Source organism: Bacillus sp. 275 (genome assembly GCF_001999205.1).
Taxonomy (GTDB): Bacteria; Bacillota; Bacilli; order Bacillales; family Bacillaceae; genus Bacillus; species Bacillus velezensis.
This window is the reverse complement of the sequence record NZ_CP019626.1, coordinates 3902389-3957916: the sequence shown is the minus strand read 5'-3', so window position 1 is coordinate 3957916 and position 55528 is coordinate 3902389. Positions and strand designations below refer to the sequence as shown.

At 44.8% G+C, this 55528-nt stretch carries 64 protein-coding genes, 1 other RNA gene and 1 riboswitch (2 of these 66 running past the window's edge); of the genes, 23 read left to right on the top strand and 42 right to left on the bottom strand.

Features of this window, described 5'->3' with window-relative positions; all coding sequences use genetic code 11:
- Positions 1–158, bottom strand: the 5' end (the start) of a protein-coding gene (locus BZ167_RS19585) for an FGGY-family carbohydrate kinase (RefSeq protein WP_060674307.1). The gene continues 1309 nt to the left of window position 1, outside the view; only the first 158 of its 1467 coding nucleotides appear in the window; its start codon is at positions 156–158; its stop codon lies off the left edge, out of view.
- A complete protein-coding gene (locus tag BZ167_RS19580) occupies positions 151–1167 on the bottom strand; it encodes a 2-hydroxyacid dehydrogenase (RefSeq protein WP_007407339.1) in 1017 nt (338 codons plus the stop codon). The genes BZ167_RS19585 and BZ167_RS19580 overlap by 8 nt, the downstream gene beginning before the upstream one ends.
- A gap of 121 nt (positions 1168–1288) precedes the next feature.
- Positions 1289–1381, bottom strand: a riboswitch (SAM riboswitch).
- A gap of 147 nt (positions 1382–1528) precedes the next feature.
- Here BZ167_RS19580 and BZ167_RS19575 point away from each other — a divergent pair.
- Both BZ167_RS19575 and BZ167_RS19570 read left to right on the top strand, forming a co-directional pair.
- On the top strand, positions 1529–3592 hold the full coding sequence (locus BZ167_RS19575) for a molybdopterin oxidoreductase family protein (protein ID WP_060674309.1): 2064 nt from the start codon (positions 1529–1531) through the stop codon (positions 3590–3592).
- Positions 3593–3670: 78 nt separating this feature from the next.
- Entirely contained in the window at positions 3671–3961 is a 291-nt protein-coding gene (locus tag BZ167_RS19570; protein ID WP_224462705.1) for a hypothetical protein, read from the top strand.
- Positions 3962–4004: 43 nt separating this feature from the next.
- On the opposite strand, the gene BZ167_RS19565 is transcribed toward BZ167_RS19570, so the two are convergent.
- On the bottom strand, positions 4005–4229 hold the full coding sequence (locus tag BZ167_RS19565) for a hypothetical protein (protein WP_060674315.1): 225 nt from the start codon (positions 4227–4229) through the stop codon (positions 4005–4007).
- 199 nt (positions 4230–4428) lie between these two features.
- On the opposite strand from BZ167_RS19565, the gene BZ167_RS19560 reads away from it, so the two are divergent.
- Together BZ167_RS19560 and BZ167_RS19555 are read left to right on the top strand one after the other, a co-directional pair.
- Complete coding sequence (locus BZ167_RS19560; RefSeq protein ID WP_060674311.1) at positions 4429–5007, top strand: MarR family winged helix-turn-helix transcriptional regulator; 579 nt, start codon at positions 4429–4431, stop codon at positions 5005–5007.
- Complete coding sequence (locus BZ167_RS19555; RefSeq protein WP_039251206.1) at positions 5000–5281, top strand: hypothetical protein; 282 nt, start codon at positions 5000–5002, stop codon at positions 5279–5281. Before BZ167_RS19560 ends, BZ167_RS19555 begins: the two co-directional genes overlap by 8 nt.
- Positions 5282–5318: 37 nt before the next feature.
- Here the strand turns inward: BZ167_RS19555 and BZ167_RS19550 are convergent, their stop codons facing one another.
- The 6 genes from BZ167_RS19550 to BZ167_RS19525 form a co-directional block, all read right to left on the bottom strand.
- On the bottom strand, positions 5319–5777 hold the full coding sequence (locus tag BZ167_RS19550; RefSeq protein WP_060675202.1) for an SMI1/KNR4 family protein: 459 nt from the start codon (positions 5775–5777) through the stop codon (positions 5319–5321).
- Between the two features lie 14 nt (positions 5778–5791).
- On the bottom strand, positions 5792–7594 hold the full coding sequence (locus BZ167_RS19545) for a T7SS effector LXG polymorphic toxin (RefSeq protein ID WP_077392192.1): 1803 nt from the start codon (positions 7592–7594) through the stop codon (positions 5792–5794).
- A gap of 330 nt (positions 7595–7924) precedes the next feature.
- Positions 7925–8257 carry a chaperone CsaA gene (csaA, locus tag BZ167_RS19540; protein ID WP_007407998.1) on the bottom strand — a complete coding sequence of 111 codons (333 nt, stop codon included), beginning with the start codon at positions 8255–8257 and terminating at the stop codon, positions 7925–7927.
- 68 nt (positions 8258–8325) lie between these two features.
- Positions 8326–9036, bottom strand: coding sequence for an AraC family transcriptional regulator (locus tag BZ167_RS19535; RefSeq protein ID WP_077392191.1), 711 nt, complete (start codon positions 9034–9036; stop codon positions 8326–8328).
- A 58-nt stretch (positions 9037–9094) separates the two neighbouring features.
- Positions 9095–9655, bottom strand: a complete 561-nt coding sequence (locus BZ167_RS19530; protein ID WP_077392190.1) for a TetR/AcrR family transcriptional regulator — start codon at positions 9653–9655, stop codon at positions 9095–9097.
- The gene (locus tag BZ167_RS19525; RefSeq protein ID WP_077392189.1) at positions 9655–10374 is read right to left on the bottom strand and encodes an MBL fold metallo-hydrolase; all 720 of its coding nucleotides are present in this window, start codon (positions 10372–10374) and stop codon (positions 9655–9657) included. Before BZ167_RS19525 ends, BZ167_RS19530 begins: the two co-directional genes overlap by 1 nt.
- 224 nt (positions 10375–10598) lie before the next feature.
- On the opposite strand from BZ167_RS19525, the gene BZ167_RS19520 reads away from it, so the two are divergent.
- Entirely contained in the window at positions 10599–11120 is a 522-nt protein-coding gene (locus BZ167_RS19520) for a CcdC protein domain-containing protein (protein WP_007407994.1), read from the top strand.
- A 29-nt stretch (positions 11121–11149) separates the two neighbouring features.
- Here BZ167_RS19520 and czrA read toward each other — a convergent pair whose 3' ends face one another.
- Complete coding sequence (czrA, locus tag BZ167_RS19515) at positions 11150–11482, bottom strand: Zn(II)-responsive metalloregulatory transcriptional repressor CzrA (protein WP_012117736.1); 333 nt, start codon at positions 11480–11482, stop codon at positions 11150–11152.
- 191 nt (positions 11483–11673) lie between these two features.
- Here czrA and BZ167_RS19510 point away from each other — a divergent pair, with 191 nt between their 5' ends.
- Complete coding sequence (locus BZ167_RS19510; protein WP_003153802.1) at positions 11674–12339, top strand: lysozyme family protein; 666 nt, start codon at positions 11674–11676, stop codon at positions 12337–12339.
- Between the two features lie 64 nt (positions 12340–12403).
- Here the strand turns inward: BZ167_RS19510 and BZ167_RS19505 are convergent, their stop codons facing one another.
- Positions 12404–12940 carry a DUF420 domain-containing protein gene (locus tag BZ167_RS19505; RefSeq protein WP_007407990.1) on the bottom strand — a complete coding sequence of 179 codons (537 nt, stop codon included), beginning with the start codon at positions 12938–12940 and terminating at the stop codon, positions 12404–12406.
- 144 nt (positions 12941–13084) lie between these two features.
- Positions 13085–13870, bottom strand: coding sequence for a VLRF1 family aeRF1-type release factor (locus BZ167_RS19500; RefSeq protein ID WP_060675205.1), 786 nt, complete (start codon positions 13868–13870; stop codon positions 13085–13087).
- Between the two features lie 188 nt (positions 13871–14058).
- On the opposite strand from BZ167_RS19500, the gene BZ167_RS19495 reads away from it, so the two are divergent.
- Both BZ167_RS19495 and BZ167_RS19490 read left to right on the top strand, forming a co-directional pair.
- A complete protein-coding gene (locus BZ167_RS19495) occupies positions 14059–14562 on the top strand; it encodes an N-acetyltransferase (RefSeq protein WP_014418107.1) in 504 nt (167 codons plus the stop codon).
- A 64-nt stretch (positions 14563–14626) separates the two neighbouring features.
- Complete coding sequence (locus BZ167_RS19490) at positions 14627–15604, top strand: S66 family peptidase (protein WP_060675206.1); 978 nt, start codon at positions 14627–14629, stop codon at positions 15602–15604.
- A 31-nt stretch (positions 15605–15635) separates the two neighbouring features.
- Here the strand turns inward: BZ167_RS19490 and BZ167_RS19485 are convergent, their stop codons facing one another.
- From BZ167_RS19485 to gerPC, 7 genes are all read right to left on the bottom strand, one after another.
- Positions 15636–16028: a hypothetical protein gene (locus BZ167_RS19485; protein WP_039255092.1), complete on the bottom strand. Its 393-nt coding sequence runs from the start codon at positions 16026–16028 to the stop codon at positions 15636–15638.
- A 162-nt stretch (positions 16029–16190) separates the two neighbouring features.
- Positions 16191–17060 (bottom strand): 3D domain-containing protein, encoded by an 870-nt coding sequence (locus BZ167_RS19480; RefSeq protein WP_007407985.1) that lies wholly within the window; start codon positions 17058–17060, stop codon positions 16191–16193.
- A 235-nt stretch (positions 17061–17295) separates the two neighbouring features.
- A complete protein-coding gene (gene recQ / locus BZ167_RS19475; RefSeq protein WP_060675207.1) occupies positions 17296–19074 on the bottom strand; it encodes a DNA helicase RecQ in 1779 nt (592 codons plus the stop codon).
- Between the two features lie 107 nt (positions 19075–19181).
- Positions 19182–19367: non-coding RNA, 6S RNA (gene ssrS, locus BZ167_RS19470), on the bottom strand.
- 215 nt (positions 19368–19582) lie between these two features.
- Positions 19583–20209, bottom strand: a complete 627-nt coding sequence (locus BZ167_RS19465) for an FMN-dependent NADH-azoreductase (protein WP_003153791.1) — start codon at positions 20207–20209, stop codon at positions 19583–19585.
- A gap of 144 nt (positions 20210–20353) precedes the next feature.
- Positions 20354–20845, bottom strand: a complete 492-nt coding sequence (locus BZ167_RS19460) for a TraR/DksA family transcriptional regulator (RefSeq protein ID WP_015417624.1) — start codon at positions 20843–20845, stop codon at positions 20354–20356.
- Positions 20846–20927: 82 nt separating this feature from the next.
- Entirely contained in the window at positions 20928–21308 is a 381-nt protein-coding gene (gerPC, locus tag BZ167_RS19455; protein WP_039254893.1) for a spore germination protein GerPC, read from the bottom strand.
- 92 nt (positions 21309–21400) lie between these two features.
- On the opposite strand from gerPC, the gene BZ167_RS19450 reads away from it, so the two are divergent.
- On the top strand, positions 21401–21634 hold the full coding sequence (locus BZ167_RS19450; RefSeq protein WP_060675208.1) for a hypothetical protein: 234 nt from the start codon (positions 21401–21403) through the stop codon (positions 21632–21634).
- Here BZ167_RS19450 and BZ167_RS19445 read toward each other — a convergent pair.
- Positions 21621–22103 carry an Hsp20/alpha crystallin family protein gene (locus BZ167_RS19445; protein ID WP_025284853.1) on the bottom strand — a complete coding sequence of 161 codons (483 nt, stop codon included), beginning with the start codon at positions 22101–22103 and terminating at the stop codon, positions 21621–21623. The genes BZ167_RS19450 and BZ167_RS19445 overlap by 14 nt on opposite strands.
- Before the next feature lie 70 nt (positions 22104–22173).
- Here BZ167_RS19445 and BZ167_RS19440 point away from each other — a divergent pair, with 70 nt between their 5' ends.
- Together BZ167_RS19440 and BZ167_RS19435 are read left to right on the top strand one after the other, a co-directional pair.
- Entirely contained in the window at positions 22174–22446 is a 273-nt protein-coding gene (locus BZ167_RS19440; RefSeq protein ID WP_014418114.1) for a hypothetical protein, read from the top strand.
- Entirely contained in the window at positions 22443–22676 is a 234-nt protein-coding gene (locus BZ167_RS19435; RefSeq protein ID WP_003153785.1) for a hypothetical protein, read from the top strand. The genes BZ167_RS19440 and BZ167_RS19435 overlap by 4 nt, the downstream gene beginning before the upstream one ends.
- A gap of 44 nt (positions 22677–22720) precedes the next feature.
- Here BZ167_RS19435 and BZ167_RS19430 read toward each other — a convergent pair whose 3' ends face one another.
- From BZ167_RS19430 to BZ167_RS19425, 3 genes are all read right to left on the bottom strand, one after another.
- Positions 22721–23065 carry a PH domain-containing protein gene (locus BZ167_RS19430; RefSeq protein ID WP_003153783.1) on the bottom strand — a complete coding sequence of 115 codons (345 nt, stop codon included), beginning with the start codon at positions 23063–23065 and terminating at the stop codon, positions 22721–22723.
- A gap of 293 nt (positions 23066–23358) precedes the next feature.
- On the bottom strand, positions 23359–23499 hold the full coding sequence (locus BZ167_RS20240) for a DUF4025 domain-containing protein (RefSeq protein WP_003153781.1): 141 nt from the start codon (positions 23497–23499) through the stop codon (positions 23359–23361).
- Between the two features lie 65 nt (positions 23500–23564).
- The gene (locus tag BZ167_RS19425) at positions 23565–23768 is read right to left on the bottom strand and encodes a DUF6501 family protein (protein WP_007407979.1); all 204 of its coding nucleotides are present in this window, start codon (positions 23766–23768) and stop codon (positions 23565–23567) included.
- A gap of 183 nt (positions 23769–23951) precedes the next feature.
- On the opposite strand from BZ167_RS19425, the gene BZ167_RS19420 reads away from it, so the two are divergent.
- From BZ167_RS19420 to BZ167_RS19410, 3 genes are all read left to right on the top strand, one after another.
- Complete coding sequence (locus BZ167_RS19420) at positions 23952–25439, top strand: aldehyde dehydrogenase family protein (protein WP_003153776.1); 1488 nt, start codon at positions 23952–23954, stop codon at positions 25437–25439.
- A gap of 96 nt (positions 25440–25535) precedes the next feature.
- A complete protein-coding gene (locus BZ167_RS19415) occupies positions 25536–27419 on the top strand; it encodes a terpene cyclase/mutase family protein (RefSeq protein ID WP_060675210.1) in 1884 nt (627 codons plus the stop codon).
- Positions 27416–28261, top strand: a complete 846-nt coding sequence (locus BZ167_RS19410) for a superoxide dismutase (RefSeq protein WP_007407976.1) — start codon at positions 27416–27418, stop codon at positions 28259–28261. The genes BZ167_RS19415 and BZ167_RS19410 overlap by 4 nt, the downstream gene beginning before the upstream one ends.
- 39 nt (positions 28262–28300) lie before the next feature.
- Here the strand turns inward: BZ167_RS19410 and BZ167_RS19405 are convergent, their stop codons facing one another.
- A complete protein-coding gene (locus BZ167_RS19405) occupies positions 28301–29638 on the bottom strand; it encodes a sodium-dependent transporter (protein ID WP_007407975.1) in 1338 nt (445 codons plus the stop codon).
- A gap of 199 nt (positions 29639–29837) precedes the next feature.
- Between BZ167_RS19405 and BZ167_RS19400 the strand changes: the two genes are divergently transcribed.
- The gene (locus BZ167_RS19400; protein ID WP_060675211.1) at positions 29838–30809 is read left to right on the top strand and encodes a bile acid:sodium symporter family transporter; all 972 of its coding nucleotides are present in this window, start codon (positions 29838–29840) and stop codon (positions 30807–30809) included.
- Positions 30810–30841: 32 nt separating this feature from the next.
- Here the strand turns inward: BZ167_RS19400 and BZ167_RS19395 are convergent, their stop codons facing one another.
- From BZ167_RS19395 to cdaS, 9 genes are all read right to left on the bottom strand, one after another.
- Positions 30842–31588, bottom strand: a complete 747-nt coding sequence (locus BZ167_RS19395) for an MBL fold metallo-hydrolase (protein ID WP_060675212.1) — start codon at positions 31586–31588, stop codon at positions 30842–30844.
- Between the two features lie 72 nt (positions 31589–31660).
- A complete protein-coding gene (odhB, locus tag BZ167_RS19390; RefSeq protein WP_007407972.1) occupies positions 31661–32908 on the bottom strand; it encodes a 2-oxoglutarate dehydrogenase complex dihydrolipoyllysine-residue succinyltransferase in 1248 nt (415 codons plus the stop codon).
- 15 nt (positions 32909–32923) lie between these two features.
- Positions 32924–35758, bottom strand: coding sequence for a 2-oxoglutarate dehydrogenase E1 component (gene sucA / locus BZ167_RS19385; RefSeq protein WP_007407971.1), 2835 nt, complete (start codon positions 35756–35758; stop codon positions 32924–32926).
- Positions 35759–35985: 227 nt separating this feature from the next.
- A complete protein-coding gene (locus BZ167_RS19380) occupies positions 35986–37902 on the bottom strand; it encodes a vWA domain-containing protein (protein ID WP_060675213.1) in 1917 nt (638 codons plus the stop codon).
- A gap of 10 nt (positions 37903–37912) precedes the next feature.
- On the bottom strand, positions 37913–38803 hold the full coding sequence (locus BZ167_RS19375) for an AAA family ATPase (protein ID WP_060675214.1): 891 nt from the start codon (positions 38801–38803) through the stop codon (positions 37913–37915).
- Positions 38804–38880: 77 nt separating this feature from the next.
- On the bottom strand, positions 38881–39471 hold the full coding sequence (locus tag BZ167_RS19370) for a superoxide dismutase family protein (protein ID WP_060675215.1): 591 nt from the start codon (positions 39469–39471) through the stop codon (positions 38881–38883).
- 81 nt (positions 39472–39552) lie between these two features.
- A complete protein-coding gene (locus tag BZ167_RS19365) occupies positions 39553–40797 on the bottom strand; it encodes a C40 family peptidase (protein ID WP_060675216.1) in 1245 nt (414 codons plus the stop codon).
- Positions 40798–41117: 320 nt separating this feature from the next.
- Positions 41118–42329, bottom strand: coding sequence for a macrolide family glycosyltransferase (locus BZ167_RS19360; RefSeq protein WP_060675217.1), 1212 nt, complete (start codon positions 42327–42329; stop codon positions 41118–41120).
- 118 nt (positions 42330–42447) lie between these two features.
- The gene (gene cdaS / locus BZ167_RS19355) at positions 42448–43074 is read right to left on the bottom strand and encodes a sporulation-specific diadenylate cyclase CdaS (protein ID WP_015417634.1); all 627 of its coding nucleotides are present in this window, start codon (positions 43072–43074) and stop codon (positions 42448–42450) included.
- A gap of 277 nt (positions 43075–43351) precedes the next feature.
- On the opposite strand from cdaS, the gene BZ167_RS19350 reads away from it, so the two are divergent.
- Both BZ167_RS19350 and BZ167_RS19345 read left to right on the top strand, forming a co-directional pair.
- Positions 43352–44713 (top strand): MATE family efflux transporter, encoded by a 1362-nt coding sequence (locus BZ167_RS19350; protein ID WP_077392188.1) that lies wholly within the window; start codon positions 43352–43354, stop codon positions 44711–44713.
- 13 nt (positions 44714–44726) lie between these two features.
- On the top strand, positions 44727–45575 hold the full coding sequence (locus BZ167_RS19345; RefSeq protein ID WP_077392187.1) for an STAS domain-containing protein: 849 nt from the start codon (positions 44727–44729) through the stop codon (positions 45573–45575).
- 27 nt (positions 45576–45602) lie between these two features.
- Here the strand turns inward: BZ167_RS19345 and bshB2 are convergent, their stop codons facing one another.
- The 4 genes from bshB2 to rarD form a co-directional block, all read right to left on the bottom strand.
- Complete coding sequence (bshB2, locus tag BZ167_RS19340; protein WP_007407961.1) at positions 45603–46268, bottom strand: bacillithiol biosynthesis deacetylase BshB2; 666 nt, start codon at positions 46266–46268, stop codon at positions 45603–45605.
- 17 nt (positions 46269–46285) lie between these two features.
- Positions 46286–46636, bottom strand: coding sequence for a YojF family protein (locus BZ167_RS19335; protein ID WP_007611980.1), 351 nt, complete (start codon positions 46634–46636; stop codon positions 46286–46288).
- Positions 46633–46911 (bottom strand): hypothetical protein, encoded by a 279-nt coding sequence (locus BZ167_RS19330; RefSeq protein ID WP_003153742.1) that lies wholly within the window; start codon positions 46909–46911, stop codon positions 46633–46635. The genes BZ167_RS19335 and BZ167_RS19330 overlap by 4 nt, the downstream gene beginning before the upstream one ends.
- Positions 46912–46978: 67 nt before the next feature.
- Positions 46979–47875 carry an EamA family transporter RarD gene (gene rarD / locus BZ167_RS19325; RefSeq protein WP_039254865.1) on the bottom strand — a complete coding sequence of 299 codons (897 nt, stop codon included), beginning with the start codon at positions 47873–47875 and terminating at the stop codon, positions 46979–46981.
- Between the two features lie 97 nt (positions 47876–47972).
- Between rarD and BZ167_RS19320 the strand changes: the two genes are divergently transcribed.
- A complete protein-coding gene (locus tag BZ167_RS19320; protein WP_039254863.1) occupies positions 47973–48437 on the top strand; it encodes a hypothetical protein in 465 nt (154 codons plus the stop codon).
- A gap of 34 nt (positions 48438–48471) precedes the next feature.
- Here BZ167_RS19320 and BZ167_RS19315 read toward each other — a convergent pair whose 3' ends face one another.
- Entirely contained in the window at positions 48472–48711 is a 240-nt protein-coding gene (locus BZ167_RS19315; RefSeq protein ID WP_003153736.1) for a hypothetical protein, read from the bottom strand.
- A gap of 202 nt (positions 48712–48913) precedes the next feature.
- Between BZ167_RS19315 and BZ167_RS19310 the strand changes: the two genes are divergently transcribed.
- Together BZ167_RS19310 and BZ167_RS19305 are read left to right on the top strand one after the other, a co-directional pair.
- Positions 48914–49303: a tautomerase family protein gene (locus tag BZ167_RS19310; RefSeq protein ID WP_003153733.1), complete on the top strand. Its 390-nt coding sequence runs from the start codon at positions 48914–48916 to the stop codon at positions 49301–49303.
- Between the two features lie 52 nt (positions 49304–49355).
- On the top strand, positions 49356–49724 hold the full coding sequence (locus BZ167_RS19305) for a hypothetical protein (RefSeq protein ID WP_012117758.1): 369 nt from the start codon (positions 49356–49358) through the stop codon (positions 49722–49724).
- 39 nt (positions 49725–49763) lie between these two features.
- Here the strand turns inward: BZ167_RS19305 and BZ167_RS19300 are convergent, their stop codons facing one another.
- A complete protein-coding gene (locus BZ167_RS19300; RefSeq protein ID WP_012117759.1) occupies positions 49764–50105 on the bottom strand; it encodes a transcriptional regulator YodB in 342 nt (113 codons plus the stop codon).
- Between the two features lie 129 nt (positions 50106–50234).
- On the opposite strand from BZ167_RS19300, the gene BZ167_RS19295 reads away from it, so the two are divergent.
- Positions 50235–50843, top strand: a complete 609-nt coding sequence (locus BZ167_RS19295) for a nitroreductase family protein (protein WP_003153727.1) — start codon at positions 50235–50237, stop codon at positions 50841–50843.
- A 43-nt stretch (positions 50844–50886) separates the two neighbouring features.
- On the opposite strand, the gene BZ167_RS19290 is transcribed toward BZ167_RS19295, so the two are convergent.
- Positions 50887–51489, bottom strand: a complete 603-nt coding sequence (locus BZ167_RS19290; RefSeq protein WP_023356960.1) for an alpha/beta hydrolase — start codon at positions 51487–51489, stop codon at positions 50887–50889.
- A gap of 2 nt (positions 51490–51491) precedes the next feature.
- Positions 51492–52415 carry a ring-cleaving dioxygenase gene (locus BZ167_RS19285; protein ID WP_025284865.1) on the bottom strand — a complete coding sequence of 308 codons (924 nt, stop codon included), beginning with the start codon at positions 52413–52415 and terminating at the stop codon, positions 51492–51494.
- A gap of 185 nt (positions 52416–52600) precedes the next feature.
- On the opposite strand from BZ167_RS19285, the gene BZ167_RS19280 reads away from it, so the two are divergent.
- A complete protein-coding gene (locus tag BZ167_RS19280) occupies positions 52601–52801 on the top strand; it encodes a DUF3311 domain-containing protein (protein WP_003153716.1) in 201 nt (66 codons plus the stop codon).
- Positions 52801–54291 carry a sodium:solute symporter family protein gene (locus BZ167_RS19275; protein ID WP_061860634.1) on the top strand — a complete coding sequence of 497 codons (1491 nt, stop codon included), beginning with the start codon at positions 52801–52803 and terminating at the stop codon, positions 54289–54291. The genes BZ167_RS19280 and BZ167_RS19275 overlap by 1 nt, the downstream gene beginning before the upstream one ends.
- Positions 54292–54325: 34 nt before the next feature.
- Here the strand turns inward: BZ167_RS19275 and BZ167_RS19270 are convergent, their stop codons facing one another.
- Positions 54326–55528, bottom strand: partial view of a glycoside hydrolase family 30 protein gene (locus BZ167_RS19270; RefSeq protein ID WP_077392186.1) — the 3' portion only. It continues 276 nt past the right edge of the window; the window shows 1203 of its 1479 coding nt (coding positions 277–1479); the start codon falls outside the window, past its right edge; the stop codon is at positions 54326–54328.

Sequence of the window (55528 nt, the reverse complement as noted above, 5' to 3'; positions counted from 1 at the left end):
TCCGGTGAGAAATATCGTCCGTCCGGATAAAGCGGATCCGTCACATATTCAATGTCTTCCCTTTCAAGCGCGGTCACTTCGCCGCCGGCAGTCACGACCGCGACTCGCGCATTCCCCGTCCCGATGTCAAATACAAGGTAGCCTTTTTGTTCAGCCATTACAGCCTCCTCCTTCCGTTTCAAGTTCTCTTTTGTTATAAAGTTCACGTATTGAGCAGGTTTGATCTTGTTTCCATTTGAAAAGCGCTTCATTTAAAATCTTCACATGATGATCTTCCACTTCAAATGTTGCGCCCGCTAAATGGGGAGTCGCTAACACATTCGGCAAAGAAATCAATTCATAATCAGAAGATTCAGGCGGTTCGTGATAAAACACGTCAAGGATCGCTCCCTTAATCCGCCGTTCTTTCAGCACCCGCAGCAGCTCTTCCCTGTCTGTAACCGCCGCTCTTGACGTATTGACAAAAACAGCTTCCTGTTTCATCAATTGAAAGTGCCGGGCGCCGATAAGGCCGATGGTTTCTTCTGTACGCGGCAAGTGAACGGAAACAATATCACTTTCAGAAAATACCCGTTCAATCGTCGTTTTTTCATACTCCCGGTTTTCATGACGGACAAATGGATCATAGTAAAGCACCTTGCAGTCAAAAGCGGCCAATAGCCGGGCGATTCTCTGTCCGACAGCTCCGAAACCGATAAGGCCGACTGTTTTCCCCGTCAGCTCATTTCCTCTGAATTTGACGTAAGCCTGCAAATAATCACCATTCCACTTCCCGTCCTTCAGCCATTGATGGGAAGAATACGTATGACGCAAAAATGAAATCACATTTCCGATAAACATTTCAGCAACAGCCTGGGCATTGCGGGCCGGTGTAAAGAAAACGGGGATTTTTCTTTTAGTCGCCGCCGCAATATTCACATTAGACGGCATTCCTCTGCAGACACCGATAAAAGCGGAATCAGGCAATATGTCAATAACACGCTCAGACACCTCATCAAGTTCAGTGATAAGCCCCGACGCGTTTGTCTCTTGAATCATTCGGATCAATTCATCTTCCCGATAGGCCCGGCCGTGCTTCTTCCACGGCCGGTGCACAGTCCGGCCGAACAGCTCAGTCAGCTCCTTCAGCCCCTCGTCGTGATATGGTGCGGTAATTAAAACCGTCATGGTGCAAAACATCCTTTTCACATAAATTTTTTCATAAAAAAATCTCTTTCCCCAAAGAAGGAAAGAGATTCATATACCGTCTTTATGCACTTGAAGCGCACAAATATGTATAGATCATTCTTTCCTATCTTTCAAGCATACGCTTGCTGGAATTGGCACAATAAATGTTGCCGAGGTTTCGTAGGGCCAGTCCCTCCACCTCTCTGGATAGAAAATAAAATGATGAAATTGTCAGGCTGTTTAAAAGAATAAACTCATCATAGAAAAGTCTTTCCGTGATGTCAACACTTTTTTTCTGAATTGACGTTCGATTTTGAAATGTTATAATGCTTACAATATAAACAAAGAGGAGAAATGGGCTATGAATTCTGCTGCAAAACAGCCGAACGGGGTCTTTAAGTCGGTATGCTCACTAGACTGTCCCGATCAATGCGGCTTGCTTGTGACAAAAAAAGACGGAAAAATCGTTAACATTCAGGGAGACCCCGATCACCCGGTCACATCAGGGAATATTTGCAACAAAGTCAGACACATGGCTGAGCGTATTTATGATGAGAAACGCGTAACCGTTCCGTTAAAACGGATCGGTAAAAAAGGTGAAGCCGCGTTTGCGCCTATTTCCTGGGAGGAAGCGATCAATACGATCAGTGCGCGCTGGAAAGAGCTTATTGCCGAAGAAGGAGCGGAAAGCATTCTTCCGTACAGCTTTTACGGCAATATGGGAAAACTGGCGGCAGAGGGAATGGACCGCCGTTTTTTCCATCGTCTCGGAGCGAGTCATCTCGAACGGACGATCTGCAGCAAAGCCGGTTCTGAAGGCTATAACTATACAATGGGAGAAGGAGCGGGTACTGATCCGGAGGAGACCATACATGCAAAGCTCTTTATTTTTTGGGGGATCAATGCCGTCAGCACGAATATGCACCAAGTCATGATTGCTCAAAAAGCCCGGAAAAAAGGGGCTAAAATTGTCGTTATCGATGTACATAAGAACCAAACCGGCCGGCTTGCCGATTGGTTTATTCCCATTCGCCCCGGCACAGATGCCGCTCTCGCCCTCGGTATCATGCATGTCTTATTCGACGAAAACCTTCACGATGAAGCATTTCTCACAGAATACACCGAAGGCAGTGACGAATTAAAAGCGCATGTTAAACACTATGATCCGGAAACGGTTTCTGCTATTACAGGCGTTAAAGCCGACGATATCAGACGCCTTGCGAGAATGTACGGGGACACCTCCCCTTCCCTTATCAGGATCGGAAACGGCATTCAGCACCATGACAATGGCGGAATGATCGTCCGCACCGTTGCCTGCCTTCCGGCTGTTACAGGACAGTGGCTCAACACCGGAGGAGGCGCAATCAAGCACAACAGCGCGGTATTAAACTATAACAGACAAGCGCTCCAGCGGCCTGATCTGCTTTACGGCAGGAAACCGCGATCATTTAATATGAACAGGCTCGGAAGCATTCTTTTAGAAACAAAACCGCCCGTGCGCTCCCTGTTTATTTACGGTACGAATCCCGCAGTGGTTGCGCCGGAAGCGAATAAAGTCAGAAAAGGCCTGCTGCGGGAGGATTTATTTACAGTCGTTCACGATCTGTTTTTAACGGAAACCGCCAAATATGCGGATATCGTGCTCCCTGCTGCATCCGCTTTTGAAAACACGGATTTTTACACGTCTTACTGGCATCATTTTATTCAGCTGCAAAAACCGGTGATCGAACCCTACGGGGACAGCAAATCGAATACGGAAGTGTTCCGTTTGCTTGCCGGAGCAATGGGATTTACCGAGCAGGAGCTTCAGGATACCGATGAAGAATTAATCAGACAGGCGCTGGACTTTCCCGACAATCCGTATATCGAGGATATTGATTACGAATCGCTCTCACGCCATTCCTTCATGAAAGCCAAACGGAAAAAACCGCTTTTTCCGGGACAGCTCAAGACACCGAGCGGAAAAATTGAATTATATTCTGAAAAGATGAAACAAGACGGTTATCCGGCGCTGCCGACGCATATCCCTCTTGAGAGCGATGGCGATTTTCCGCTTTTATTTGTTCCGGGACCGAATCATAATTTTTTAAATTCGACATTTTCGAATAATGAAAAACACGTAAAACTGGAAAAAGCGCCAAAGCTTTTTATTCATACAGAAGATGCTGTACGCCGGAACATAGAAGACGGGGAAACCGTTAGAGTTTGGAATCACCGCGGAGAGTGTGAATTGACAGTTTCGGTCGGCGAACAGGTGCTTCCCGGCGTTGCAGTCAGCCAAGGTCTTTGGGCCGATATGGATGATAAAAAACAGCTCGTCAATTCGCTCACGCCCGATCGGCTGGCGGATATGGGCGGAGGCGCTGTTTTCTTCTCCGGAAAGGTGCAGGTGGAAAAGCTCAGCAATCAAAATCGTCCGCAATAAACGCCGGGCGGTTTTGATGAAGGCTGAATCCTTTCAGCCGGCTTCACCGTATAAAAAGTGATAACGTTTATTGGAGGTTTGCTGTATGGATATCATACCGGCATCGGAATCACTTTAGCCGGATATTTCATCGGAGACGGATTGAAAAACTTTAAATCACCTGATCCTCATGAACACACTGACCACATTCTCATTAAAGAAAAAGATCTGCACTTCTATATTGGTTATTATTTAGGAGTTACGAAGGAAGAAGCGAAACAAATCGTGCCCGACACCTCTGACGTTCCGCATATCAAGAGAAACGGAAAGCGGTATGTACAAAAAACTGCATTAAGAGAATGGCTGACTTCCATGCTGGAAAAAGAATAACAGCTGCCATGAAAAGCGGGAAGAGTTTTTCTCTTCCCGTTTATTAAGATTCGCCGCCCTGCCTCTCTTCAACCCCAAACATACGACAGATATCATTCTTACGTAACGAAACATCCCCTTCTTTAGATTTCAAATAAAACCCTTTCTTATATAACCGTATGACTTCCTCATATGTAAGCTCATGACGAAGGAGCACCATTAAACGCCCGTCTTTTTCATCTTGTTTATTGAACCATTCATACTGTTCTGACCAGTTCACTTTCTGCATGTCAAACACCTTCTCACTTTGGATTAATGCCCTTTTCGCATTTATTATACTTATTTCCCCTTTTGTAAACACTCCGACTGCCTGTGACATTTTTGAAAACAGCCGCACCCGCTACTATTAGTCACCATGTTGACTTGTTTCTCATTTTGTTGTATATTATAATTGTCAATATGGTGACAATTAAGATAGGAGATAACTTATGGATATTAATTTATTAATGAAGGAACTGCATGTTATGCAACAAAGTTACGCATCATTATTTTCGGTTGTCAATAAAGTGCAGGCTCGGGGGGACGAATACTTAGAAATGTTGACTTCCCGACAGCACATGACTCTTATTGCTATTGCCCATTTACCGACGGAAGATACCACACTTATGAATATCGCTAAAAAGCTGGGCACAACAAAACAAACCGCTAACAAATTAATTTCAAGCCTCGCGAAAAAAAGATATGTTCACACTGTGCCAAGCAAAGTGGATAAACGTGCAATCAATATTGAGATTACCGCTGAAGGAAAAAAAGCGTTAATTTCCTGTTCAGAAAAATCCACCTATTTTTTAGCGGATATGTTTCATGACTTCACAACTGATGAAATTGAAACATTCTGGAGGCTATTGCAAAAACTTTATCGTTTTGATGGTGAAGAACAGGATGGTTTTGAAGAAAAAGCACATTTGAAAGTTGAAGATCAGGCACAATTCATCTCAGATGACTATGAAGAAAAAATCATGGCTGAATTTTCAAAACGGCGATATGGGAGTGCAGACGATGAATAATATGCTTTATCGAAAAGTAAAAGAAACAGAGGATAAGATGAAGGAAAAATGCTATGAGCTGAAAGATAAAATTGATCAATTTATTTCTCATGCTAAATATAAAATTCATCGCAAACGCAAACTGGACCGAGCCGGCAATTATATATCAATTGCCATTGGACTCTTTATCCTAACTGCCTCATGGCTGACCGCAACACAATGGCTGCTTTGGATAGGCGCGGCGAGTATTTTGAGTAATGCCTGTTTGCTCATTATAAAGCCTGTTAAAAATTGAAAATCTGAAAAAGCTCTCTAAAAGAGAGCTTCTTTTATTAATCGTCCCAGTCTTCATCTTCTTCCCAGTCATCTTTCGCTTCCTGAATCTTATTATAAAAAAATTCGATAAAGCTTTCTGCAGCGATATCTTGATAGCCAATTAACCTATCCCATTCCACTACAGGGCATTCTCCGTCTTTCATTTTATTCGTATCTAGACAGTAAGCAAAGAAATCAACATCTTCTATGACAACAAGACCATCAGCAAGTCCATAATGTTGTTTATATTCTTTAGTTTTATCTGCAACTGACGCATGATCGAAGTTATAGCCTAAAACTAAAACCCCGAATAAACCACCAGCACCGTATTTTTCTAAGAACCATTTATAGCTAATAGGAAGTTCGCATTGGAGGGTTTCTTCAATGCGAGTTATGTTTTCCAGGCTTGCACCCTCTGTGAATATAGCATTTTGCTTGTTTTCATTAATAAAGGTTTCAACCTTTGAATAAATCATTTAATTTAAACACCTCAATTCTCATTCTCAAATTGTTTCGCTCTCCACTTCCAATATCTCTTTCGAAAGCTTTCATATTGTGCTTTTAAAACCTTATCATTTCTAAAACTTTCACCATCAGTCTTAAGCTTATGAATAACATCACTATATTTTGTATGTAAACTGTTTGGGATTTCAAGCATTGGGCCAGGTTCTTCTTGAATCAAGTGATGTAAATTAATCTGTGTGCCATCTTTTGCATAAGGAGCATTACCGTTTTTCATAAGCTGAAGATTTGTTACGCCAAATTCTGTTTTTTGGTTCATATCAATATCTTTCATGGTATACACTCTGCGGCTTATGTCTTTAACTTTTCCCTTTGCTTTTACCTTGCCCTTAACCTCAAAGGCACCATACTTTTCTTTATTTAACCAAGGAAGGTTTATTTCTTGACCAGTAAACGGCTTTCTCGTTCCATCCGGGATTTTCTTTGCATTGGTCAAAAGTTCATTTTTAAGGTTTTGGCTGTCAACCACATTGTATGGTACGTCACCCGACAGAGCAAGATCATATTTAGAGTTATAAGGAAGCAGTTCTGGAAGTTTAACGTCTTTAATTTTCTTCCCTGCCTGTCCTGCCTTGTTTATGACCTTCCCCGCCGCATCAGCTTTGTTAACGGCTCCTGCGCCTTTCGTTCCGACGACAGCCACAGCTGCTGAACCAATTGCATATGTCACCCATCTTGATCTGGAGTAAGCATCTCCGTTCACCATATCCTTTTGATACGATTCTTCTATTGCTGTTGCAATAGCATCGTATGTTTCAACTGGATGAAGTACTGTATTCCCCAGTGCTGACAAGGTTTCTCCCGGATCGGTTATGAAATCCCATAAACCGGTTACAGTGTCTTTCCCAACATCATATAAACCAACGCCAGCCCCTTTTAATATATCCCAAGTCACTTCTCCGGCTTCTTCCATCTGTTTTGCTTGTTCAAGCTGAATGACATATTGCTGTTGGGAAGGTCCAAGGTTCTCGTAACCGATCTTCTTCGCAATTTCCAAGTATTCCTCCGGATCGGTCACACCGTCAGCGAGTTTTTTCTTCAAATCCTTGATTTCCCGCTCTTTTGCTTCTTCCTTTTTAATCGTCAAATAAGCATCTGAATGTCTTGCAATCTCGCCTTTCTTCTTATGTATGTCACTTTCCCTGTATGCCTTGGCGTTATAATGAAGCGGAGTGGCGTTTTTTCCTTTGCCCGTAGCGTTTTGGAGCTGTTGAAAGTCTGCCTGAATGAAATGTTCATTTGCCTCGGTTTCTGCGTATTCTTTCGTTAGATCGTGATCAAGCTTTCCGAGTTTATGTATGGTATCGTTCCTTTTTTTATCTGCTGACTCAAGCTTTTGATCGACATCTTCTGTAGAGAAAACATCAAGATGAATGATATCGCTGATTTCATCAAGGATACCTTTCATTTCATTGCGCTGCTCCTGCATGATGGCTTGTGATTGATTCTTCGCATGAAACAGCTCGTGTTCTAAAAAGGACTCTTCCACAAACGAATCGGCTAATCCGGCATCAGCTACTTTTCCTGAAATACTGTTAAGAAATGCGATTTTCATATCGATCAGATCAAGCCAGCTGTCTGTGACGCCGGCGTGGTCTTGAAAGAATGCTTTAATGTTGTCTGCGCCTTTGCCTGAAAACTCACTGTCGTCTAAGTCAGCCATTCCCTGAAATGCTTTTCTGAGATTGATAAATTGTTCTCTAATCTGATCGTATTGTTTTGCCCGCTTTTCTGCGGCTGAAATGAACGAGGCTGCTTCAAATACTTTCATTTACGGCTCCTTTCTGCTTCTTTCTGTCTAAATTTTACCATAGGATATAAGATTAGATGAATCTCTTGCATTTGTCGAACTGCTTTATTCAAGATCATAAAATTTCAAATGAAACCTTACACGAAGGAATCTGGGATCGGTAAAACAAAGCCAGATATAACATATATTAAAAAATCTCTTGCATTTCCGCACCCGCCATGCTATATTGATATAGCGATGAGCTGAATTGTGTAAGCCGATGCACATGCCCTTGCGGCACACACGAATGTGGCGTGTGGTGTATCGCCTCAATACGCAAAAGACGTTTGCTTCTGCAAACGTCTTTTTTTATTATCCGATTTTCGTTCCGTTCGGTACTGTCTGCTCTGGCGTAAGCAGGACAACGTCTCCTTTTTCCGGGATGCCGCCGAGAACGAGAACTTCTGACTTAAATCCGGCGATCCGCCGCGGCGGAAAGTTGACAATAGCTGTAACCTGTCTGCCCATCAGATCACCCGGTTCGTACCGTTTTGTAATCTGGGCGCTTGATTGTTTCATGCCGATCTCTTCGCCGAAATCTATTGTCATCTTAATGGCCGGCACCTTTGCTTCCGGGAATACTTCCGCTTTTACGACCGTTCCTATTCTAAGATCAAGCTTGATAAAATCTTCGATGACTGCCATATCAAAAACTCCTTTTTTACAATCATGATACCAAAAAAAGAAGCAGTTTATTTAACCGATTTTCAGGATTATTTATCAGATTGAAAGGTGTTTCGGAAGACGCGCGGCGTTATTCCCTTATGTCTGACAAACCATCTGGTAAAGGAAGACAAATTTTGAAAGCCGACCTCCTGACTGATGTCTGTCAGCCGGCATTTTGTTTCAATAAGCATTTGTTCCGCTTTCTTCATACGGAGCTCAGCAATATAAGCTTGCGGGCTTTTCCCCGTCTGCTTTTTAAACCAGTCGGAATAATACGCCGGGTGGTAATGTTCCATTGCGGCAAGCTTTTTAATTGTAAAAGTCTTTGAGAGATTTCGGCGGATATACGCAATTGAATCATTCGTACGGTTTTCTTGTATCTTTTCAGCAATATATTCTGCAAGCAGACTCAATGAATGAGCCGACTGCTGCTTTGTCTCTTCTGTCAGCAGAAACCGAATCGATGTCCAAAAAGGATCAAGCTTATTCAAAACGCCGGGGGCAAATGAACCTTTGAAAAAATTTGCCGGTATGTCGAGAACGAGACATTCATTTCGCTCCAAAGAACGGAACCGATGTTCATGCCCGGGCGGAATATACAACATTTGATCAGGTTTTAATCTGATTTTACGTCTTTCTGTCTCCAAGTCCAGCTGTCCTTCGAGCGGAAAGAGCATTTGGCAGTATGTGTGTGCATGAGAATCAAAAATATGCGAATAGGTGCGCCGCTCACAAATGATATGTTGTAATGAATCCATTTGTCCCTCCTTTTTACATGATGCGTCTTTTTATTTAGTTTACATAATAATATTATTGTTACATCTCCTGCAAACCTCTTAGAAAAGCAACAACTGCAAACTTCCGGCTTTCCTTAATTGATTCGGTTAATTCAAATGCACTCTGTTTTCTCAACACGGCAAATCCGTGAAGAAGGCTCCTCAGTCCTCTCGCAGCATGAATCGCAGTGTCAGACTGTGCATAACCGTTAGCAGTCAGCTGCCTGACAACAAGCTCTACAAGCAGGCTTGACAGATTCTCAATCCGCCCGTCTTTTATCTTTTGAAATGTTGCGTCATATAATCCGGGATTGGCTTCAGCGAAATTGATATAGGCATCGGCAAGAGCAAGCAAAGCCGTTTCACCCGTCAGTCCTTCTGCAGAGGCCGCCATTTTTTCATATAACATAGTTAAACCGGAGACAGCCAGCTCTGCTTTAATTCCTTGAAGGCCATTGACAAAATTGTAAAGGGAAGGCGGTTTTACGTTTAAGGACTTTGCAACAGCCGCAAGCGTTACTTCGTTCAGCCCTTTTTCGTCAGCGATGCCTGCTGCAGCTCTCAATATCATGTCAAGGCTCATTCCGACTCTCGGTGACATTATGATCGGCCTCCCGGCAGGCTTCGTTCGGCTTCCTCAACAGCCTCAGCCATCATTTCAACGGGATTGCAGAGAACATCTCCATGTCCGGCGGCCAGACTGCTTGGTTGATGAGCGATAAGTGTTCTTGCTGTTTTTACAGCTTCTTCTTTATTCCACGTAGCAAAAGCCGGAAACGGAAATTTCCATTTCAGCTTCCCAGAAACAGCAAGGCCGCCCCGTACTTGAAAGGCATCTCCGACGATCAGCATATCATTTCTCGTATCTTTAAAAGCGAGGCTTCCCGGCGTATGACCGGGAGCGGGAATGACAAGTAAAGATCCGATCCGCTCGCCGCCTTTCAGCAGGCGATCAGGTTCGGTCTGAACATTTTTCGGCACTCCCCCCTTTATCGGCGTTTGTGCTTCATGCTCAAATAATGAAGTGTCACCTTTCAGCAAGAAAGAATCCCGCTCAGAAATACAGACGGAAGCATCCGGAAATTCCGCAGCTAATGAGTCAAGCGAACCGATGTGATCCCCGTGCGCGTGGGTGAGTAATATGTCATTCAGCGGCTTCCCAAGCTGCCGCAATGCTTGTTTGATTCCTTTATGACTGTTAGGCAGTCCGGCGTCAATCAGGGTTACTCCTTCTTCTTCTTCAACCAAATAACAATTCACCGGGAAGAGCGCGGGAAAAAAAGTCAGCTGCCAAACGGTTCCGTATTGTAAGATTCTCATGAACATCCTCCTAAAACTAATATCATTAGTTTCATTATAACTAATACCGTTAGTTTATCAAGAGTTTTCTGTTTAAATCCTGAAAAAGGCGCGGGCGCTTCTCTTATGCAAAAAAAAGAAACGCGCATACTGTGATAAAAGATGCTTTCAGCCTGCGAATAAATCACACTACTAAAACCAGCCGGATAAGCATACACTACTCAACGGAGGGGGAGTTTCACACCATGCATATCACACTTCAAAGCATCTGCCCTGTCTTAATGATTGCCTTTTTTCTGTATAAAAAGGTGAAACGGTCCGTCGGCTTTCAGCCTTTGAAACCCCGCTGGCTTTATACAAGAATGATTTTGTTTTCATTGCTGGCCGCAGCTCTGGCGTTTTTCAGCATCACACACCCGGCTTTATACGGCCATCTTATATTCGGCACTTTTTGCGGCTGGCTTCTGGTCCTGTTTGCAAAACGGAACATTTCTTTTGAAGAACGCCGCGGAAAAATGTATTTTCGCACTCACCTGTGGATTGAACTTATTCTATTAACGTTATTCCTATCGAGATTTGTTTATCGCGTTATTGAAATTTACCGGGTCACAGCGGACTTTACCCATCCGGAGGCATACAGCCAAACGGTCGGCGCCGATCCGCTGACCATCAGTATCTTTTATTTCATCGCAGTGTATTACAGCGGCTTCTCTTTTTATGTTTTAAAAACGAGCAGAGACCAAACCAATAACAGTCAGTACGGCTGACATCCCTGTCTAAAAAGCAGGGATGTTTTTTAATCGTGCCGCGTATGGTGAATCATTTGCTGAAGCACATCTAACACATGTTCATCCTCAGGAGAATAATAGATGGATGTTCCTTCTCTGCGTGATTTGACGAGGCGCAGATTTTTAAGAAAACGCAGCTGATGAGAAACGGTAGACTGCAGCAAATTCAGCTTTTCTGCGATATCATTTACCGCGTGCTCACCCTGTGACAGCAAATGGAGAATTCTGATTCTGGTCGGATCAGACAGCGCCTTAAAAGTCTGGGCAACCAAAAATAAAGTTTCCTCATCTAAATCGACAGCGGGGTCATTTTTGTTTCCGGATTCGTGAAATTCAGTCATATACCTCACCCTTCTTTTCTCAAGTAGCCCAATTATACCAAATGTCAATTGATGCAGATACATCCTGCGCCTGACAAAAGAACCGTTATTTTAAATTTATGTTTCAAATACGGGTTTCCGCTTGGTTTCGCGCATTCATCTGTGTCATAATGAAAAAGTCATAATGCTCCTGAAATTGAGGGTGAAACACAGTGGAGAAAAAGAAAAAAGGCTGTTTCGCTGCCGCGGGTCTTATGATGATATGTGTTTTTGTCATGGTTTCCTTCTTCCTCATTCTGCTATTTTCAAATAATGAATGGCTCAAAAGTCTTCCGTTTGATGTCAAGCCGATCGTCCTTGAACGGCTGACAGATTACAAACCGCTTGTTGAAGACGAGCTGGATGAAAAAGGACTCACCAAATATACATCGCTTGTACTCGGCATGATATATCAGGAGTCAAAAGGAAGAGGAAATGATCCCATGCAGTCTTCAGAATCTCTGGGTTTAAAGCGAAATGAGATTAAAAACCCTCAAACCAGTATCAAACAGGGAATCAAACAATTCACTCTCATGTACCAAACAGGCAAGAAAAAAGGCGTAGACTTGGATACGATTATACAAAGCTACAACATGGGAGCCGGCTATATTGATTTCGTGGCTGAACATGGAGGATCGCATACTGAGGAACTGGCAAAACAATACTCCGAGCAGCAGGTCAAAAAGAATCCGAAACTTTACACTTGCGGAGGGAACAAAGACAATTTCCGTTATCCCTACTGCTATGGTGATTACACGTACGCAGAAAAAGTAAAAGCAAAAACAAAAACCGTTGAACAATCCTTAAATGTAACAACACTTGAAACGCTTGAAGAGTAAAAGGCGCCCTGATGAGGCGCCTTTTTCAATCAATAGAAAAAAGCCGCGCAGAGCACGGCTTTTTTTAATAATACGGTGAGATCATTAAGTATACAATGACACCCGTCAGACTGACATACAGCCAGAGCGGCATCGTCCATCTCGCGATTTTTTTGTGGCGCTCCACTTGCATGCTGAATCCTCTGATCAGCGTAAACAGCGCAAGCGGCACGATAACGGCGGAAAGACAGATGTGCGTAATTAAAATAAAGAAATAAATCCCCCGAATGATGCCGTGGCCGCCGAATAAAGTATTTTCAGCCACAGAGTGGTATACGACATAGCAGATCAAAAACAGCAGAGTCGTCGTAAACGCCGCCAAAATAAAACGTTTATGCGCTTGAATATTTTTTTGCTTAATCATAAAGAGCGCTGCCAGCAAAAAGATAAAAGTAAAGCTGTTAAAAATGGCATTTAACATCGGCAGAATATGAATATTGGCAATGCTGACCTGTCCCGATTTCGGCATAAAAAACAGTACCGCAATTAACCCGTTGATCAGAACGGTCAATGTCAGCACGATACCGGTATAACTTTTAGGTTTGTTTTCTGTCTGATTCATCTTATGACCTCTCTCAATTTTACTGACTATCCAAATGGTATGAGAATTCAGCTTTGATGTCAACGATTTCGTCCGCTTCGTCAGAAATTAGACAAACTTAAGCCCTAAAAAGACCGGGTGTTTGAGACCCGGCCTTTCGTCATATTATGCTTCCTTCAACAGTTCTTCTATCACTTTATGTTCGTTTTCATTCAACAGATTTTTTGGAATGATCCGATCTATCGGTTTATTCATATGCTGATCGAGAATATCGGCTGTTTCTTTGTCCCCTGCGATTACGAGACGCTCCCATTGGTGTGAAGCGGCCTTTTGATCAAGGTTTGAAGCCAATCGTTTATACAGCCTGTTTTGGTTTTCTTCGACGTGGGCTTTGGCAGCGTCTTCGTCCATCGACGCGGAGCGGCTTCCGCTTACATCCTGCGGTTTCCACGATTCATTGATGACGTCGTAATGATAATGCTCCACCCCTTCAATTTTTCCGAGTACGGTTTCTATGATCTTCACTTCATTCTGCTGGGTGAGAATAAAAGCCGTGCTCGGAAATTGTTCACGAAGAAGTTCTAATTGATCAAGGACAGCCGTCTCTTCCCAATAAAATCGTGTTTCAACAGGCACCTGCAATTCAATCGTCTCCCAAATACCGCTTTCTCCCGATGCAAAAAATACGAGACTTCGCGGCATCTCTTTACCAAGCCCATCGATATATTGATAGACACGTTCCATGATGCGGACGAGAGATTTTTCTTCTTCCGGATCACTGGCAGACAGATACTCTTTTAATCTCCGAAAACCGGTTTTCAAGGCGATTTTCCACTCTCCCCCCTGCTGATCCGGATTTCTCATATCCGTATTGACATATAAGGAAAGCATTTTATCAGGAGATTCCGTCATTACGTACTTCAATTTGCCGATGAGTGAGTCAATTGCCATTATAGATTCCTCCTTTTTCCGCTGCTCACTGTTCCTTTCCCTATCCGCACCGCCTTAAAAACGTCAATCCACATATAAACGGCAGACTTTTCTAAAAAAGTTTTTGCAAAACCCATTTACAAACCAAGACATCATTTACTACAATGGATACTTGTGTTTAACTAAGACTTTTACGCTGTGAAAGGAGTATGATTTTGTTTACTGCAGAAGAAAGAGATCAGAAAGAGCTGGAAAAAGAGCTTCATAAACTTGAATTTCAGATTTTCAGAATGCGGGAAAATCTGATAGATGTATCAAAAGACGCGCGAGTGCTTGGTATTGATCAATCGAACAATGACGATTGGATCATTGTTTCCTCGATTGATGATGGCCAAACATGTAAGATTATGCTGACTGATTGTGAATCAGCCTACCGGGGAAGAGGCTGTTTTTCACTGATCGCCTCTTATTATGACAATGCCATTCATATCGGGGACATTAAAGGCCCGCCGAACCATGGCTACGGCTCGATCTGCATGAAATTTTTAAAACATATCGCCAGAGAGCAGAATATCCCGAAAGTGACGGGCGACATCGCTAAGCGTGATTGGGATCATGTCGACAGGCTCGTTCATTTTTATGAAAAGCATCACTTTGATGTCTGGATTGACAATGATACACAATCAGGCGGCATTAAATGGGTCGACCTGTAAAAAATGATAGATAAACCCTCGTTAATATGGTGTAATAGATTAAACCATTTAAGGAGGGTTTTTTTTGTATCCGGAAAAATTGAAAAAGGGTGACGGCATTCGTATTGTGTCTCCGGCCACAAGCATGTCCGTTATGTCAGATGAAAATATAATTGCCGCAAAGTCAAAATTAGAGGAGCTCGGCTTTCGTGTCTCTTTTTCAGAGCATGCGAAAGAAATAAATGAATTTGATTCATCATCCATTGAATCGCGTGTACGGGATCTGCACGAGGCTTTCGCTGACCCTGACATCAAAGCGATTTTGACGACACTCGGCGGGTTCCAATCAAATCAGCTGCTCCGCTATCTTGATTATGAAAACATCAAGCGGCATCCGAAAATCCTTTGCGGCTATTCAGATATTACCGCTCTCGGCCATGCCATATATCAAAAAACCGGCCTTATTACATATTCCGGTCCCCACTTCTCTTCATTTGCCATGAAAAAAGGGCTGGACTATACGATTGACTCTTTCTTGGCCTGCTGTGCTTCTGACAACCCATATGAGGTAAAGCCTTCATCCGAGTGGAGTGATGATAAATGGTATTTGAACCAGGAGGACAGACGTTTTTATCGGAATCCGGGACCGCTCGTTATTCAACCCGGATATGCGGAAGGAACACTGATCGGAGGAAATCTATGCACGCTGAATCTTCTGCAGGGCACCGAATACTTTCCGGAGATGGAGCAAGTGATTCTGTTTATAGAAGATGATTATATGTCGGACATTCATATGTTTGACCGGGATTTGCAGTCACTCATCCACCTTCCCGCTTTTTCAGCCGTGAAGGGAATTGTCATCGGACGTTTCCAGCATGCTTCAAATGTGTCTGAGGAGGCTCTGCGTGCCGTCATCCGTACAAAAGAAGAACTGGCATCCATGCCTGTTATCGCAAATGCTGATTTCGGCCATACCTCCCCTTTGATGACATTCCCGATCGGAGGAACATGCAGGATAGAAGCCGGCTCAGAAGGCGGACGGATATGGATCGATCGGCATTAATACATAAAGACGGGAAAACCGCCCCGTCTTTTTATTTTGACGCCTTATGCCGCGGCGTGCGCGGAGCGATCATCATTCGTCCGCCGGCCGCTGCCGTCACCCACACGGAAGCTCCTTTATAAAAACGGCTGATCTCTTCATTATATACGGCATGTGTCAGTTCACGTTTATCATGCGTTCCGTCTTGGTTTTTTACGTTTAAAATAAGCACAAGCTCGTGCCTGCCATTCTTCATCACGCCAGTACGTCTCACCTTTTCAATAACGGCTGGCCTTCCTCTCCCTCTGTCAAGCGCCTGAAACAGCCTGACAGCAGGCAAAGACAGTCCGATAACGAGCACAATGGCGAAAGCGGTGCATATACCTGCTTGAAACACCGGTGATTCTGTGAAGGCATTCCATAAACATATAAATTCCGGCTCCATCAGATTCATACATCCCTTCAGATTCCGTTTTCACATCCATTCCTTATTATATTAGAGAAACGCTTTTTCTTTTTCCGCATATAACGATTATATACAGTCAAAAAAGGGAAGAAAAAAAGAACACAAAGCATTTCGCCTTGTGTTCTTCATCTCTATATGAAACTAGTCTAATACTTTAACATTTACTGTTCTGACGCCCCAGTTGTTAGCGTCACTTTTCTTTGCAACAAATACGTCAATTTTATTTCCTTTAATTGCGCCGCCTGTATCTGCTGCTGTTGCCACTCCGTAACCTTCAACATACACCTTAGAGCCAAGCGGAATGACACTAGGGTCTACCGCGATGACTTTTGCATCAGGGTTTTTGTTTAAGTCAACACCGGTTGCCGTTACACCGGAAATGCCGCCGTCGTTAGCAGAGTAAGCAGTTGCAGTCATTGTCAGCTGCTTTTTAGGCTCTTGTTGGTTTGTATTTGATTGAACAGGCTGCTGTTTTGCTTCGACAGCCTTCGCTTCTTGTTTAGGTTGTTGTTCTTGAACAGGTTCTTGTTTAGGCTGCTCGTTTTTGACAGCTTCTTGTTTCGGCTGTTCTGTCTCGGCAGCTGGTTTTTGTTCAGTTTGCGGCTGGCTGGCTTCTTGAGCCGGCTGTGCAGCCTGAGCCTGACCTTTCACATTTAACGTTGTGCCTGCGTAAATTATATCTGATTGCAAGTTATTCAAGCTTTTCAGATTGCCGACTGATGTTCCGAATTTCTGAGCAATTTTCCAGAGGCTGTCGCCCTGCTTCACTGTGTACTGCCCAGATGTGGTTGTTTCTACTGAAGAAATAGTCAGTTTCTCTCCTTCAATGATTAAATCAGAAGATAACTGATTCCATTCTTTTAAGTCCTTTAGGTTCACTCCGTTTTTTTGCGAGATCCCCCAGAGCGTGTCACCCTTTTGCACCGTGATTTCTTTAGCAGAAGCGTGAGCTCCAAATGCAGTTGTTGAAATTGCTGCAACTGCGACAAAGGACATAATCGTCTTCTTCATAAGTAAATCCTCCCTTGTTAGCTTTTTATTGGCGGCTAACAGGTGATATCGTAACATATGAAAATGTCAGTTCAATAACAAAACGATTTGAATTAGATTACAGTTCCTTTACATGAAACATTTCTCTCGCTTGGTAAGTCTTGCTGAAACCTTGATACAGCAAGGGTTTTCAAGCTTCTGATTTTTCCGGCGCCAATGAAAAACACAATGTACAAATTTCTAAAAAAACTTTTTTTCACTCTGTTTCTCTTACATAATTTCGGATTTCTTCTAAAAAAACCGCTCCGTATTTCAATCTTTTTTGTTCCCCGACCCCTTTTACGGAAAGAAGATCCTGATCTGTTTTCGGAAGTTTCGCCGACATTTCTTTTAACGTCTGATCTGAGAACACGACAAATGGAGGCACACCCTGTTCAGCTGCAATTTCTTTGCGGAGACGCCGGAGAAGCTCAAATAATTCATCATTTTCGGTAACGGCGGCGGCCTGTAAGGCTTCTTTTCTCGCGACTGCGCTTTTTCCAAGCAGAACGTCCCTGCCTTTTTGGGTGACCATTAGCGTCGGAAATGTGCCGTCCGCCATTCTGATATATTCATCTGAAATAAGGAATTCGATAAAATCACTGATTTCCGCTGCGGATTGATGCTTCATAATGCCGTAAGTGGACAGGCTGCTGAAGCCGTTTTCCAGCACTTTTTTATTTTTTGACCCGCTAAGCACCTGCGCCACCATCGTTTTTCCGAAGCGCTCATTCATTCTGATGATGCATGACAATACCATCTGCGCTTCTTTTGTGACGTCATGGGTGGTCCTTGTATCAGTGCAATTGCCGCATGCTCCGCAAGCTTCCGCCTCATTCTCGCCGAAATACTTCAGAATAAACCGCTGCAGGCAATCTTCCGTATGACAGTAATCCACCATCTGTCTCAGTTTTTTGAGATCCTGCTTTTGTTTTTCTTCTCCGGCGGCCGATTGGTCTATTAAAAAACGCTGCACCATAATATCCTGCGGCGAAAACAAGAGCACACACTCGCTGTTAAGACCGTCGCGCCCGGCCCGTCCGGCTTCCTGGTAATAGCTCTCCATATCTTTCGGAATCTGCGCGTGTAAAACGAACCTGATGTTGCTCTTATCGATTCCCATTCCGAAAGCGGACGTAGCTACCATCACTTGTATCTGATCGTTAAGAAACCGCTCCTGCTGGTCTTTTCTGTCATCATCCGCCAATCCGCCGTGATAACGGCCGGCATTGATGCCGCTGCGTTTTAATTTCTCATATAAACGGTCGGTTTCTTTTCTTGTCGCTGTATATATAATGCCGGCTTCGTGTTTATTTTTTTCCAGATACCGCTCGATAAACCGGTCTTTGTTTTCGCCCTTTACTACTTTAAACGTTAAATTCTCTCTGGCAAAACCGGTATATACAGTTTGTTCTTTCTTAATATGAAGCTGCTTGCAGATGTCATCATGAACCTCAGGCGTAGCCGTCGCCGTTAATGCGATGATGACGGGCGGTTCTTTTAGTTCATTAAAAAGGATTTCGATATTCCGGTAACTCGGCCTGAAATCATGTCCCCATTGCGATATACAGTGAGCTTCGTCAATGGCGACAAGAGGAACCGTAATATTCTGCAGGATGTGAATGAATTCAGAAGAAGTCAAACGCTCCGGTGTGATGTAAAAGAGCCGGTACGCCCCTTGTTTCAAACCGGTCAGGCGCTCATGAATGTCACGGCTTGTCTGGGTGCTGTTAATATAAGCTGCCGCGATACCCGCTTCTTCAAGCGCGTCGACTTGATCTTTCATTAAGGAAATAAGAGGGGAAATAACGATTGTGGTTCCTTCAAACAGCAGTGCGGGAATCTGATAGCAGATTGATTTTCCGCCCCCCGTCGGCATAATGCAGACCGTGTTTTTTCTCTCCTCTGCAACTGATTGTATCGCCTGCTTTTGGCCCGCGCGTAGACTGTCGTAGCCAAAATAATGCGCCAGAAGGGATTGGGCTTTCTCCAGCATATCTTGTAAAACCTCACTTTGTCTTTGATTCTTTTATTTTATCATACTGATAAAGTACGCTGCTCAAGAGCAATTCAAAATAAAAAGCCATCTCCGCAAGGGAAATGGCTTTCGCTACGTATGCCGTACGCAAGTAAGAAAGTTTTAAACCACCACTCCTCAAAGTGGGTGTTTGCAGAAGCGTTCCTGTCGTCCTCTGCAATGGAGGCATGACATTCCGGCTTCGATATAAAACTCCCTATTACAGCTTAAAGGTTAAAACTTAATTAACAATACGAACAATGTAGCTTCTCTTATATCCTACACCATCAGTCGTATTTTGGCAAGAGGGTTAATTCTTTTACAGAAAACCTTTTTTCTTTGTGAAAAATGCTTTATTCTACATAAAAATTGTTTTTTCGACAAAATATCAATATATCAATATAAGATCAGATCGAAAGCAGCCGCCAGTTTCTTCTATAATAGAAAAAACTCTCACACCCTGTAGGGGCGCAAGAGTTAATGAAAATTAGAATTTTGCAGCCAGATCTTTCGCTTCTTGCAGTCCTTTTTCAATGATCGCTTGAGCGTTATCCGGTGCAGCATTATGGCCTTCAACGACAACAGTGTGAAGATCTTGGACACCCCAGAAACCGAGAACGGTTTTCATGAAGTTTAATGACATTTCAAGAGATGCCATCGGTCCTTCAGAATATACGCCGCCGCGTGCGTTTAAGAGCGCTACTTTTTTATCTCCCATCAGACCTTTAGGGCCTTCAGGCGTGTATGTGAAAGTAACTCCTGCACGAGACAGGTAATCAACATAAGTATGAAGCACAGCAGGCACTGTGAAGTTCCAAAGCGGGAATGCAAACACGACTTTGTCAGCTTTGACAAATTGATTTAAGTAAATGTCAGCAGTTGACGCTTGTTTTTTCTCTTCGTCTGTCATTTCAATTCCTTTTGAAGCTTTAAATGTTCCGTTAATCATATCTCTTCCGAGGTAAGGAAGGTTTTCTTTATGAAGATCAAGTTCGATCACTTCATCATTCGGATTGTTTTCTTTATAAGCAGCCAGAAACGCTTCGTATAATTTTACGGATACGCCTTCTTCAGCCGTACGATCACTTGATTTTACAAATAATACTTGAGACATTCTAAATTCCTCCCGGTAATCTTTTAATATTTACTTACAAATAGTATGTTACTTTCTTTTTTATATAAAGTCAATGATTTTATTTCGATTTTGAGATTTTTTATGGAATAAAAAAACAGGTACATATGAATGTACCTGCTGCTATTATTGTGAATCCTGCTCACGATCAAGGATTTCGTAAGTTTGTGAGCTTTTTTGATCAACGGTTTCTTTATTTGAGAGGTCTTTCACCTGCTCGTGAAATTCCCTTTCATATGACGGAGCGTCTGTTTTCACATCCCCTTCTGTTTCTCGCTGCGCTTCGACGGTCATTCTGGCGTACGGCACGGCTTCAAGTCTTTCATAAGGAATTTCTTTTCCCGTTTTCTCGCAAATCCCGTATGTTCCTTTTTCCATTCGTTCAAGCGCGGCATTCACCTCATCTAAAAGATTCTGATCGACACCGTCCAGCGTCTGATTCGTGACCCTGTCCAAATAAATGCTTCCGTGATCAGCTAAGTGATTATCTACTCCGTTCGACAGTTCTCCTGTGTCTTCGCTCATTGAATGATTTTCTTTTGATTCTCCCTGAAGACTTTCCTTTAAATCGATTAATTTATGATAAAGGCTGTCCTGCTGTTCTTTTGATAATGACATATTCATCATCTCCTTTTTCGTCTGTATTCTTCGCTGCATCTGTTAATACATACCCTCGAAAAAGGAGGCTGAAACAACGGGGTCAATGTTTTCTCCCCCTGATGGTGACATTGGGTGTCTGCTGCTTTGTCTGTCTTTTTTCTTTCGCAGCATCATTTTGCGGGTTGTCCCGAAATTCTTCAGCGCAGGTTTGTTTGAGCCTGTGCGCCGGTGTATGGTAAGTGGCGCCGATATTCAGCATACCGCTCAGCTCTTCTATACTCAGATTTTCAAAATCAATATTGTATTCAACCTTGTCCACTTTGACGTGCTCAATATGGACATATGTTTTTTCCCCTTCCACCGTCTGCGGCTCAAAATGACACTTATCCTGAAGCTCATCAAGCTGTTGTTCCACTTTCTTAAGCCGGTCTAATTCTTCTTCACACACTTTTTTGAAAATCTCTTTCATTATTTTTTTCAAAGAAAATCACTTCTTTCCCCGTCACTCTTGGAAAGTTCTATGCGCCCCGCATTGCGAATATATAAACATGATATACAAAAAGGAGGCGAATCATGATGTTTTTTCCATCCGTTATCAATTTTGAGTATATAAAAATGAACGGAATCAGCGGCGGAGCAACTTTTAACACCGGCTCTTCCGTTATGGTGAGAAACACAGCAGCCAATAAAAGAAATGAAGGGTACGGTGAACAAAACGGTGATTGCACCGTTGTCGTCATCCCTATCACGAGTATCGATGATTCAGATCTGATAGATGGCACAGCAAACAAGATCAGCCTTCGATAATGATCTGGCTTGCATCCCCCAGATGTTTAGCAATCGATATATATAAAATCCCGTCTTTGAATACCGCCTGCATTCCCTTCGTTCCCTGAGCGGAATGCGGAAGGTCGAGTTTTTTTTCAAAATCGCCGTATTTTCCGGTCTTTTGTTTAAAATCCTGTTCATTGAAAAAGGATTTTCTCGTGCCTTTTACGACGATATATTCTCCGTAGGACAGCAGCTGAACATCTTGTTTCCGGTAGCCGGGCAGATACAGTAAAAATTGGAGCTCATCATGGGTTTCTACAATATCTATAAGAGGAAAAGCATCCTCATTTCTTTTCATTTGCCCATCTCCCTGTTGAAAGGGAAAATGAGAATGGCCGTTTTGAAATGATTTCAGTTGTTCATCATCAAAAACGTTTTTCCAAAAGTCGCCGCCGGACATGTTTTGCGCCATTTCCATCCATTGCTTCATCTTATCGAAATCCATTTTTATCGCCCCCTGTCTAAGCATACGGTCATAACAGCCGGCATACACCTGTATTAAAGGAGGTTTGCCTGTGGTTCAACCAACTCCATATATCAATATTAATATTTTCATGTTGAAAATTAATTCCTTTGAAAATGCTTCAGCGGTGAATGTCGGACAAAATTTACTGGCGGAATGGCAGAATTCTGATAAAAAGAATCAGGGATACGGACAGAACTTCGGAGATGCAAGCGGCTTCATCGGCACGAACGGCAAAGTGGATGACCGGGATCAAATTGATTCTCCATCTGCCTTTGAGTCTGCATGCGATAAAATCCCTGCCGGAAAAGGAGGCCCATTATGATGTTTTCGCCGGTTTTGGTAAATGTAGGAGGCTTTAAAGTAAATGCAGTCGACCGCGGTTCTTCCATTACGATCGGCCCGTATCAGCAAATCGATTATTTTTTATCCAATAAGATCAACTACGGATTCGGTGAAGAAAATGGTGATTTGGCGCCGATTTATATCCCCATCAGTTCTATTGCTGATCCGGATCTCATTGATTCGAACTCCGGAAAAACAAGCATTATATAATAAAAAGGCCATCCGCATGCATTCGGATGGCTTTTATGTGATATTTAACTGCATAAGTATTTTGTTAAGATGGCTTGAACCTCAGTCAAGTCCGTTTCTTTTGCAAATTCCAATTCGAAAGTTTTTCCCCTTGTCATTAATACAAGCCCGGTATCTGGATCAAACATCCCCGCTTCTTGAATGGCGAAGCTTTCAATTGTTTTATATGGAAGAAATACGCGCACTTTCTTTTTGGAGAACATTTTATTATCAAAGAAAATCACTCGTTTATTCGTAAAGCATATTTGGTCAACCCGCAGTTTATAAATCGTTTCGATCCGTTCTCCCTCAACGAGCAAAGCCTCCAGCTTTTTTGTGTCGGTTGATCTGCTGACAGAAAAAATTCCCAATGAAGAACCCCACTTTCTGCTTCTATACTATTGTTTTATTACAATCATAAAAAAATAAGTTCTTTATCCCTATATAAGAATACGACATAGACGGCATTTAAACCATTACGAACAGATTACATTTTTAGAACGTTCATCAAAAAAGCCCTTCGCGAAAGGTGCCGCTGTTATGAAGTAATACGGTTCAACGGAAGAAAAGGTTTCAAGAAAACGGTATTTTTTTCGAAAAGTCAGTTTTTTATTTTCGCCATAAAAAACCGCGGCTTCTCCAATGCCGCGGTTTCAACAAAACATCAACGATCCGTATCTTCAATCGTTCCTTCTTTATAGGTATCTGAAATTTGTTCCATCGTCGTGTCGGTGCCTTCTTCAGGTTGCACTTGCTGAAGCTGATCTGATGTTTTATTTTGTTTGTCTTGCTCTGTTTTTTTCATTTTGCAGCCACCCTTTATATGTAGTCTTTTTTAGTATGGCTCAGGCAAAATGAATTCATTCAGCTTTAAACTTCTTCAAAATACTCTTTATAGAAGCCTCCGACTTTGTTTGTATTGTCTACAACAAAAATGAATTCTTCTGTTTCATTTTTGACTTCATACTCTTTACCCGGCGTCAGCACATTTTTGACAATGTATTTTTTCGCATCTGTATGTACGCATTTGACCTTTTTGACGCTTTCTTTTGTCTGCCAATTATTATGAATCATTTATAAAACTCCTTTTCTTAATCGATAAGCTTATTGTAGCTGTTTTTTCTTGTGAATTGCAATAACGGTTATCAATTGATTTTACCGGGGCTGTTATTATAGAATGACTGTATGCGCTTACTTTGCGCGGACATCAAGATGCTCAAAACAGACCATAAAAAAATTTCGGGAGGTTTGTTACGAATGAGTTCTTTAACGATGCAGATCACAAAAAGGCTGGAAACATTTTTACAGGGCACGAAGAAACTTTATATTGACGGAAAATTTGTTCCGAGCGCTTCAGGCTCAACATTTGTCACACCGAATCCGGCAACCGGAGAAACGCTGATGACGCTTTACGAGGCACAGACAGAAGACATTGACAGTGCAGTGAAAGCGGCACGCAAAGCCTTTGATCACGGCGAATGGCGCACTATGCCGGCCGCTTCCAGAAGCAGGCTGATGTATAAGCTTGCCGATTTAATGGAAGAGCACAAAACGGAACTCGCGCAGCTTGAAACACTTGATAACGGAAAACCGATTAATGAAACGACGAATGGGGATATCCCGCTTGCAATTGAGCATATGCGTTATTATGCCGGGTGGTCTACAAAGATAACCGGACAAACAATTCCGGTCGCCGGCTCATATTTTAATTACACCCGCCATGAGCCTGTCGGCGTCGTGGGGCAGATCATCCCTTGGAACTTCCCGCTCCTTATGGCGATGTGGAAAATGGGCGCCGCCCTTGCCACAGGCTGCACAATCGTTTTGAAACCGGCCGAGCAGACACCGCTGACCGCCCTCTATTTAGCGGAATTAATAGATCAGGCGGGCTTCCCTGACGGCGTCATCAATATTGTCCCAGGGTTCGGCGAAACGGCCGGGGAAGCGCTGACCAACCATGACGATGTCGATAAACTCGCTTTTACCGGCTCTACAGAAATCGGCAAAAAAATCATGGAAAAAGCCGCAAAAAAAATTAAACGCGTGACACTGGAGCTTGGCGGAAAGTCACCTAACATCATTTTGCCTGACGCCAATTTGAAGAAAGCCATTCCCGGCGCTTTAAACGGGGTCATGTTTAATCAGGGGCAGGTATGCTGTGCAGGCTCCCGTGTCTTCATTCACAAAGACAAATATGATGAGGTCGTCAGCGAAATGGTTTCATATGCGAAATCGCTTCAGCAAGGCGCCGGCCTTCACCAAGATACACAAATCGGCCCGCTCGTCAGTCAGGAACAGCATGAGCGCGTGCTTTCATATATTGAAAAAGGAAAAGCGGAAGGAGCCAAAGCTGTCGCGGGCGGCAGCTGCCCGTTTGAAGAAGGGTATTTTGTCTCCCCGACTGTATTTGCGGATGTGGATGACAGCATGACCATCGCAAAAGAAGAAATTTTCGGCCCTGTTTTAGCCGCCATTCCGTATGATACGGTAGATGAAGTCATTGAGCGGGCGAACCGCTCGGAATACGGCCTTGCAGCCGGACTTTGGACTGAGAATGTGAAAAACGCCCATTACATTGCTGACCGTCTCCAAGCCGGCACCGTTTGGGTCAACTGCTACAATGTTTTCGATGCGGCATCTCCTTTCGGCGGCTATAAGCAATCCGGCCTCGGGCGGGAAATGGGCTCTTACGCGCTGAATAATTATACAGAAGTGAAAAGCGTCTGGATCAATCTGGAAGATTAAATCAAACAAGAAACTGCTGCCTGTCAGCAGTTTCTTTCTTTTGTCATGCCGCCTTTGACATATGAATATATATGCTTCTGAAGGAGTTGAGCGAGTGTGAGCACAATTCATGAAAACGTCAGAAGCCGCCAAAAGAAAACCATCTCCCTATTAAGAGAAACGCAAAATGCGGACGGCTCATGGTCATTTTGTTTTGAAGGACCGATTTTGACAAACGCCTTTCTGATCCTCCTCCTCACTTCTCTTGGAGACAATGATAAAGAACTGATCGCTGAGCTTGCAGAAGGCATTCGCGCTAAACAGCGCCCGAACGGAACTTTTGCCAACTATCCTGATGACCGGAAAGGAAATGTGACCGCCACTGTACAGGGCTATGCCGGCTTGCTGGCTTCCGGTTTATATAGCCGTTCTGAGGCGCATATGATTCAGGCCGAACGCTTTATCATCTCAAATGGCGGCTTGCGCAACGTACACTTCATGACAAAGTGGATGCTTGCGGCAAACGGCCTTTATCCATGGCCCGCGCTGCATCTGCCATTATCTTTCTTAGTCATTCCCCCATCCTTCCCGCTGCATTTTTACCAGTTCAGTACATACGCCCGTATTCATTTTGTACCGATGGCCGTGACGCTTAACAAAAGATTTTCGCTGAAAAATCCCAACGTTCCGTCTCTCGCACATTTAGATCGGCATATGACTAAAAATCCGTTTACATGGCTTCGTTCCGATCAGGATGAGAACAGAGACCTCTCTTCTCTTTTCGCGCACTGGAAGCGGCTTTTGCAGATTCCTGCCGCTTTTCACCAGCTCGGTCTGCGTACGGCCAAAACGTATATGCTTGACCGGATTGAAGAAGACGGCACATTATACAGCTATGCGAGCGCCACTATTTTTATGGTGTACGGCCTGCTCGCTCTCGGTGTATCGCGCCACTCCCTCGTTATCAGAAAAGCACTTGCCGGCACGAAAGCTTTGCTCACGTCTTGCGGCGATTTACCGTACCTGGAAAACTCAACGTCGACCGTTTGGGATACGGCGCTTCTCAACTATGCGCTTATGAAAAGCGGCATCTCAGATAACGATCAGATGATAACCAGCGCCGCCCGGTTTCTGCGTGAACGGCAGCAGACGAAAGTCGCTGATTGGGCCGTTCACAACCCGCATGCTGAACCGGGAGGATGGGGTTTTTCAAACATCAATACAAATAATCCTGATTGTGATGACACAGCCGCAGTGCTCAAAGCCATTCCGCGAAAACTGTATCCCGCCTCATGGGAACGCGGACTGAGCTGGCTTTTGTCCATGCAAAACAGTGACGGCGGCTTCTCTGCTTTTGAGAAAAATGTCAATCATCCGCTGGTCCGCCTGCTGCCGCTGGAATCGGCTGAGGAAGCGGCCATCGATCCTTCAACAAGCGACTTAACCGGACGGGTGCTGCACTGTTTAGGAGAAGCGGGGCTTTCTTCTGATCACCCTCAGATTGAAAAGGCCGTCCAATGGCTGATCCGCCATCAAGAAGAGAACGGATCGTGGTACGGCAGATGGGGGGTCTGCTATATTTACGGCACATGGGCAGCGCTGACAGGGATGAAGGCTTGCGGCGTGAGCCAAAACCACCCGGCCGTGAAAAAAGCGATCCGCTGGCTGAAGTCCATTCAAAACGAGGACGGAAGCTGGGGAGAATCCTGTAAAAGCGCAGAAGTCAAAACCTATGTTCCGCTTTCTTACGGGACGCTTGTACAGACGGCTTGGGCGGCCGAAGCTTTGCTGCAATACGAAAAAACTCATCATCAAGCCGTCACAAAAGGCATATCTTTTCTTATTGAAAACCGGCATTACGAAGGAGCCGCTTTCAGCTATCCGACCGGAATCGGCCTGCCGAAGCAGTTTTACATCAGGTATCACAGCTACCCGTATGTGTTTTCTTTGCTTGCGCTCAGCACTTTTATGAAAATGAGTGAAAAGGAGGAAGAAAAATGAAACGGCACGCTTATCAAACCGAGATGCTGAATTGGTGTGAAACCTTGAAGGAACAAGTCATTCAGCAAGGCCGGTTCGATCGCTTCGCGGCACAAATCGACCGGATTTTTCACACCCTTCAGGATGATGGATTAACGGAGGCGGAATGGTACGAACAGGCATCAGCACTTTACCGGGACATTACTGAACCCGAAGAGCCGGATGAGCGCAGAGCTTATGTGCCGATCGGCAAGCATGTCCTCCCTAAACTGCCTTACAGTTATTCCGCACTGGAACCGTATATTTCAAGAGAGATTATGAAACTGCACCATACCAAACACCATCAGAGCTATGTTGACGGTCTGAATAAAGCAGAACTGGAGCTCAAAAAAGCGAGACAGACGAAACAGTACGACTTAGTGGCACATTGGGGGCGGCAATTGGCGTTTCACGGGGCGGGCCATTATTTGCACAGTATTTTCTGGTTTTCGATGAATCCAAACGGAAAAAGACGGCCGACGGGTGCACTCTTTCAAATGATTGATGTGTCATTCGGAAGCTACTCCGCTTTTAAAGAGCAATTTTCTCAAGCGGCGAAAAAAGTCGAAGGAGTCGGCTGGGCTATCCTAGTCTGGGCGCCGCGCGCCGGGCGGCTGGAGATTTTGGCCGCTGAGAAGCATCAGCTCTACAGCCAGTGGGACGTCATTCCTTTGCTTCCGCTGGATGTGTGGGAACACGCTTATTACTTACAATATAAAAACGACCGAGCGGCTTACGTGGATCAATGGTGGAATGTCGTTGATTGGCGGGAGGCGGAGAAACGGTTCGAGCAAGCGCACCGCGTGATATGGCCGCTTTATTAAAAAAGCCCCCGTCTTGAACGGGGGCCTGCTTCTTTTGGTTTAAAAAATACCAAGCACGTGCAGAAAAACGATAATAATGGCTACAGGAGCCACATAACGGATTAATAGGAGCCAGACTGCAAACCATTTTCGTTTTATACCGGAACCGCTTTTCAGTTCGTCAAACAGCATCTGTTTCGGGATTTTCAACGGTACGAAAACGGCAATTAAAAGCGCGCCCAGCGGCATTAAGACATTGCTGACCAGAAAATCCGCAGCGTCAAAAATACTGCGGTGAAAAATAGAAACATCACTCAAAATTCCGTACGACAGCGCCGAAGGGACCCCGACAATAAATATAGCAAGTCCCCCGATCCATGCATACCGCTTCCGTTTTGCCGAATCGCCTTTTGACAAAACAGCAACTAAAATTTCAAGCATTGAAAAAGCCGATGTCAGCGTCGCAAATAAAAACAGCAGCAAAAAGGCGAGTAAAAACACGATGCCCAACGGCATTTGGTTAAAGACGGTCGGCAGCACGTTAAATAAAAGCTGCGGGCCTTGATCCGGCTTGAGGCCGAATGCAAACACCGCCGGAAAAATCGCCACTCCCGCCATCACAGCAACAAGGACATTTAATACCGTCACCGATACGGCGGATTGAACAATATTTTCTTCTTTTTCTAAATATGCGCTGTATGTAACCATTACGGACACTCCGACGCTTAACGAGAAAAATGATTGTCCCATCGCATATAAAATGGTATTGGCATCCATCGCGCCAAAATCAGGCATAAAAAAGAATTTTAATCCTTTTGCTGCATCATGCAGTGTTACGGAGCGGATCATTAAGAGAATAAACAGAATAAACAGAGCCGGCATCAGCACCTGGCTCACTTTTTCAATGCCGCTGCTCACCCCTTTTGCCACAACTAAAATCGTCAGCACGATAAACAGCAGCTGGCCGAAAACGGCTGCATAAGGATTTGAAATGGTATCGATAAATAACGTATCAAATCCCGAAGAAAGCGATAAGCCGCCCGTAAAGCCTTTTATAATGTAGATTAATATCCATCCCCCCACTACGCTGTAGAAGGATAATAGAATAAAACACGTAATGATTCCGAGATATCCGATCCAGTGCCACTTTTTCCCCGGCGCGAGCGCCTTATAGGATTCAACGGCGTTTTTTTGTGTTTTTCTGCCGATAATAAATTCAGCAAGCAAAAGCGGCAGTCCGATTAAAACAGTAAATAAAATAAAAACAAGCAGAAAAGCGCCGCCTCCGCTGGTTCCCGCTACGTAAGGGAACTTCCATATTGCGCCGAGCCCGATTGCAGAGCCGGCCGTAGCTAAAATAAATCCCAGCTTAGATGACCATTGATTAGCTTCTTTCACTTCAGCACTCCCAATTCATTTCAGTATAAAAATCAATTGTAAGAATATATGTCTGAATAGTCAAGAAGATATTAGTTTACATAATAATTTTATTGAAAACTTATATTTAATATTGAATTATTCAGAACATTATTTATAATGGAATACAGAAAAGTCAGTCATATTTTCTGACTGATTTAATGTAAAAGGAGCTGTGTTTATGGAATGGCTGAAAAAAATAAGCGGGTTTGCGGGCCAAACCTTTGGCTTGTGGGTTATCGTCTTTGCCGGTTTAGGATTCGCCTGCCCTGATTTGTTTTCTTGGATCAGTTCTTATATGACGATTTTCCTTGGTATTATTATGTTTGGGATGGGGCTTACTCTTCAAGCAGACGATTTTAAAGAATTAATCAGAAAGCCTTGGCATGTCGTGATCGGAGTCGCTTGCCAGTTTACGATTATGCCGCTTACGGCTTTCTGTTTATCAATCGGGCTCCGCCTCCCCGCAGAAATCGCCGCGGGCGTCATTCTGGTCGGATGCTGTCCGGGCGGTACGGCATCAAACGTCATGACGTTTTTGGCGAAAGGCAATACGGCGCTTTCTGTTGCGGTCACCACGATCTCAACATTGCTTGCTCCTATTGTAACGCCGGCACTTATTATGCTGTTTGCGAAAGAGTGGCTCCCCGTTTCTTTCGGCTCACTGTTTGTTTCCATTATGCAAGCCGTGCTTTTGCCGATCGTCCTCGGGGTGATTGTGAAGCTGTTCTTCAAAAAACAGGTCGGACAAGCCGTGCACGCGCTTCCTCTCGTGTCGGTAATCGGCATCGTAGCGATTGTATCCTCTGTCGTCAGCGTAAATCGTGAGCATCTGCTTCAATCAGGACTGCTGATTGTGTCTGTCGTCATCTTACATAACGGAATCGGATATTTGTTAGGATTCCTGACTGCAAAGCTGTTCAAAATGGATTATGCTTCACAAAAAGCGATTGCGATCGAAGTCGGAATGCAAAACTCCGGACTGGGCGCAGCGCTTGCGACAGCGCATTTCTCCCCTTTGTCAGCCGTGCCGAGCGCAATTTTCAGCATATGGCACAATCTGTCGGGGTCTGTTCTTGCCACCTACTGGTCTAAGAAAAAAGAGAAAAACAGCGCCGAAGAAGAAGAAACGGCAAAGATTCCGTTTTCATAACTGAACAAGGATAGGATAGGCTGCTGCCGCTCCTATCCTTGTTTATTCTGCAGATCACGAAACAGACGCAAAAGCGCTTTTTTTACATCCCCCTGAAATAAACCTCCATGATAACAAATCAATTGGCGGATATCGTAATCGAGCAGCCGCCGCACAGAACGGACCGCATCATCCATATGTAACGTATAGCCGGGATTAGCAAGGTTCAGCTTTCCGTCTTCAATGACGACCGCATCACCTGTGACCATAGTTTTTTCGGCAGGCAGATAAAGACTGATATGGCCGGGTGTATGACCCGGCGTGGCTACAACGCGAATGCCTCCGCACCAGGGCAGCAGCTCGCCGTCAGTAACTGTCCGGTGAACTGGAGCCGATTCGACTGATTGAAGCGAGCGGATGAACTGTTTTGCATAAGGCTTTGCATCCTCTGGCAATGAACAAAACGTTGATTCAGCCTGCTCAAGCCGTAAAGATTTTTTAGAGCCGTCAATATACGGCGCTTCACGCTCATGTACTGTCACGCTGACATCCGGATGTAAACGGTATAATGCAGCGAGTGAGCCGATATGGTCTATGTCGTGATGCGTTACAATGATTTTTGTCAATGAATGAAGCGACATTCCATGCCGGGCAGCGGCATGTTGAAGATGGTTTGTAAAACCGGGATATCCGCAGTCTATTAATATCGTGTCATGTTCGTCTTGCAGAAGAACCGGAGTGATAGAATGCAATTCTTCATTATATTCAAATTCGATCTCAAGCGGATAACAGCTTTTCATATAAATTCTCCCCTTCTCTCAATAAAAAAGTACACTGCTTGTAAGGGCAGTGTACTTTTTGTCTGTCTCAAATTATCCTTCCAGCAACAGCTGTTCCGGATCTTCAAGCAGGTTTTTAATGGTGACAAGGAATCCGACCGCTTCTTTACCATCTACAATTCTGTGATCGTATGATAAAGCGATGTACATCATCGGACGGTTTTCAGAGCGCTCCGCATCAATCGCTACTGGGCGCAGCTGAATTTTGTGCATACCTAAGATCCCAACCTGAGGGCTGTTTAGGATCGGGGTTGACATAAGCGATCCGAATGTACCTCCGTTTGTGATCGTGAAGGAGCCTCCTTGCAGCTCACCTAATGTTAATTTATTGTTTCGCGCTTTCTTCGCAAGTTCGCCGATCTCTCTTTCAATGCCGGCAAACGTCAGGCGGTCAGCGTCACGCACGACTGGGACGACAAGCCCTTCTTCAGCCGCGACAGCAATACCGATGTCATAGAATTTTTTCACGATCAGCTCATCGCCTTGAATTTCAGCGTTAAGGAGCGGGAATTTTTTCAATGCAGCCACGACGGCTTTTGTAAAGAACGACATGAAACCGAGTTTTACTTCGTTTTGCTCAAGGAATTGGTCTTTACGGCGTTTTCTTAGATTCATAACGGCCGTCATATCAACTTCGTTAAATGTAGTCAGCATCGCAGAAGTCTGCTGCACTTCAACCAATCGTTTCGCGATCGTCTGTCTGCGGCGGGACATTTTTTGCACTTCGACAGGTTTGTCAAAGCTTTGCTGTGTTTTTGGAGCCTGCTGTTTCGGCTGTGCCGCAGGTTTTGAAGCCGGTTTTTCATAAGCTTCCACATCTTGTTTGCGCACGCGGCCGAGCGGGTCTCCCGTCGGAATTTGTGATAGATCAATTCCTTTTTCCCTTGCCAGCTTGCGTGCAGCCGGAGACGCTACCGTTCTGGATTTCGCTTCTGATTGTGCTTCCTGGCTGACTTCTTGTGCAGCAGGTTCAGCTTTTGCTTCCTCTTTCGTTTGTTCATTGGCTGGAGCACTTTCTGAAGGGGCGGGTGCAGAACTTTCGCCAGCGCCTTCTGTAATGGTACCGATAATTTCTCCTACTTGGACGGTATCACCCGAATCTTTCAATACCTCTTTTAGAACACCCGATTCTTCTGCTGTCAATTCAACATTTACTTTATCCGTCTCCAGTTCAAGCAAGTACTCACCCTGTTCTACATAATCACCGGGCTGCTTTAACCATTGGGCTATCGTTCCTTCTGAGATTGATTCTGCTAATTCAGGTACCTTAATTTCCGCCATTTTTTCATTTCCCCCTTAGTTTTTGCGAGTCAAGCTATCAGATACAATGCGTTCCTGTTCTTTTTTGTGGACTGTCGGATCTCCTTCTGCGGGACTGGATCGTCTTCTTCGGCCGATGTATTGGACATTTACTCCTTTTGGCGCGATTTCCGTCAGATACGGGCTGATATAACTCCATGCCCCCATGTTCTGCGGCTCTTCCTGAACCCAAACGATCTCTTGCAGGTTCGGCAGTTTGGCGAAAAGCTCCTTCGTATCTTTTGCCGGGAACGGATACAGCTGTTCGATTCTGGCAATATGAAGCCAATCCTTATCGCCTTCCATTTTGTTGAAGTGATCGCTGATATCAATTGACACTTTTCCGCTTGATAATACGACGCGAGTCACTTTTTCGTAAGCATGGGAAAGACCGGACTGCTCATAGACAGGCTTGAATCGGCTTTCGCTCAGTTCCTGCACTTCAGATACCGTATTCGGGTTGCGCAGCAGGCTCTTCGGCGTCATGATCACAAGCGGGCGGATTTCCTCACGAAGCAGCATTTTCGCTTGTCTTCTTAAAATATGGAAATACTGAGCCGCACTTGTCAGGTTGGCCACCGTCCAGTTGTTTTCCGCCGCCAGCTGCAGGAACCGCTCGACGCGGCCGCTGGAGTGTTCAGGGCCCTGCCCTTCGTAACCGTGAGGCAGCAGCATGACCAGTCCTGATTTTTGTCCCCATTTTGCCCGTCCTGCAGATATGAATTGATCAAAATAGACTTGAGCCGCATTGGCAAAGTCCCCGTACTGCGCCTCCCACATCACAAGCGTTTCAGGCGAATACACGTTGTATCCATATTCAAAGCCGAGAACCGAACCTTCAGAGAGCGGGCTGTTATGCACCGTAAATGAAGCAGCGCAGTCGTCTAAGTGATGGAGGGCAACAAATTCTTCTCCTGTTTCGCTGTCATGCAGCACAAGGTTTCTTTGAGCGAACGTTCCGCGCTCTGAATCCTGTCCGGTCAGCCGGATCGGCGTGCCGTCTTTCAAAATGGAAGCAAACGCAAGCGATTCAGCCAATGACCATTCAACTTTACGGTCATCATCAAACGCTTTTGCACGTCTTTCCAGGATTCTTTTCAGCTTGCCGAACACGTTAAAAGATTCCGGCCAGTTGATAAGTTCGCCGTTCAGCTTGCGGAGAACATCAAAATCAATGGCTGTATCAACATCTGGAAAACCGTTGGACACCGGTTCCGGCAATTCAATTTCCCGTACGGCGTCTTCTTTTTTGGCGGGCACCTTTTTATAGGCGTCTTCAATTCGTTTTGTCACTGTCGTTTCGATGTTTTGCGCTTTTTCCTCGCTGATCAGTCCTTCACTTACGAGTTTTTCCGCAAAGATCCGCTTGACAGTCGGGTGTTTTCTGACGGCGTCATACAGCATCGGCTGTGTCGTTGACGGCTCATCCATTTCATTGTGGCCGTACCGTCTGTACCCGATTAAATCGATTAAGAAATCTTTATTGAACCGCTTCCGGTATTCAACCGCAAATTTAACGGCTGACAGGCATGCTTCCGGATCATCCGCGTTGACGTGAACGATCGGAATTTCATAGCCCTTCGCCAAATCACTGGCATATTTCGTGGATCGTGATTCATCGCTTTCAGTTGTAAAGCCGATCATATTATTGGCGATGATATGAATGGCCCCGCCGACCTGATAGCCTTTCAGAGAGCTTAAGTTCAGCGTCTCGGCGACAATGCCTTCTCCCGGAAACGCTGCGTCACCGTGAATTAAAATGGCGAGCGATTTTGTTTCGTCTTGAACCGGGTACCCCTTTTGCGTTCTTGTTTCCTGTGCCGCCCGCGTGCTTCCTTCAACAATCGGATTGATGAATTCCAAATGGCTCGGGTTATTTGCAAGCGTAATCCGCGCGCTTTTGGTTTCAGCATCCTGAAGCTGTCTGTCTGCACCGAGGTGGTATTTTACATCGCCCGTCCAGCCGTAGCTGATGCCGGTCGATCCTTCAGACGGCACAAGGTCTTTATTCGGCGCGTGCTGGAATTCTGAGAAAATAATCTCATACGGTTTGCCGAGCACATGCGCAAGCACATTTAAACGGCCTCTGTGCGCCATCCCGATATTGACATTGGTTGTGCCCGCTTTCACAGACTGGGCGATAATGTCGTCAAGAACCGGCACAAGCGCGTCTAACCCCTCAATTGAGAAACGCTTCTGACCGACGAATGTCCGGTGTAAAAATTGTTCAAATCCTTCTACTTCCGTCAGTCTTTCTAAAACGGCTGACAGTTTTTCCGGTGAATTTTTCCGGAACAGTTCTCCGGATTCGACCATTTTTGTAATCCATGCGCGCTCTTCGAAATCATGCACATGGTCAAACTCGAAGGAGATGGTTCTTTTATAGGTATTGCGTAAATGCTGGATGGCTTCTAAGCCGTTTGTTATATTGGCAGGTGCGTCTTTACAGATGACAGACGCGGGTATTGCTTTCATTTCTTCTTCTGTAAGCCCGTACTCGGATAACGGAAAGAGCTCGCTCTTTTTCGGATCCTTTCTGAGCGGATTGACGGAAGCGTTCAGATGGCCATAGGTTCGAATATCTTCTGCAAGTTTAACTGCTGCTGCGATCTTTTGAATCAGATCTGCGGTGACGCGTCCCTGTTCCTTTGTTCCCGATGCCTCTTTTATTTGGCTTGGCGGAGCGCCTAGTTCGTCAAACATGTCTTTCAGATCCGGATCAATGCTGTCTGGATCTTCAGCATATTGGTCGTACAGCTCCAGTGCGTAGCCGAGGTTCGGTCCGTAAAAATCTTCCCAATTCATTCTTTGTTTCATATTATTTTGAAACATTTGAATATTACCCCCAACCTAGATAATCAAGTGATCAATTCACTATCTTGAAATAACTTTTGAACGCTGTGCCCAAAATTATGTAATAAAAACGCTTCCAAGGATATTTTACCACTGATTGCGTTTGGATTCTACCTTGATTGTTCACAAAATAGTAAAAAAAACAGATCAATACCGAAAAAATTAAATCATTTTAAAATAAAAAGCGAAAAAGCATAGGAAAAAGCCTATCCTATGCTTTTATGAAGCAGTTTTTTCAAGAGCGGATACAGCACATCGGGCAGCTGATCGACATCCGGAACAAAAATACTGTACTTTCCGTACATATCCTGAATGGTTTTCATCTGTGATTCCTCTATCGCAGTATTGGACAGAAAAACATTTATGACTTCTATCCCTTTTTTTCTCGCTTCGATGACAGCCTCGCTCGTATCGACGATGCCGTTTTGTTCGTATCCGAATGCTGCCGGCTCTCCGTCTGAAAACACGATTAAAAATTTTTGCGCCTCACTCCGCCGCATCAGCTGTTTCGTCATTTGTCTGATGGCGTATCCGTCTCTGTTATCTTCTTCAGGCGCAAGCTGCATGATCAGCGGACCCGCCGCCTGCAGCAGCGACTCTTCAAACGGAATGACGGTATTGAAGAAATTCGGCTGGCTCGTTTCGGTCGCTTCGTTTGTATCCTCCCAAAATCCGACGATCTGGTGCGGTACGGACACTGATTTCAAGGCTTCATGAAAAAGAACGATCCCTCTTTTTGTTTCATCCATTTTGTCGAACATGCTGGCCGAACAATCGACAAGCAATGTAAAAACGGCGTCAATGTCTGAAGACGGGTCCTGCTTTTTATAGAAAAGGCGCGGGTTCCGCTCCGTAAAATAGCGGATCAGTTTGCGATTCAGCCGGCCTGCGTGAAGGTCGGTCCGCGGGAGCGTTTTTTTGTGCTCAAGTGTTTTTTGTATCATCTGCTTCAGGCGTTTTTGATATGATTCTATCGTTTTTGCCTGTTCTTTATAAGATTGCTCCTCTTCAGGAGACGCTTTATGAGGCGTTTGATAAACCGGGAAGGCAAATTTGTTTTCTTTTCCGTCAGCCAGCCCCGCGCCCTCATGTTCATCCTGAATGGATTCAAGCGCTTCCAGTTTGGAGTAATCCTCTCTTTTCGTCTGACGTGCGGAACCTTGAACGGAGCCGAGCGCCTGGTCACCGTCATCGCCTTCTCTGGCCGCGTCTTTCCCAAGATCTGATTTCGCGCCGTGCTCAATATCAAATTGAAGGAAACTTTTTGACGGCGCTTCGGTTTCCCGGTGCCACGTATTCATTTTCTCTTCAAGGATTTCTTCATCTCCGTCGGAAGACTCAGGGAGCGTGAGATCGTCACTTAACGAAGGCGCTTTTTTTACACTTTCGAATAAAGGCTCTTCAGCCGCTTTTTCGTAATCAAGTTCCGGCAGAAAAAAGTACGTGTTCAGCATATCTTTCTCAAGCACTTCATCAAGGCCTTCCATGAGGTCTTCCGTTATTCTTGCGATTTGTTCCGTAGAATCCGCCTCATACACCCGGATGAGCTGACGTTCAATATACGGTATCATCATATCAATATGTTCATGCATGGAAGGAATGCCTTCAAGCGGAGACTCAGCCGTCAGCTTGACAAACATCGCGCAATACAAAGCGTCGGTGAAAATGCTCCGTTCTAAATTCAATGTCAGCTGCGTCGTGAAATATTTCCTGTACATCTCCCTCCGCTTCTGAAAAACACGTTTCGTTCCCGGCCGTTCTTTTTTGATCAGCTCTTCAATTCTGATATCCTCAAGCAGCATAAACAGCTGCTTGGCAAAGCTTTGGCGGGTGAAGTGCCGGTGAACGTCATTTAAAAACCCCGCAAATACCCGAAATGAGCTGCTGCGTGTTCCGACAGCGCGCAAATAGACATCGCTTTTCAGGCCGGCTTCCATATCCCCGGCTGATCGGTCTTTCCAAAAGTGGCTCATGTAAATTTTCTTTTCAAAGGGATTGTAGTAAGACTGCACGCCGTATTCCACTTCAACTTCACTGCTTCTGGTCAGTGTTTTGGCCAGATCAGTCAGCATCATGAACAAAAACGAATCAATCGTGCTGTCATTAAATTTGATAAACTTCATTGTATATCCCTCATTCGAACAGCGTTTCTGCAATATTTCTGACAGCGGCTTTTTCCCTGTCGTCGTCAAGTTTTTCTACGATGCCTCTTTCAATCGCCCGTTTCGGCGGGATGTACGCAGCCAAGTCGCACGTATCAATGAGAGCCCTGATGGACGCCGCTTCTTCTGACACTTGTCCGTTATGCGCTTGTGCGATTAAATCAGAAGACAGCGTCATAAAACGCTCAATTAATTTCTCATCTTTTAAAACAGACTGAGAGGTCAGCACCTGTTTCAGGAGGCTTCCTTTAATATACGGAACATCAATGATGACAAAACGGTTTTTAAGGGCTTCGTTCAGCGGAACGGTGCCGACGTAGCCTTCATTAATCGCGGCGATAACACCGAATCCTTCGCTTGCCTTAATCACTTCTCCTGTAAAGGGATTTGTCATCATTTTTCTGTAATCTAGCACGCCGTTTAGAATCGGAAGGGTTTCAGGCTTTGCCATATTGATTTCGTCAATGTATAAAAAATGTCCCTCGTTCATTGCGGTTGTTACAGGTCCGGGAACGAATTCAATTGTCGCCTGTCCCTGTTCATTTTCAATCGTTTTATAGCCGACAAGCGCTTCTGCATCGAGGTCTACGGAGCAGTTGACGCTGTGCATCGGTTTATGAAAATAGTTCGAAAGCGTTTCCGCCAATTTTGTTTTCCCTGAACCCGTCGGTCCTTTTAATAAGATATTTTTTCCCATTGTCAAAGCAATGACGGCATCGAATACAATCGCTTTATCTTCGGCCTCATAGCCTGATGATCCGATTAAATCCCGGAATTCTTGGGAAACGGGATGATTTTGATAAGCCTGCAGTTTGTTTTGTATATCTTCCGGAAATGATAGGTGCTGTAATTCTGAAGTCATAGGTGATGTTTCCTTTCCATTTGTATTCCATAACCGAGTATACTAAAAAAGCCCTTGTATACTCAATACAAAAGGGCTCATTCCCTGCGGGCGCTTTTTGTCAGGGGAGCGCAGGCGATTCTGGCTCCGGAATTTCCGCTCGGGTTTGTCAAATAATCGTCCGTATGTTCATGAATGACGAACGCGCTTCCGTCCCGGTCGAGCAGGCTGAGTCTGCTCCCTTCTTTTAATGAAGTTTGCGGCGCGTTCATAATGACATCCACTTTACCGTCAGCCCCCACTTCAAGATTGGGGAGATCCCCGGCGTGATGACCCATCGGATTGTTGAAGCCGTGTTCTTTGTTCAAAGGGTTGAACGGACCGCCGGCTGATTCGAAATCAGGTGCCTGACATGTCCCTTTTTCATAAATATGAAACCCGAGAGAAGTGCCGGGCGGCAGATGCCCCGCTGATATATGAATGTCTGACCCTTCATCATCAGATTCCCTCACTTCGATATATCCGATCGTTTTTCCGTTTTGATTGATGAGTCCGGCATGCTCACGGTATGCAGATGCTTCCAATGCGCGGCTTTCCCCATATTTTTTGGGCGGAACAGGAGCGGGTCCCCCCCCGCAGCCGCAAAGCGTAATTGATGCGAGCATGAGAAAAAGCAAGAGACGATTCATGCTTCCTCCCCCTTATTTTTTACCCATCAGTCTTGTCAAAACGTAAAAATGGTAAACAAAAAAAGCCCCGAAAGGCTTTTTTTAAAAATAACTGCGCGCTCCTAAATAAGCTTTTTTCCAATACGGATTGCTTAAGTTTGAAACTTCAACCCCGGAGGAGCTTGCGTGAATAAAATCTCCTCCGCCTAAATACATTCCCATATGAGAAGGGCCCGCTTTATATGTCGTAAAGAAGACAAAGTCGCCTGCTGACGGCTGGCTGATATGTTTCATCGTATTCCAATATCCGGCCGTGCTCAGACGGGAAACAGAGCTTACCTTATTTAAAAGGTAATAGATGTAACCGCTGCAATCGAAGCCCGCAGGCGTATTGCCTCCCCAGCGGTAAGGCACGCCGACATGTTTTTTCGCCTCGCCTATCATTCTGTCAATCTTTGACCCTGTCACCGGAGGTTCGGGAGTATTCGGCTTGGTTGGTTTTGCCGGTTTGTTATCCGGCTGCCGCACAGGATCTTCTGTTTTTCCCGTTCCCTTAATCACCAGAACTTGTCCGATTTGAAGCACATCAGTTGTCAATTTATTTTTTTCTCTGATGAGCTGAGCGGTGATGCCGAACCGATTAGCAATTTTCCAGAGGGAATCGCCTGCTTTTACTTTGTAAGTGGATGGCTTCTCAGAAGGGTTTGAATGAGATGGCGGTGTTGTGCCGCTGTTTCCGTTATGTGAAGAACCTTTGATCTTTAACACTTGATTCGGATACAGCATGTCTGATGTTAATTGATTCAGCTTTTTCAGCTCGGCAATGGTGATCCCGGTTTGATTGGCGATTTTCCACAGCGAGTCACCCGGCTTCACAGTGTAAGTCCCTGATGCGCCTTTATCAGGCTTTGTCTGTCTGCCGCCTCCGTCGTCCGTGCCGCCGGCAGACCCTTTAATTTTCAGTTTCTGGCCGGGATAGATGACATCTGAACTCAAACGGTTCAGGCTTCTCAGCTCAGAAACGCTCATTTTGTATTTTTTTGCGATCACCCATAACGAGTCTCCGTATGTAACTGTGTAGGCACCCGTGCTTCGTTTTCCCTTTTGCCCCGTTTTATGTGTGCCGCTGCCGTCGGGAATGTGCAGCCGCTGTCCTGGGTGGAGTATCGTTGATTTCAGTTTATTTTCCGCCTGCAGGGCTGAAATACTTGTATGATATTGCCGGGAAAGCTTCCAAAGAGAGTCGCCGCTTTTTACTTGAATGGTTTTTGCTTCAGCGGGATGCACGGCGAAGGTTGAAGTCATTACTGCAGATACAGCCAGTCCGGCTGCGATTTTTTTCTTCATATAACGAAAAACCTCCTATTTATCATTGCTGAAAGGGACGTTCCTTTTCTTTGGACGCCGCCTGTTATGCAGGATTCATTCAGAAGTCGACATTAATTCCGATTCATTTGGCCTTAGATCATCACCAATGCCACACATTTTACATAAATTGAGAACATTTCACAAAAGACTTTGGAATCATTTTCATAACATGGCTTTTTTCCGCGACATTCCACCTTTCTTGTCTGTTTTTCATACAATTCTCTTTACGGCGTGAAAAATCCTCCCGAAAAACAATCAAAAAAAGCCCGCTTCCTTTAAAGGAAGCGGGTGACGGCTGATTACAGAACCCGGGTCTCGGCAGTTTTCACGTCTTCTGCTATCAATTCCGCTGCACGCTGTGCTCCGCCGGCCGCTTTCAGGGATTCTCCGATTTCAGAAGCTTTTGTCTGATATTCAGGATTTTCGCTCAATTCTTTTATTGCTTCAGTGAGCAGTTCCGCTGTTACATCTTCTTTTTTAAACATTTTGCCCGCGCCCGTGTTTTCCACTTGGCTTCCGACGGCGAACTGATCTGCGCCCATCGGAATGACGATCATCGGGGTTTTGTAGTAAAGCCCTTCGCTCGTACTGTTCATTCCGCCGTGAGTGATAAATAAGTCCGCTCTCTTCAGGATCTCAAGCTGCGGAACATAAGGCTTTACAATGACATTCTCAGGAATTTCATCAAGCTCCGCAGGATCAAGATGTTTGCCGATTGACATGACGGCTTTTCCGTTAAAGTTTCTGACCGCTTTTAAGCATTTATTAAACAATTCCTTCTGATTGTTAAAAATCGTGCCCATGGAAATAAACAGGACTTTTTCTCCTGCAAGCTGTTCAAACGGGAAATCTTGAGCCGCCGCCCTTTCGGTTATGGACGGACCGACAAAGAGATAAGAATCGCCAAACTCTTCTTCTTTCGGCTGAAACGCTCTTGAAGTAAATACGATGGTTTTTCTGCCGTCATTTGAGAAAATATCATACGGCGTTTTAATGTCTGCGCTGAATTCTTCATTGAGCCGGCTGACCGCTTCGGTATAAGCCGGATAATGAGATGATTCCTCTGATACAAGGTTTGTATTTGAAAACACTTCTTTAATAAATGCTTCATTCATTGCAAATGTCGTACAAAGTGAATATGCCGCCAGTTTCAGCTGGTTTCTCACAAGCCTTCCTGCCAGAAAATGATGATCATACAGGATGTAGTCGTAGGATTCATCTTTTACTTCCTCAAGAATACGGAGTGCGGCTTTTTTGGAAGTCTCAATCATTAAAAGCAAAAACTCGGTAGCGTCCCGCTGTTCATCACCCGTTGCGTTTTTTCCGAATTCATCTTTTCGGAAATCTTCATATTCACGGAATTCCGCTCCGCTTGACGCGATTTTGTTCTCATATTCCTTCACGCCGTAATATACGACATGTTCCCCTTTTGCCTTCAGTTCTTTTACGACGCCTAAAGACGGATTGATATGGCCTTCTCCCGGAAAGCCGATCATCAATACATTTGCCATCTTTCCACTCCCTATTCTTTTAAATTTTATGTATATTTAAACGATAACATCAATACAGAAAAAGGTAAAGATGTTCACCTTATTAATATTAAATGGGTACAATATTCCCATTTTCTTATTATTTCGTATGAAGCGCCCGCGGCGAAACAAGCGGATACAGTCCGCCGTCTTTAGCAAAGGACATTTTTCCCGTTTCTTCTGAAACAACGAGCACGAGTGCATCAGTCACGGCCGAAAGTCCCATCGCGGCCCTGTGGCGCGTCCCGTATTTGAGATCGACATGTTTTGTTGTGAGCGGAAGCACATTGGCTGCTGATACAACTCGGTTTTCTCTGACCAATACGGCTCCGTCATGAAGCGGATTGCCGGGATAAAAAATACTCTCAATTAAAGCTGCACTGATCTCGGCATGCAGGCTGGTCCCTTTTTGTATCATTCCGTCCAGCGGATCTGCACGTTCAATCACAATCAGCGCTCCGTGTTTTTCTTCCGCCAGATGCTGCACGGCCCTCGCCAGCTCTGTATAGGAAGGCGTGAAATGTTCGATATATGACTGCAGGTAAAACGACGAAGCGACAGCCTGCATTTCCTGAAACGTATGTCCCAGTTCATCTAATTCGCAAAGAAGGCATTGGTCTTTTTCATTCAATGTCCGCAGTATCATTCCGGCATCCTCTGTAATTTGTTTCAAATACGTTTGAACGGCAGCGGTAAACGCGCTTTCCGTCATTTGAGTGTGGCGCATGTCACATCAGCTCCTTTCCCTTATTTTCTGCATCGTGCGCATGGATATGCGCCGCTGTGTGCACCATAATCATGAAAGGAGGCGCACATCATATGGAATTCGCACGGCTGATGCAATATATCTGCACCTTTTTAGGGGTCATTTCACTTTCATTCATTTATGCCAAGATGTTTAAAAAGCCGAAACCGGACAAAAAAGAGTAGGCCGGCTTTCATTGCTTTTTATACATAAAATGTTATAATTTCTCTCGTTAAAATAAAGAAACGGGGAACCTAACTTGAGAGAAACGAACACGATCGGCCAAAAGGTCAGACAGCTGTTACATATCTTCATTCCGATTTTAATCACACAGGCGGGCCTTTCCCTGATCACCTTTTTGGATACGGTGATGTCAGGGAAAGTGAGCGCTGCCGATTTAGCCGGGGTTGCAATCGGTTCAAGCCTGTGGACGCCGGTTTATACGGGCCTGGCAGGAATATTAATGGCCGTTACGCCCGTTGTTTCGCAGCTGTTTGGAGCCGGCAGACAAAAGGAAGTGCCGTTTTCCGTCATCCAGGCCGTTTATGTAGCGGCCGTTCTCAGTGCGGCGGTTATCCTGATCGGCTTTTTCACCGTTGATATGATCTTGGGACATTTGGGCCTGGAACCTCGTGTCCGGACGATCGCAAAACACTTTTTAGGATTTTTATCCCTCGGTATTTTTCCTTTGTTTGTGTACAACGTTTTGCGCTCGTTTATTGACGCACTCGGCAAAACGCGAGTCACAATGCTTATTACGCTTTGCTCATTGCCTATTAATTTTGTTTTAAATTATGTATTTATTTTCGGGAAATTCAACATGCCGGCATTGGGAGGAGTCGGGGCGGGGCTCGCTTCCGCCCTGACTTACTGGTGTATTTGCGCCATCAGCTTTTTTATCGTCTGCAGATTTGAGCCGTTTGCCGGGTACTCTGTATTTCGGAAACTGTACCGTTTTTCTCCGTCTGAATGCAGGAAGCTTTTGAAAATCGGATTGCCTATCGGTTTTGCGGTATTTTTTGAAACGAGCATTTTTGCGGCTGTCACACTGCTTATGAGCCATTTTCAGACGGTGACGATTGCAGCCCACCAAGCGGCAATGAATTTTGCTTCCCTCTTGTATATGCTGCCGCTCAGCGTATCCATGGCCATGACCATTTTGGTCGGCTTTGAAGCAGGCGCAAATCGCTATAGAGATGCCCGCTCATACAGCTATATCGGGATCGTGATGGCGCTTAGTTTTTCTTTATGCACGGCGGCTTTCATTTTACTGTTCAGGCCGCAAATCGCCGGAATGTATACATCAGATCCGGACGTGCTCATGTTGACGCAGCACTTTTTAATCTATGCGCTGTTTTTCCAGCTTTCTGATGCCGTAGCAGCTCCGATACAAGGCGCTCTGAGAGGATATAAGGATGTCAACTATACACTCGGCGCGGCTTTTGTGTCGTATTGGATTATCGGGCTTCCGCTCGGTTACGCAGTCGGCACTTATACGGGCCTCGGGGCATACGGCTACTGGATCGGTTTAATTGCGGGACTTGCCGCAGGAGCTGTCGGTTTATTTTTCAGACTGATGAAGCTGCAAAAGCGTTATGTGAAAAAAATGACGATTTTATAAAGGAGGAGCAGCAATGCCAAAACATAAACTGCTGTACGATTATTTAACTGAACGGGCGGAGGACATCAGTCAGACATGGTTTGATACGCTTCATGAAACGGATCCTGATTCTGTTTATGCTTCTACTGACCCGGCTGTACTCACGAATCTGAAAAAACAAAATCTGGCGTTTAATTATCAGCTCAATCGGATTTTTTCTGAAGAGAAGGAAGTATATACAGCGGCATTAGAAAAGTGGGCGTTTGAAGCCGCACGGGATGAAGAACATTTAAAAACTCCCATCCATTACATCATTCGCGAGTTTATCAGAGTTCGTGATTTGTATGTCGGCCATGTCAAGCAGTTTACCAGACTTCATTCAGACACCTTGACAGAAGAAGATGCCGAAGATATATTCCATACGCTGATTAAATCGTTTGATGTGGTCATTCATATTTTCATAGAAGAAATGTATAAAAACACAAACATTCAGCTTAAAGCGCAAAAAGAATTGATTACCGAGCTGAGCTCGCCGGTAATTGTGCTTTTTGACAATGTCGGACTGCTGCCGCTGATCGGGGATATTGACACGGCAAGAGCCAAAATGATCTTGGAGAATACGCTGCACCAGTGTTCAGAGAAGCGCATCACGCAGCTGTACATTGATTTATCGGGCGTAGCCATGATTGACACGATGGTTGCCCAACAGCTTTTCACCTTAATTGAATCACTCGGAATGCTCGGCGTGAAAGCGACATTATCCGGAATCCGTCCTGAAATCGCCCAAACCGCGGTGCAGCTCGGACTGAGTTTCTCAAATTTATCAATAAGGTCTTCGCTTGCAGAAGCGATCGCTTCCGATCTGACACAAAAAAAGGGATAAGGCATTTCAGCCTTATCCCTTTTTTTATCAGTCTTTCCACGGATATGTCCAATACACTTCTTCTTCAAACCATGTCTGAAGAACCGGCTCGTTATTTTTTATTTTTTCTTCCAGCTCTCTCAGCATGCCTTCCGTTTGGGTGCGGTGCGCTTTTAAGGCATTCATTTTAATATCGGCAACCTCTTTAATATCAAGAATAACATCAGGCTTGCCGACGGCTTCCTCCCTGTTGCGGGTGATTGCCATGCAAAGCGTGCGCGGGCGGTCCTCTTTTTTCTTTCTGTAAAGCGCTCTGATAACCGCTTCGCCGCATGCATCATGATCCGGATGGACGCCGTGCTCCGGATAGAATGTGACAATCAGACTCGGTTTTACATCGTCGATAATCTCTTCCATCATATCCGCGAGCCACTCGTCATCTTCAAATTCAAGTGTTTTATCACGAAGCCCCAGCATTCTCAGGTCAGTAACGTCCATTGCTTTGCATGCGTCGATCAGCTCTTGTTTTCTTAACAGCGGCAGTGTTTCACGGTTCGCGAAAAAAGGATCTCCCATGTTCCGGCCCATTTCGCCAAGCGTTGCGCATGCATACGTAACGGGAATATCTTTTTGTCTGTGTAAAGCAATCAGCCCTGCCACTCCGTATGATTCATCATCAGGGTGAGGCAGGATGACGAGTACATGTTCTTTCATGATTTTCACCCTTTTCTTTAAACTGTAAACGGCTTTTCGCTGATTTGAAGCGAAATCGCCAATTTTCCGCCCGGCAGATGCCCTGCCATTAACAAGCGGTCTTCGTCATCTACTGTATATTCAGTCAGACCTTCTGCGTAAATCCAGCCTTCTTCCGTTTTCAAACCGACGCGGTACGGGCCGTTTCCTTTGATTTTCGCCTGATGGTACGTCACTTTTGCATTGCGTATATAGGCTACAACCGTCATGTTTTTCTCATTCAGATGCGCTGAATAAGAACCGGTCGTTGTTTCCAAATGGATATATACAGGACGATCGGCATATCGCTCTAAAGAAGTTTGCACATCTTCTTTTATGATCGCTTTCATAGCTGCTCCCCTCTTTCTTCTTTTAAAAATTGCAAACGCTTCGTATGTAGTTCAACCAATTCATATTTCTCAATCGGCCGCAGCCGGGAATCTACAATTCGCTGCACCGCCAGAGCAAACTTTTCCTCGGGTGACTTCCGGAGCCTCGGATGTGTTCTTTGATCAAGCAGTTCAAGATCAATTGCCTTCTCCGCTTCTTCAAGAGTTGAAGCCGGGAGAGTGCGGTTATTCCACAGTGCCTGATAGGCTTTTGCTATGTCTTTATCAGTGCCCATTGTACAGCTCCTTTACATACTCGTAATGATTATACATAATTTAAGCTATCGCTGGAAAGCGAAAGGCTTAGCGGCTTTTTATCGGCCGCTTCCATTTTATCTGTGAAAAGGTAAACAAAAGCAATGCTGCCCATATACAAATGAAGGTAAACGCTTTTTGCCCGGAAAACGGTTCATGATACACAAATACGCCGAGCATAAGGGTAATGGTCGGCGCTATATATTGCAAAATGCCGACTTGATACAGCGGCAGACGCTTTGCCCCCTCTGCAAACAGCAACAGCGGCAGAGCCGTAAATACGCCTGCGAAGAATAGGAGCGCCCATGTTCCTGCCCCCAAGGACCCGGGAGTGCTCCCGTCAGCTGTATATCCTAAATAAATAAGTGCAGCCGGGGTAATCAAAAGCGTCTCCAGCGTCAGTCCGATCGTGCTGGACATGCGGGTTCTTTTTTTACATAAGCCGTACAGACCGAAGCTGAATGCAAGCAGCAATGCGATATAAGGAACCGCGCCATATTGAAACGCAGATATGATCACGGCCGCCCCGGCAATAGAAACGGCTGCTGTTTGCATCTTGTTAAGCTTTTCTTTTAAGAATAGGATGCCCAAAAGAACGGAAACGAGCGGATTAATGTAGTACCCGAGACTTGCTTCAAGCAAAAAGCCGTGATTGACGGCCCATATGTACACAAACCAATTAACGGAAATTAAAACGGAAGCGAAAAAAAGCGCCAGCAGGCCCCCTTCCGATTTCAAAAGACGCAGTTCACGCCATCCGGTTTTCCACTTCTTAAGCACAGTTAAAAGCACACACATGAAAACAAATGACCATAAAATCCGGTGAGCTAAAATGTCCAATGCGGGTATTTGTTCAAGAAGTTTCCAATAGACCGGAAACAGCCCCCACATGACGAAAGAACAAGCGGTATAAATGATTCCTTTTCTTGCGTTATTCCCTTGCACGGCCTTCCCCTTCCTTTCTGTAAACAGATTATATTATATCACGGGAAGCTTCCGGCGGGCATATACTATGTTGTCCGTTAAGAAAGGGTGAGATGCCGTGTTTGATTGGAACAGATATTTTCCCTTCCAAAATCAGTTCTCTAAAGAAACGTTTAAAAATGCTGATCCGAAAGATGTCGAGACATATGTCAACCGAGTGATGGAAAGCGTATTCGGCGCCGGTTATGCCGGACAGTTCCCTTTTCGCGACCCAATGTCCAAAAAGGCCGAGCCGGTCGAAGCGGAACCGCCCAAGCCGGAAATTGACCTTTTTGAAACATCCGATCATGTTTTTGCGAAAATTCCCGCCGAACAAGAGGAACTCGACCGTATCAGGATTAAGCATACGTCACACAGCCTCGTTGTAGAGAACAGCAGTCTGGGAGAAGGAAAAAAAGAAATCGTCCTTCCGAGCCTCGTCAAACGGAAAGGAACAAAAGCAGTCTATAAAGACGGGATGATTGAAGTTATGTTTTCAAAACAGGAAGACTACAATCTATCGGAAGTGGAGATTTTAAGATAAAAAAACGGCCCGCGCGATGCAGGCCGTTTTTTCTTTAATAAAATGGCGGATAACCGCCGGCACCCGGCCCAAAACCGCCGTATGGGACGCCTCCGTATCCGTAACCGGCGAACCCGTACGGATAGCGGGGTCTTGTAAAGCCTGTGGCAATCACGCCTCCGAGAAGACCGCCTAAAAATCCGCCGAATAAAGGAGCGCCGAACAAAAAAGGACTTCTCGCCGGAAATCCGGCAGGACCGAAATTCCCGCGATACAATGCATGACGAGGGTACATGTTTTTCCTCCTTTATGTCTGCCTATTCTTAAGCGTATTCATAAAATGAGGAAATTGATTGGGCGATTGTAACAACATGTGCCTCTCTGTGATATTGCATTAATGTATAAATATTTTGGTTATAATTTGATTACATTTTGATTAACTGTTATACTTTTTTACAAGTTGCGACATGATAAAAAACCATCAGGGGGAATAAAATATGCCATTACTTCGTTTTGACGTTATTGAAGGCCGGGATGACGCAGCATTAAAGAAATTACTGGATACCGCCCATTACGCCATGGTTAAAGCTTTTGACGTCCCTGTAACGGACCGTTATCAGATCGTTCACCAGCATCGGCCTCATGAGCTTATCATTGAAGATACCGGGCTCGGTTTCAAAAGAAGCAAAGATCTTGTCATCATCAGCATTGTCAGCAAAGCGCGCACCGAACATCAAAAAGAAACGTTATATCAACTGATGGCTGATCAGCTTAAAACAGAATGCGGCATATCACCCGAGGACGTCATGATTTCCATTACAGAAAACGGGAACGCCGATTGGAGCTTCGGGCTTGGTGAGGCTCAGTTTTTAACCGGGAAACTGTAAAAGGCCTCCCGGCTTGTTCTGAATGATTGCAAACTGAATAAAAGAGGGATGTATGTTGGTTAGTGAGTTGTATCCTTGTTTAATATGCGGATTTAAAGGATTAGAGACAAGTCCCGTTTATAACGGCGAATATCAAAAAACATTTGATATTTGCCCCTGCTGCGGGTTTGAATTCGGCTACAGCGAAGACCATGACGTAAGCTTAGGGTTTATTGTAACGCCTGATCATTTAATTGAAGCGGCATTTCAGTTATACCGGAAACAGTGGATTGAGGGAGGAATGAAACTATTTTCTCCAAATGATGTCCCGGCGGAATGTAAAAATGATCATTTCCTTACATTCGATGCTTTATTAAAGCAATTAAAAGGCTTGAATCTCAATCTGAACAATTTTGATATTAATGGTTTTTATGACGAGTAAACATGATCATTAAGAAAAGGCTGCCTTGGGCAGCCTTTGTTATTCATCACATGTGTCGTTGGCAGATCCCCCGGGCTCGCAAAAACTGTCTGCCCATTTTTGCATTTCCTGAAAAACGGCTTGCAGGGCCAAGCCTTTATCAGTCAGTTTATAAATGACTTTGACAGGTGTTTCAGGCAGCACCTGACGCTCGACGATTTCATTTTGTTCCAGCTCTTTGAGCCGCTCCGCGAGCATTTTTTGGCTGATTGTCGGTATCGTTTCGGTCATATCTTTAAATCGTTTCGGCCCGTCCATCAGTACATGGATAATGAGGCCGTTCCAGCGCTTTCCCAAAAGAGAAAAAGCGGATTCCATTTTAGGACACATTGTATATCCCACGTGAGTTCATCCCTTCATCTATGAATTGACAAGTTTTTTGTGATCCATTAAAATTAGTTTTCGAGTTACATTTAGTAAGCTTCTAACTTTTCTATTATGATAACACGTTTATCCGAAGGAGGAAACATGATGACATCCGTATTAGACGTTTTAAAAGAACGCGCATCTGTTAAAGAATACGATAAAGACGCGGTCATTACAAAAGAGGAATTAACAGAACTCCTTGAAATCACAACGCAAGCGCCTTCCGCCTGGAACCTTCAGCATTGGCATTTTCAAGTCTTTCACAGTGATGAAGCAAAAGCTGCCCTGCTTCCGGTTGCTTTTAATCAAAAACAGATTATTGATTCATCAGCAGTTATTGCCGTATTAGGCGATTTAAAAGCAAATGAAAATGGTGAAGACGTTTATGCTGAACTGGCTGAGCAAGGCAATATCACAGAAGAGATTAAACAAACGCTTTTAGGCCAGATTAACGGTGCATACCAAAATGATCAGTTTGCCCGTGATTCAGCATTTTTAAACGCTTCTTTAGCAGCGATGCAGCTGATGCTTGCCGCTAAAGCAAAGGGCTACGACACTTGCGCGATCGGCGGATTCAATAAAGAGCAATTCGTTAAGGAATTCGACGTGAGCGAGCGTTTCGTGCCCGTCATGCTGATTTCAATCGGTAAAGCCGTTAAGCCGGCGCATAAAAGCAACCGGCTGCCTGTATCTAAAGTGTCAACTTGGCTGTAAGATGAAAGAAACCCTTAGTCCGCTTAAGCAGACTAAGGGTTTTTTATAGGAATCGCTCACTGTACCAGGTTCGTGCCTGCTCTGCTTCCTGCTGTGTGAGCTGATGACCGCCTTCCTGCCAAACAAGAGAAACGGATGCATGGGCATCTGTCAGATACTGATAAAGCTCCTCCGATTCTTCTTTTGTACATAGGGGATCGCGTTTTCCCGCACCGATAAACACAGGCATCCCTTCCATATCAGGCAGCTTCACTCCGCGTATCGGCACCATCGGATGATGCAGAACCGCTCCTTTCAGTACATCTTTATAATGAAACAAAAGACTTGCTGCAATATTGGCGCCGTTTGAATAGCCGGCAGCAATCACGTTTTCTCTGCTGAATCCGTACATTTGCGCCGCTTCATCAATAAAATTCTTTAATTCTTCCGTCCGTTCAATTAAATCTTTCTCGTCAAATACGCCTTCTTTCAGCCGCTTAAAAAAACGGGGCATGCCGTTTTCCGACACTGATCCTCTGACCCCGAGCAGACTTGCGTTCGGATCGATAAAACGTCCGAGCGACAGAAGATCATGTTCATTTCCTCCCGTTCCGTGCAAAAGCAGCAGAACATTTTCTGACGTTCCCTGTTCAAACACATGTTTCATCATCATTCTCCTTTCTCCATTTTGGGCAGAACAGCTGTAATCTGGCTGCGATGCTCTTCCAGCCATTCCGGAAGCTTCAGCTCTGTTCCGAGATTTTCAAAGGATTCATCCGTCATAAACCCCGGTTCATCGGTTGCCATTTCAAATAAAATGCCGCCGCTTTCCCTGAAATAGATTGATGTAAAGTAAGACCTGTCAAGAATGTCAGATGAAGCAAGATGAGAATCAGCAAGAATATCCTTCCATTCCGCCTGCTCTTTTTCGCTAGTGCGGAAAGCGACATGATGAACCGTCCCGTAACCGCCGATACCTGCTTCTTTCGGTGCGAGATCAACATCTATAATATGTCCGATCCGCGCCTCCGATTGCAGCCTGACAATCTGATGTTCTTCTCCTGTCTTTGAATAACCGAAGCGTTCTATGAGAAATTGAATGGTTGCTTCAGGACGGTACGAGTATAGAAGAACACCTCTCATGCCTGTGATCGCTTCTTTTTCAGTAATGCCCGCAGGAGTCCATTCACTCTGTCCGCTTCTTTCATCTTCCATTATGGCAAGCGGCAGGTCTTCTGTATCATTAAAGAGAAGCACTTGTTCAGACAGCATGATCTGTTCTTTTACAGACAAGCCGTTTTCTTCAAGCCGGCGCTTCCAAAACGCGAGTGCTCCTTTCGGCACGGAGAAATAAATTCTTCCGGCCTGCCCTTTTCCCACGGTTCCCGGGCGGCTTCCCTGAAAAGGAAAAAATGTAATGATCGTACCCGGCTCTCCGTTTTGGTTGCCGAAATAAAAGTGATAAGTGGCCGGGTCGTCAAAATTAACGGTTTTTTTAACGAGCCGCAAACCCAGCACTTCAGTATAAAACCGAAGATTTTCAGCAGGATCTTTTGCAAATGCGGTAACATGGTGCAATCCTTGCGTATTCAATGTATTCACTCCTAAATATCTTGATTTCGAGATATTAACTATTCTAATTTAATATGAATGAAGATGCAACTAAAGTGTTTCAGTTAAAAAAGTAATAGAATTCTTTTTTTTCTGAAAAATACCTTGTGATCTTATCTGACACCTGCTATGATAAGGAGCATTATCAAGTTTCAGGAGGAAAGTAAATGGTCAGAAAAGCACTAATTTTCGTTCTCATCTTAATCCCTTTCAGCCAGCTGGCCCTGCTGTCAGTCGCTAATCGGGTTCATCCGATCATTATCGGGCTGCCTTTTTTTCATTTCTGGCTGCTTTTATGGATCGCAGTCACTCCATTATGTTCGTTTCTTATTTATAGGCTGCAGAAGAAACAAGGAGGACTGGACTGATGCCCGCAAATATAACAGCATTGATCATTACAGCCGTCATCGTTTTAACCGTTGTCTGTATCGGCTTTATAGCCGGGAGAGACAAATCATCACGCACTTCTGTTGAGGAATGGTCTGTCGGCGGCAGACGGTTCGGGGGGCTCCTCGTCTGGTTTTTAGTCGGCGCGGATCTCTATACGGCTTATACGTTTTTAGGCTTAACAAGCACTGCCTACACAGGGGGAAGCGTTGCTTTTTTTGCAATCCCGTATTCTGTTTTGGCGTATTTTATCGCGTATTTCTTTCTGCCGAAGCTGTGGAAAGTGGCAAAAATACACAAATTAACGACGCTTGCCGATTATGCCCGTGAGCGTTTTGACAGTAAACTTTTGGCCAGTCTTGTCGCCATTGTCGGCGTACTTATGCTCATTCCTTATATTTGTCTCCAGCTGAGCGGAATTCAAGATACGCTTCAGGTGGCCGGAACGGGTGTCATTAATGTCAATATGGTCGTCATCATCTCTTTTATTCTTGTAGCGCTGTATACTTTTTTCAGCGGAATTAAAGGGCCGACGTTTACGGCGATTATTAAAGACATTCTCGTGTGGGTGATTATGCTGTTTATGGTCGTCTCACTCCCGCTGATCCATTTTCACGGCTGGACGCCGATGATTCACACTTTGGCTGAAAAAGCGCCGCAAATGCTGACGATTCCGGACTCGGGGCCGAAAGGAATTCCTTGGTTTATCACAGCTTCCATCGTATCTGCGCTGGCGCTCTTTATGTGGGCGCATGCGGCAACCGGCGTATTTACGGCAAAAAGCGCAGATGCCGTCCGCAAAAACAGCATGTTTCTGCCGCTTTATAATATTGTTTTGATTCTTGTTATTTTTCTCGGCTTTATCGCGTTTCTTGTCCTGCCGGAAGATACCAATCCGCGGCTCGCTTTATTGAAGCTGATTCAAACGTCTTACGGCGGAGTCGCGCAGGGCTTTGCTTACTCCACGATTGCTCTTGCGTCATTGATTCCCTGCTCTATCATGGCCATCGGAGCATCAAACTTATTTGCGAATAACTTATATCGGGATTTGATTCACCCGAATGTGTCACCAAGCAAGCTGACGATGATCACCCGTTCAATGGTATTTGTCGTCATCGGGCTCGCGCTTTTATTCGGCATGCTGTTCCCGACTGCGCTCGTTACCCTTCAGCTTCTCGGTGTTTCCGGCATGGTTCAGATCTTTCCGGCTATCGCCGTCAGTCTGTTTTGGAAGAATCAAACGAAAGAAGCGACAATTATCGGTCTTCTCGTCGGTCTTATCGTGACATTCACGGTAAATATCACCCAATCCGCCCACGGTATATATGAAGGCTTTTGGGGTTTGACCGCTAATATGGCAGCCGTTATTATCCTCAACCCGTTTTTTGTAAAAAAAGCGGCTTCAAACGCCGTCAAAGACGGTTTATTCAATAAAGCGCCTTCTGATGAACTGAACCAAAAAGGCGCTTAACAGAAAGAAGCCGGCACGTAAATGTGCCGGTTTTTTACTTTTTTCTCTTCCATTTATAGGTAGCCACGGTTTTAGCCGGGATGACGGCTTCAAACTGCCGATTTTCTGAAACGACATGGAATTTTTGATCGGCGGATGTCTGGTTGATTACGACTGTCACAATGGATTGATCAGGATTAAGGAACGATACATTCGAGACTGTGTTTTTGGATCCGTAATTACTTTCTATCCGCTTTGCTCCCCGGTCGATAAATTTTGAAAAGTTGCCTGTCATATGAAAGATCGGGATATTCCAATAGCGGTCAGGTTTTTTAGCATCCTGAATAAACAGCGTCGGGTCTGGGGTGCCTATCCAATGATGCGTCTTGATTTGACTGTCGAGCATCGTCACCCACGCATTGTAGCTCGACGCGCCGTTGCGGAAATACTGCGCGATCCGGTCCGCCCCTGCCGTCCCCCAAACAGACCGCTCCGTTAAGTGAATAGATTTATCAGGATATCTCTTTCCGATTTCCGACATGACGGAAAGGTCACCGTCATAATCGTGAAAAGCGATGCCGTCTGCCGCCCGGTTTCCTTTTTTATCATCTAAAATCGGCGGAATATAGTTCCACGCCCCGCTCGCATTGTGATCATAAATCCAAATTTTTGTGTCAATTACGTGTTTTTTCATTTCTTTTTTTAAGGCCAGTGCCAGTTTACGCTGCTGAGACGGCGGAATATACATGCTCGGATAGTCGATTTCCAGCAAAGGTTCATTTTGAAGGGTCAGCGCATAAATCGGAATTCCTTGCTTTTCGTACGCCTCAATAAATTTGCGGAAGTAAACGGCCAGTGCGCCGATATATTTATCTTTCAGCTTTCCCCGCTTGAGGTTTTCATTCGTTTTCATCCAAGCCGGCGGACTCCACGGCGAGGCAATGATTTTCAGTTCCGGATTTATCGCCAGCGCTTCCTTGATGGTTGCTGTAATGTGTAAATCAACATCCTTTTGAATCGAGAAATGATGGAGCTTAGGATCTGTTTGGCCTTCAGGCATATCGTCATACGTATAAAATTCCTGTGCCGTAAAATCAGATGTCCCGATCGTTATGCGCATAACGTCCATTCCGATACCATCTTTGGGATCAACCAGTTTTTTCAGCACTTCTTTTCTTTTTGCGGGTGTCATTTTTGATAAATTATGGATTGTGGATTCTTCCAGGGACGATCCTACGCCTAACACACTTTGATAGCG

Excerpts from the sequence above, each read along its gene's own strand:
- BZ167_RS19580 (WP_007407339.1), bottom strand. The coding sequence starts at position 1,167 with ATGACGGTTTTAATTACCGCACCATATCACGACGAGGGGCTGAAGGAG.
- BZ167_RS19575 (WP_060674309.1), top strand. The coding sequence starts at position 1,529 with ATGAATTCTGCTGCAAAACAGCCGAACGGGGTCTTTAAGTCGGTATGC.
- BZ167_RS19565 (WP_060674315.1), bottom strand. The coding sequence starts at position 4,229 with ATGCAGAAAGTGAACTGGTCAGAACAGTATGAATGGTTCAATAAACAA.
- BZ167_RS19560 (WP_060674311.1), top strand. The coding sequence starts at position 4,429 with ATGGATATTAATTTATTAATGAAGGAACTGCATGTTATGCAACAAAGT.
- BZ167_RS19555 (WP_039251206.1), top strand. The coding sequence starts at position 5,000 with ATGAATAATATGCTTTATCGAAAAGTAAAAGAAACAGAGGATAAGATG.
- BZ167_RS19550 (WP_060675202.1), bottom strand. The coding sequence starts at position 5,777 with ATGATTTATTCAAAGGTTGAAACCTTTATTAATGAAAACAAGCAAAAT.
- BZ167_RS19545 (WP_077392192.1), bottom strand. The coding sequence starts at position 7,594 with ATGAAAGTATTTGAAGCAGCCTCGTTCATTTCAGCCGCAGAAAAGCGG.
- csaA (WP_007407998.1), bottom strand. The coding sequence starts at position 8,257 with ATGGCAGTCATCGAAGATTTTATCAAGCTTGATCTTAGAATAGGAACG.
- BZ167_RS19535 (WP_077392191.1), bottom strand. The coding sequence starts at position 9,036 with ATGGATTCATTACAACATATCATTTGTGAGCGGCGCACCTATTCGCAT.
- BZ167_RS19530 (WP_077392190.1), bottom strand. The coding sequence starts at position 9,655 with ATGTCACCGAGAGTCGGAATGAGCCTTGACATGATATTGAGAGCTGCA.
- BZ167_RS19525 (WP_077392189.1), bottom strand. The coding sequence starts at position 10,374 with ATGAGAATCTTACAATACGGAACCGTTTGGCAGCTGACTTTTTTTCCC.
- BZ167_RS19520 (WP_007407994.1), top strand. The coding sequence starts at position 10,599 with ATGCATATCACACTTCAAAGCATCTGCCCTGTCTTAATGATTGCCTTT.
- czrA (WP_012117736.1), bottom strand. The coding sequence starts at position 11,482 with ATGACTGAATTTCACGAATCCGGAAACAAAAATGACCCCGCTGTCGAT.
- BZ167_RS19505 (WP_007407990.1), bottom strand. The coding sequence starts at position 12,940 with ATGAATCAGACAGAAAACAAACCTAAAAGTTATACCGGTATCGTGCTG.
- BZ167_RS19500 (WP_060675205.1), bottom strand. The coding sequence starts at position 13,870 with ATGGCAATTGACTCACTCATCGGCAAATTGAAGTACGTAATGACGGAA.
- BZ167_RS19495 (WP_014418107.1), top strand. The coding sequence starts at position 14,059 with ATGATTTTGTTTACTGCAGAAGAAAGAGATCAGAAAGAGCTGGAAAAA.
- BZ167_RS19485 (WP_039255092.1), bottom strand. The coding sequence starts at position 16,028 with ATGGAGCCGGAATTTATATGTTTATGGAATGCCTTCACAGAATCACCG.
- BZ167_RS19480 (WP_007407985.1), bottom strand. The coding sequence starts at position 17,060 with ATGAAGAAGACGATTATGTCCTTTGTCGCAGTTGCAGCAATTTCAACA.
- recQ (WP_060675207.1), bottom strand. The coding sequence starts at position 19,074 with ATGCTGGAGAAAGCCCAATCCCTTCTGGCGCATTATTTTGGCTACGAC.
- BZ167_RS19465 (WP_003153791.1), bottom strand. The coding sequence starts at position 20,209 with ATGTCTCAAGTATTATTTGTAAAATCAAGTGATCGTACGGCTGAAGAA.
- BZ167_RS19460 (WP_015417624.1), bottom strand. The coding sequence starts at position 20,845 with ATGTCATTATCAAAAGAACAGCAGGACAGCCTTTATCATAAATTAATC.
- BZ167_RS19450 (WP_060675208.1), top strand. The coding sequence starts at position 21,401 with ATGATGTTTTTTCCATCCGTTATCAATTTTGAGTATATAAAAATGAAC.
- BZ167_RS19445 (WP_025284853.1), bottom strand. The coding sequence starts at position 22,103 with ATGGATTTCGATAAGATGAAGCAATGGATGGAAATGGCGCAAAACATG.
- BZ167_RS19435 (WP_003153785.1), top strand. The coding sequence starts at position 22,443 with ATGATGTTTTCGCCGGTTTTGGTAAATGTAGGAGGCTTTAAAGTAAAT.
- BZ167_RS20240 (WP_003153781.1), bottom strand. The coding sequence starts at position 23,499 with ATGAAAAAAACAGAGCAAGACAAACAAAATAAAACATCAGATCAGCTT.
- BZ167_RS19425 (WP_007407979.1), bottom strand. The coding sequence starts at position 23,768 with ATGATTCATAATAATTGGCAGACAAAAGAAAGCGTCAAAAAGGTCAAA.
- BZ167_RS19420 (WP_003153776.1), top strand. The coding sequence starts at position 23,952 with ATGAGTTCTTTAACGATGCAGATCACAAAAAGGCTGGAAACATTTTTA.
- BZ167_RS19410 (WP_007407976.1), top strand. The coding sequence starts at position 27,416 with ATGAAACGGCACGCTTATCAAACCGAGATGCTGAATTGGTGTGAAACC.
- BZ167_RS19400 (WP_060675211.1), top strand. The coding sequence starts at position 29,838 with ATGGAATGGCTGAAAAAAATAAGCGGGTTTGCGGGCCAAACCTTTGGC.
- BZ167_RS19395 (WP_060675212.1), bottom strand. The coding sequence starts at position 31,588 with ATGAAAAGCTGTTATCCGCTTGAGATCGAATTTGAATATAATGAAGAA.
- odhB (WP_007407972.1), bottom strand. The coding sequence starts at position 32,908 with ATGGCGGAAATTAAGGTACCTGAATTAGCAGAATCAATCTCAGAAGGA.
- sucA (WP_007407971.1), bottom strand. The coding sequence starts at position 35,758 with ATGTTTCAAAATAATATGAAACAAAGAATGAATTGGGAAGATTTTTAC.
- BZ167_RS19380 (WP_060675213.1), bottom strand. The coding sequence starts at position 37,902 with ATGAAGTTTATCAAATTTAATGACAGCACGATTGATTCGTTTTTGTTC.
- BZ167_RS19375 (WP_060675214.1), bottom strand. The coding sequence starts at position 38,803 with ATGACTTCAGAATTACAGCACCTATCATTTCCGGAAGATATACAAAAC.
- BZ167_RS19370 (WP_060675215.1), bottom strand. The coding sequence starts at position 39,471 with ATGAATCGTCTCTTGCTTTTTCTCATGCTCGCATCAATTACGCTTTGC.
- BZ167_RS19365 (WP_060675216.1), bottom strand. The coding sequence starts at position 40,797 with ATGAAGAAAAAAATCGCAGCCGGACTGGCTGTATCTGCAGTAATGACT.
- BZ167_RS19360 (WP_060675217.1), bottom strand. The coding sequence starts at position 42,329 with ATGGCAAATGTATTGATGATCGGCTTTCCGGGAGAAGGCCATATCAAT.
- cdaS (WP_015417634.1), bottom strand. The coding sequence starts at position 43,074 with ATGCGCCACACTCAAATGACGGAAAGCGCGTTTACCGCTGCCGTTCAA.
- BZ167_RS19345 (WP_077392187.1), top strand. The coding sequence starts at position 44,727 with ATGCCAAAACATAAACTGCTGTACGATTATTTAACTGAACGGGCGGAG.
- bshB2 (WP_007407961.1), bottom strand. The coding sequence starts at position 46,268 with ATGAAAGAACATGTACTCGTCATCCTGCCTCACCCTGATGATGAATCA.
- BZ167_RS19335 (WP_007611980.1), bottom strand. The coding sequence starts at position 46,636 with ATGAAAGCGATCATAAAAGAAGATGTGCAAACTTCTTTAGAGCGATAT.
- BZ167_RS19330 (WP_003153742.1), bottom strand. The coding sequence starts at position 46,911 with ATGGGCACTGATAAAGACATAGCAAAAGCCTATCAGGCACTGTGGAAT.
- BZ167_RS19315 (WP_003153736.1), bottom strand. The coding sequence starts at position 48,711 with ATGTACCCTCGTCATGCATTGTATCGCGGGAATTTCGGTCCTGCCGGA.
- BZ167_RS19310 (WP_003153733.1), top strand. The coding sequence starts at position 48,914 with ATGCCATTACTTCGTTTTGACGTTATTGAAGGCCGGGATGACGCAGCA.
- BZ167_RS19305 (WP_012117758.1), top strand. The coding sequence starts at position 49,356 with ATGTTGGTTAGTGAGTTGTATCCTTGTTTAATATGCGGATTTAAAGGA.
- BZ167_RS19295 (WP_003153727.1), top strand. The coding sequence starts at position 50,235 with ATGACATCCGTATTAGACGTTTTAAAAGAACGCGCATCTGTTAAAGAA.
- BZ167_RS19290 (WP_023356960.1), bottom strand. The coding sequence starts at position 51,489 with ATGAAACATGTGTTTGAACAGGGAACGTCAGAAAATGTTCTGCTGCTT.
- BZ167_RS19280 (WP_003153716.1), top strand. The coding sequence starts at position 52,601 with ATGGTCAGAAAAGCACTAATTTTCGTTCTCATCTTAATCCCTTTCAGC.
- BZ167_RS19275 (WP_061860634.1), top strand. The coding sequence starts at position 52,801 with ATGCCCGCAAATATAACAGCATTGATCATTACAGCCGTCATCGTTTTA.